Here is a 56,382-nt window from a genome sequence, read left to right on the forward strand (position 1 = left end):
ACTTCGTGACGTTCCCGTCCGGCACCTGGGTCCCGGAGTCCCGGCACACGGTCCGCGCCTTCCAGATCGTCGACCAGTGACACCAGCCCGCGGGGCCCCGGCCCGGACGACGGCGTTACGCGTCGCCGCCCGCGGCGCCGGGGTCGGCGGCGGCGACGTCGAGCAGCTGGTAGCGGTCGATCGCCTGCTTCAGCACGGAGCGGTCGATCTTCCCCTCCCTGGCGAGCTCGGTGAGCACGCCGAGGACCACCGACTGGGCGTCGATGTGGAAGAACCGGCGCGCCGCGCCACGGGTGTCGGCGAAGCCGAAGCCGTCGGCACCGAGGGACTGCCAGGTGCCCGGCACCCAGCGGGAGATCTGGTCCGGGACGGCCCGCATCCAGTCCGAGACGGCCACGAACGGGCCCTCGGAGCCGCTGAGCTTCTGCGTCACGTACGGGACGCGCTGCTCCTCCTCGGGGTGGAGCAGGTTGTGCTCCTCGGCCTCGACGGCGTCGCGCCGAAGCTCGTTCCAGGAGGTCGCGGACCACACGTCGGCCCGGACGTTCCACTCCTCGGCGAGGATCTTCTGGGCCTGGAGCGCCCACGGCACGGCCACGCCGGACGCCAGGATCTGCGCCGGGATCGCGCCCGCCTCGGCGGTCCGGTACCTGTACAGGCCCTTGAGGATGCCCTCGGTGTCCACGCCCTCCGGCTCGGCCGGCTGCACGATCGGCTCGTTGTAGACGGTGAGGTAGTAGAAGACGTCCTCGTTCGCCTCGGGGGTCCCGCCGTACATGCGGCGCAGACCGTCCCTGACGATGTGCGCGATCTCGAAGCCGAACGCGGGGTCGTACGCGACGACGGCCGGGTTGGTCGAGGCCAGCAGGTGCGAGTGGCCGTCGGCGTGCTGCAGGCCCTCACCGGTGAGGGTGGTGCGGCCCGCCGTGGCGCCGAGCACGAAGCCGCGCGCCAGCTGGTCGGCCATCTGCCAGAACTGGTCGCCGGTGCGCTGGAAGCCGAACATCGAGTAGAAGACGTAGACCGGGATCAGCGGCTCGCCGTGCGTGGCGTAGGAGGACCCGGCGGCGATCAGCGAGGCGGTGCAGCCCGCCTCGGAGATGCCGTCGTGCAGCATCTGACCGGTCGGGGACTCCTTGTACGCCAGCAGCAGCTCGCGGTCGACGGACTCGTACGTCTGGCCCAGCGGGTTGTAGATCTTGGCCGACGGGAAGAGCGAGTCCATGCCGAAGGTGCGGTACTCGTCGGGGGCGATCGGCACGAAGCGCTTGCCGATCTCCTTGTCCCGCATGAGGTCCTTCAGCAGCCGGACGAAGGCCATCGTGGTGGCGATCGTCTGCTGGCCGGAGCCCTTGCGGGTCCCCGCGTAGGCCTTGTCGTCCGGCAGTGCCAGCGGCTTGGCGCGCACGACGCGGGTCGGGACGTAGCCGCCCAGGCCCTTGCGCCGGTCGTGCATGTACTGGATCTCCTCCGAGTTCCGGCCCGGGTGGTAGTACGGCGGGGCGCCGGACTCCAGCTCCTTGTCGGAGATCGGCAGGTGCAGCCGGTCGCGGAAGCGCTTGAGGTCGTCGACCGTCAGCTTCTTCATCTGGTGGGTCGCGTTGCGGCCCTCGAAGTTCGGGCCGAGCGTCCAGCCCTTGACGGTCTGGGCCAGGATCACGGTCGGCTGGCCCTTGTGCTCGCGGGCCGCCTTGTACGCCGCGTAGATCTTGCGGTGGTCGTGGCCGCCGCGGCCCAGGTGCAGGACCTGGTCGTCGGTGAGGCCCTCGACCATCTTGCGCAGCCGGTGGTCGTCACCGAAGAAGTGGTCGCGGATGTAGGAGCCGGTCTCGGTGGCGTAGGTCTGGAACTGGCCGTCGGGCGTGGTGTTGAGCTTGTTCACCAGCACGCCGTCGCGGTCCTGCGCGAGCAGCGGGTCCCAGGTGCGGTCCCAGATCAGCTTGATGACGTTCCAGCCGGCGCCGCGGAACTGCGACTCCAGCTCCTGGATGATCTTGCCGTTGCCGCGCACCGGGCCGTCGAGCCGCTGCAGGTTGCAGTTGACGACGAAGGTCAGGTTGTCCAGGCCCTCACGGGCGGCCAGGGACAGCTGGCCGAGCGACTCCGGCTCGTCCATCTCGCCGTCGCCGAGGAAGGCCCACACGTGCGACTGCTCGGTGTCGGCGATGCCGCGCGCCTGCAGGTAACGGTTCATCCGGGCCTGGTAGATCGCGCCCAGCGGGCCGAGGCCCATGGAGACGGTCGGGAACTCCCAGAAGTCCGGCATGAGCCGCGGGTGCGGGTAGCTCGACAGGCCGTACGGCGCCTTGGACTTCTCCTGGCGGAACGCGTCGAGCTGGGTCTCGGAGAGCCGGTCCAGCAGGAAGGCCCGGGCGTACACGCCGGGGGAGGCGTGGCCCTGGAAGAAGATCTGGTCCCCGCCCTTGCCGTCGTCCTTGCCCCGGAAGAAGTGGTTGAAGCCCACGTCGTACAGAGAGGCGGACGAAGCGAAGGTGGCGATGTGCCCGCCGACGCCGATACCCGGACGCTGCGCCCGGGACACCATGACCGCCGCGTTCCAGCGGGTCGCGTTGAGGATGCGCCGCTCGATGTCCTCGTTGCCGGGGAAGAACGGCTCGTCCTTGGTCGCGATGGTGTTGACGTAATCCGTGCTGCGCATCTCGGGCACGGCAACCCGCCGCTCGCGGGCTCGCTCGATCAGGCGGAGCATGAGGTAGCGGGCGCGCTCGCGTCCGCGCTCGTCGATGGCGGCGTCAAGCGAGTCGAGCCATTCCGCCGTCTCCTCGGGATCGAAATCCGGGACCTGGCTGGGAAGGCCGCCAATGATGATCGGGTTGCGATCTGATCCGGAAGCCACGCTATTCCTTCGCTTCTAGGGTCTTGCTCTGCTGGGTCGCGCCGCCTCCATCGTGTACCGCGCGTTCGGGATACGTCATCTCTACTGAGTGGTAACCACCACTAAGTGAGACAGACCCCTCTTCCAGACCCTCTTGAGGCTCTCGCATGGCTGTCCGGTGGCCGTACGACCAAACCGCAACTCTACGCCCACTCGGACGTACGACCGACCGCAACCCCGATTCGGGAGAAACCCTGGCATAGTGGAGTGAGCCACGTCACCCCTCACGGTTCGGGTTGCGGTGACACGTCAACGTTTGGGCGGGATGGGCGGCTGGGTACTTGCGCGATCCGCCGCGCCCGTGTGGACTACCGCCCATAACCCCGCACAGGAGCGGGAAGACAACCCCCATGACAGGAGGCAGAGCGTGAGCGCGACCGCGGGCCACGCGGAGGAGCAAACCAACCCGGCGAGCCGGCTTGGTTTTGAGCCCGGACAGGTGGTCCAGGAGCTCGGCTACGACGATGACGTCGATCACGAGCTCCGTGAGGGTATTGAGGGGATCACGGGCGAAGAGCTCGCGGACGAGGAGTACGACGACGTCGCCGACGGCGTCATCCTCTGGTTCCGTGATGATGACGGCGATCTGACCGACGCCCTGGTCGACGCCACGTCCGCCATCGATGAGGGCGCCCAGATCTGGCTCATGACCCCGAAGACCGGCCGTGACGGGCACGTCGAGCCGAGTGACATCGGAGAGGCCGCGCAGACCGCCGGCCTGGCTCAGACCAGCAGTGTCAACGTCTCCAAGGACTGGACCGCCAGTCGACTGGTGACCCCCAAGACGGCGAAGGCCGGCAAGCGCTGAGGCGTTCCTGACCGGCAACGCGCCCCCGCGACCGAGCGTCGCGGGGGCGCCTCGCGTTGCCCCGGCGGGGCGGTGCGAGACTGGCCGCGGGGCCCGCGCCGCGGGTCCCGTCACCGTCACCGGAGAGGTGTGTCCACCATGACGCTCGCCGTAGGCGAAAAGGCCCCCGACTTCGAGCTGCGGGACCAGCACGGCCGGACCGTGCGGCTGTCCGACTTCCAGGGCTCCAGGAACGTCGTCCTGCTCTTCTTCCCCTTCGCCTTCACCGGGGTCTGCACGGGCGAGCTGTGCGCGCTCCGCGACGAGCTGCCGGCCTTCCAGAACGACGAGGTCCAGCTGCTCGCGGTCTCCAACGACTCGATGCACACCCAGCGCGTCTTCTCCGAGCAGGAGGGCCTGGAGTACCCGCTGCTGTCCGACTTCTGGCCGCACGGCGAGGTCTCCCGGGCCTACGGCGTCTTCGCCGAGGACAAGGGCTGCGCGGTGCGCGGCACCTTCGTCATCGACAAGGAGGGCGTGGTCCGCTGGACCGTCGTCAACGGCCTGCCGGACGCCCGTGACCTGAACGAGTACGTCAAGGCGCTCGAAGCCCTGTAGTCCTGGGGAACCGGGTACTAACCTCAGGGCGTTGATCCTGATACGAGCAGCACGCGATGACATGGGAGGACCCGTGGGAGTCAGCCTCAGCAAGGGTGGCAACGTATCGCTGACGAAGGAGGCCCCCAACCTCACGGCCGTCATCGTCGGCCTCGGCTGGGACGCCCGCACCACCACGGGCGCGGACTTCGACCTCGACGCCAGTGCCCTGCTCACCGGTACGGAGGGCAAGGTCCTCTCCGACCAGCACTTCGTCTTCTTCAACAACCTCAGGAGCCCCGACGGCTCCGTGGAGCACACCGGCGACAACATCACCGGTGAGGGCGAGGGGGACGACGAGCAGATCAAGGTGAACCTGGCCGGCGTGCCGGCCGAGGTCGCCAAGATCGTCTTCCCGGTGTCGATCTACGACGCCGAGACCCGCCAGCAGTCGTTCGGCCAGGTCCGCAACGCCTTCATCCGCGTCGTCAACCAGGCCGACGACAAGGAACTGGCCCGTTACGACCTCACCGAGGACGCGTCGACCGAGACGGCGATGGTCTTCGGCGAGCTGTACCGGCACGGCGCGGAATGGAAGTTCCGGGCCATCGGCCAGGGATACGCGTCCGGCCTGCGCGGCATCGCGCAGGACTTCGGCGTCAACGTCTGATTCGCCGGGGCCTCGCGGTCCGCGTCCGGCGGACCGCGAGCCCCGCGGGGGAGGAGAACAGCATGGGCGTGACGCTCGCCAAGGGGGGCAACGTCTCCCTCACCAAGGCCGCACCCAATCTGACCAACGTGCTGATCGGGCTCGGCTGGGACGCGCGCTCCACCACCGGGGCGCCCTTCGACCTGGACGCCAGCGCGCTGCTGTGCGCCTCGGGCCGGGTGCTCGGCGACGAGTACTTCGTCTTCTACAACAACCTCAAGAGCCCGGAGGGCTCGGTCGAGCACACCGGCGACAACCTGACCGGCGACGGCGACGGCGACGACGAGGTCCTGCTGGTGGACCTGTCGGCCGTGCCCGAGCGGGTCGACAAGATCGTCTTCCCGGTCTCCATCTACGACGCCGACGCCCGCGGCCAGACCTTCGGCCAGGTCAGCAACGCCTTCATCCGGGTGGTCAACCAGACCGACCAGAGCGAACTGGCGCGCTACGACCTCTCCGAGGACGCCTCCAGCGAAACGGCGATGATCTTCGGAGAGCTGTACCGGTACGGCGGCGAATGGAAGTTCCGAGCCGTTGGCCAGGGGTATGCATCAGGCCTCCGGGGCATCGCCCTAGACTTTGGGGTCAACGTTTCGTAAAGGGATTGGATATCCAGTGCTCCTCCGAACTTTCGGCTGGTCGTTCGGTGTCACCGCCGCCGGCCTCGCCCTCGCCGGTTTCCTGTGGGGTGCGGAGGGGCTTGCCCTCGTCGCCATCCTGTCGGTGCTGGAGATCTCGCTCTCCTTCGACAACGCGGTGATCAACGCCGGCATCCTGCGGAAGATGAATGCCTTCTGGCAGAAGATCTTCCTCACCATCGGCATTCTGATCGCCGTCTTCGGCATGCGCCTGGTCTTCCCGATCATCATCGTGTCGATCACGGCGAAGATCGGGCCCATCGAGGCCATCGACCTGGCGATCAACAACAAGGAACAGTACGAGCACCTCGTCACGTCCGCGCACCCGGCGATCGCCGCGTTCGGCGGGATGTTCCTGTTGATGATCTTCCTCGACTTCATCTTCGAGGAGCGTGAGCACAAGTGGCTCGCCTGGCTGGAGAAGCCGCTCTCCAAGCTCGGCAAGCTCGACACGCTCTCCGTCGTCGTCGCCCTGGTCGCCCTGCTGATCACCGCCACCACGCTCGCCACGGACGTCTCGCACGGCGGTGGCGACAAGTCCTCCACGGTGCTGCTCGCCGGGATCGGCGGCCTCATCACGTACCTCGTCGTCGGCGGCGTCTCGAGCTACTTCGAGGACAAGCTGGAGGACGAGGCCGACGAGGCCGACGAGGAGCTCGAGGAGCGGAGCGCGGGCGGCAAGCCGGCCGGCAGCGGCGCCTCGGCCGTGGGCCTGGCGGGCAAGGCGGCGTTCTTCCTCTTCCTCTACCTGGAGGTCATCGACGCGTCGTTCTCCTTCGACGGCGTCATCGGCGCGTTCGCGATCTCCAACGACATCTTCATCATCGCCCTCGGCCTCGGCATCGGTGCGATGTACATCCGGTCGCTCACCGTGTTCCTGGTCCGCAAGGGCACCCTGGACGACTACGTCTACCTGGAGCACGGCGCGCACTACGCGATCGGCGCGCTGGCGGTCATCCTCCTGGTCACCATCAAGTTCGAGATCAACGAGGTCATCACCGGCCTCATCGGCGTCGTCCTGATCGGCGCCTCCTACTGGTCGTCGGTGGTGCGAAACCGCCGTCTCGGGGAAAGCTCCGAGCAGCGGGACGACAAAGCGGAGGTGACGAGCGGGGTCTGACCCCCGTCTCGTCACGACATTCGGGTCACGCCGCCCCCCGCCGACCCGGCGGGGGGCGGCCTGCGTGCAGGGGACGGACGGACATGTGGAACTTCCTGCGGCCGAGCGGCGGCTTCAACGCGCAGTTCGACATGGCGAACGCGCACACCATCGAGCTCACCAGGCGGCACCAGGTCGTCTCGCTGTCCAAGCAGGGCGCGGCCGTCGGCAACCTGCGCATCAACCTGTCCTGGCAGATGCGCACCTCCGACACCGGCGGCTGGAACCAGCGCAGCGGCTCGTGGCTGAGCCGCCAGATGCACCTGTTCAAGCCGGAGCCCGTGCAGGCCGCCGGCCCCGCCATGGTCAACGTCGACCTCGACCTGGCGTGCATGTACGAGCTCGCGGACGGCACCAAGGGCGTCGTCCAGCCGCTCGGCAACTTCCTCGGCGACCTCGACGCCCCGCCGTACATCCAGATGACCGGCGACGACCGCTTCGGCGGCTCGTCCGGCGAGACGCTCTACATCAACCTCGACAAGCACGACGAGTTCAAGCGCATGCTCGTCTTCGTCTACATCTACGACGGCACGCCCGCCTTCGACCGCACCCACGCCAAGGTGGAGATCTTCCCCAGCTCGGGCCCGCGGATCGAGATCCTGCTGGACGAGCGCGAGCCGCAGGCCCGCTCGTGCGCCGTGGTGCTCATCGAGAACAAGAAGGGCGACCTGACCGTGCGCCGCGAGGTGAAGTACGTCTACGGCTTCCAGGCCGAGCTCGACCGGCTGTACGGCTGGGGCCTGCAGTGGGGCCGCGGCTACAAGACCAAGGTCTGACCGCGCGGCCCCGTACCGGGCGCGCTCAGCGGCGTTCCTGGAACTGCGGGCCCATCGGCGGCAGCCGGAACCCCTGCATCGGCTGCGGATAGCCGTACGCGGGGGCGGGGGCGGGGGCGGCCGCGGTCGGCGCGGGCTGCTGCGGCGGGTAGCCGTAGGCCGGTGCGGCCACCGTCGGCTGGGGCTCCTGCGGGTAGCCGTACGCCGGGGCCGCCACCGTCGGCTGCGGCTCCTGCGGGTAGCCGTAGGCGGGCGGCGCGGTGGGCTGCGGGGGCACCGGCGCGGGGGCCTGCAGGGTGTACGCGTCGGGCGGCTCGGTGGTCAGGACGGTCGGCGGCACGGGCTGCGGCACCGAGGCCGCCTCGCCCTCCGGCCGCGGCGGCGGCGCCTCGTCGAGGTCGCCCTCCTCGACGGTGATGCCGAACTCGGTGGCGAGCGCCTCCAGCCCCGAGGCGTAGCCCTGCCCCAGCGCGCGGAACTTCCAGCCACCCGCCCTGCGGTACAGCTCGCCGCAGATCAGCGCCGACTCGTCGCCGGTGTCCGGGACGACGTCGAAGACCGCCAGCGGCTCGGCGTCGGAGCCCGCGGCCGTGTCGTAGAGCAGCACCGTCAGGTCGGAGACGAGGGCGAAGGGGCCGCCGTCCGCGGAGGCCGCGACGACCACCCGGTCCACGCCCGCCTCGAGTGCGGCCAGGTCCACCTCGACGGCGTCCGTCAGTCCGGCCGGCTCGCTGCGCTTGGGCAGGTGCCGGGCGGCGCCGCCCGGGTGCCGTGGCTGGTTGTAGAAGATGAAGTCCTCGTCCGAGCGCACCTGGCCGTCCGCACCCAGCAGCAGCGCCGAGGCGTCGACGTCCGGCACACCCGCCCCCGGGCTCCAGCGGAGCACCGCCCGCACCCCCGAGGCCGTCACCGGGATGTTGGAGCCCTTCACCATCGCCTGCGTCATGCGCGTAATCCTGCCCTCCCGGGGGCCGCGCCCACAACGCGGGGCGTACGGCGGGTGCGCCGGCGCGGAAAGATGGGGACAGGGCGACACGTACCGGACCCGAGGGGGTTACCTGATTTTCACGTACGCCGGGAACGTCCGCAGGGGGCTCGCACGTACGATAATCGGCCACGGCGTCGGGGGACGCTTCCCACCTCTCCAACCACCACCACCTGCCACGGGGGAAAGCATGCGCCACTTCGGGCACCTCGCGCCGGACGTACGGAACGAGCTCTTCCACCGGGAGCCCGCCGAGTTCACCGCGGCCTCGTCGGCCGGCACGCTCGCCGTCGCCCTCGGCGCCACCCTCTACTGCCCGGCGACCCGGTCGAGGCTCGCGGACGACGTGCTCAAGCAGGCCGCGCGCGGTGTGGTGTCGATGGTGCTGTGCCTGGAGGACTCCATCGACGACCGGGAGGTCGAGGCCGCGGAGGAGAACCTGGTCCGCCAGTTCGGCGATCTCGCCCACCGGATCCCCGACGGCGACCCCCCGCTGCTCTTCATACGGGTCCGCACCCCCGGCCAGATCACCGACCTCGTGCGCCGGCTCGGCGACGACGTGTCCCTGCTCTCCGGATTCGTGCTCCCCAAGTTCACCGAGGAGTCCGGGGTCTCCTTCCTGGAGGCCCTCGCCGCCGCCGAGGCGGACTGCGGGCGGCGGCTGTACGCGATGCCGGTCCTGGAGTCCCCGCAGCTGCTCCACCTGGAGTCCCGCACCGAGACGCTGTACGGCATCTCCCGGACCGTCGACAAGTACCGCGACCGCGTGCTCGCGCTGCGGCTCGGCGTCACCGACTTCTGCTCCGCCTACGGGCTGCGCCGCTCGCCCGACATGACCGCCTACGACGTCCGCATCGTCGCCTCGATCATCGCCGACGTGGTCAACGTCCTCGGGCGCGCCGACGGCACCGGCTTCACCATCACCGGACCGGTCTGGGAGTACTTCAAGCACTCCGAGCGCATGTTCAAGCCGCTGCTGCGGCAGAGCCCCTTCGTCCCCGAGGCCGTCGACCTGCGCGAGGCCCTCATCCAGCGGGACATGGACGGGCTGCTGCGCGAGATCGAACTGGACCGGACGAACGGCCTGCAGGGCAAGACCTGCATCCACCCCTCGCACGTCCAGCCCGTGCACGCGCTCAGCGTCGTCTCCCACGAGGAGTGGAGCGACGCCGTCGACATACTGCACGAGGACCGCAGCGGCGGGGGCGTGCTGCGCTCGGCCTACACGAACAAGATGAACGAGGTGAAGCCGCACCGCGCCTGGGCCGAGCGCACCGTGCGGCGCGCCGAGGTCTTCGGCGTGGCGCGGGAGGAGATCGGCTTCGTCGAGCTGCTCTCCGCGTGCGTGCCGTCGTGACCGGCAACGAGAGGGAGAGTGCCGAAGGCATGGCAGCGGAGCACGTCTGGTCCGGGCAGTGGGTCGCCGACCGGCTCGGGGTCACCCTGCGGGGGGACGGCCTGAGCGGTCTGCTCGGCCTCGCCCTGCGCCGCAACCCCAAGCGGGCGCACCTGCTCGTCTCCAACGTGCTGGGCAAGCACGTGCCGCAGCGCCCGCACGTCGTCTACGACGCCGGGTACGGGCTCGGGGTGCGCGTGCGGGAGCTTCTGGGCGAGGACGAGGCGGCCCGGGCCGTGGTGCTCGGCTACGCCGAGACCGCGACGGGCCTCGGGCACGCCGTGGCCGACGGTGTCGGCACCGCCCCGTACCTGCACTCCACGCGACGCCCGGTCCCCGGGGCCGAGCCGGTCGGCGGCTTCGAGGAGGAGCACAGCCACGCGACCTCGCACCTGCTGCTGCCGGAGGACACCGGCCTGCTGGCCGGGGACGGGCCGCTGGTGCTGGTCGACGACGAGTTCTCCACCGGCCGGACGGTGCTCAACACGGTGCGGGCGCTGCACGCCCGCTACCCGCGCCGCCGGTACGTCGTGGTCGCCCTGGTCGACATGCGCTCGGAGGCCGACCGCGCACTGCTCACCCGGTTCGCGGCGGAGCTGGGCGCGGGCGTCGACGTGCTCGCCCTGGCCTCGGGCACCGTCGTCCTCCCGGACGGGGTGCTGGAGCGCGGCCGGGCGCTGGTCGCCGCGCACGGCGCCGCCGAGCCCATCCGCCCGGCCGGGGGCGCGGCACCCCAGCGGGTGCGTCTGGACTGGCCCGCCGGGCTGCCCGACGGCGGCCGGCACGGCTTCACACCCGCGCACCGCGTGCGGCTGGAGACGGCGCTGCCCGCGATGGCGGCCCGTCTGGCGGAGGGCCTGCGCCCGCCCGGCGACCGCGACGGCGCCGGGGACGCCCCGGCACCCCGCGTCCTCGTGCTCGGCAACGAGGAGCTCATGTACGCCCCGCTGCGGCTGGCACGGGCACTGCAGGACGCCCTGCCCGCCGCGGAGGTGCGGTTCTCCACGACGACGCGTTCCCCGGTCCTGGCCGTGGACGACCCGGGGTACGCGATACGCACCCGGATCACCTTCCCCGACCACGACGACCCGGCGGACGGCCCGGGCGAGCGCTACGCGTACAACGTGGCGGGCGCGGGCTTCGACGCGATCGTCGCCGTCGTGGACAGCGCGGGCGACACGCCCGCCCTGCACGCCCCCGGAGGGCTGCTCGCGCAGCTCGCCGGTCACACCGAAAGGCTCCTGCTGGCCGTGGTCCCCTCGTACGAACCCCGCCCGCCCGCCCCGACGCTCCCGGAGCCGCTGCGCGGGCCCGCGTTCTCCTCGTACGCGCCCGACGAGGTCGGCTGGCTGCTGAAGGACCTCTCCGAGACCGAACTGGAGGCGCCGACCGAGGAGCGCGAGGAGGCGATCCAGAGCGGCGGGGCGCACTACGCGGAGTCGCTGCCCGTCGAGTACCAGCCCAGCGCGGAGTACCAGGAGCTGTTCCGGGTCGCGCTGGCGGAATCCGCGGGCCGGATCGCCCGCGCCGTCGGTGCCGTGACCGAGCTGGTGCTCGCCGAACGCGGCCCGGACGCCGTCCTGGTGTCGCTGGCCCGGGCGGGCACCCCGGTCGGCGTGCTGATGCGCCGCTGGGCCCGGCACGCGCACGGCCTGGACCTGCCGCACTACGCCGTGTCCATCGTCCGCGGCCGGGGCATCGACACCACCGCCCTGCGCTGGCTGGCGGAGCACCACGACCCCGCGCGGGCGGTGTTCGTGGACGGCTGGACCGGTAAGGGCGCCATCACCCGCGAACTGGCCGACGCCGTGGCCCCGTACGGGGGCTTCGACCCGGAGATCGCGGTGCTCGCCGACCCCGGGTCGTGCGTCCGCACCTTCGGCACCCGCGACGACTTCCTCATCCCGTCCGCGTGCCTGAACTCCACGGTCTCCGGCCTCGTCTCGCGCACCGTGCTGCGCGCGGACCTGATCGGCCCCGACGAGTTCCACGGCGCCAAGTTCTACCGCGAGCTGGCCGGCTCGGACGTCTCCGGCCTCTTCCTGGACGAGGTCGCGGCCCGCTTCGCCGCCGTGAACGACGAGGTCGCCCGGGACGTCAAGGAGCTCCAGGCCGGCGACCGCACGCCCACCTGGGAGGGCTGGGCCGCGGTCGAGCGGATCAGCGAGGAGTACGGGATCGGGGACGTCAACCTGGTCAAGCCGGGCGTCGGCGAGACCACCCGGGTGCTGCTGCGCCGCGTGCCGTGGCGGGTGCTGGCCCGGCGCGGCGCGGGACAGGACCTGGCGCACATCCGGCTGCTCGCCGAGCAGCGCGGCGTCCCGGTGGAGGAGGTGGACGACCTGCCGTACTCGTGCGTCGGGCTGATCCACCCGCGCTTCACCCGGGGCGCGACCGGCACGGACGGCAAGGCGGTGGAGGCCAAGTGAAGCAGCGCCCGGAGATCGTGAAGTCCCTCGTAGCCAGCGACCTGGACCGCACCCTCATCTACTCGCCGTCGGCCCTGGCCCTGTCCATGGCCGACGAGGAGGCGCCGCGGCTGCTGTGCGTCGAGGTGCACGAGGGCCGGCCGCTGTCCTTCATGACCGAGAACGCCGCCGCGCTGATCCAGCGGCTCGCGGCCGCCGCCGAGTTCGTCCCGGCGACGACCCGCACCCGCAAGCAGTACCGGCGCATCAACCTGCCGGGCCCCGTGCCCCGGTACGCGATCTGCGCCAACGGCGGGCACATCCTGGTCAAGGGCCACACCGACCACGACTGGAACGCCGAGATGCGCCGCCGCCTCGACGAGGGCTGCGCGCCGCTGGCCGAGGTCCGCGAGTTCATGGCCCGCACCTCCGACGAGTCCTGGCTGCGCAAGGAACGCGTCGCCGAGGACCTGTTCGTCTACCTGGTCGTGGAGCGGTCGCTGCTGCCCGAGCGCTGGGTGAAGGACCTCGCCGAATGGGCGGAGGAGCGCGGCTGGACGGTCTCGCTGCAGGGCCGCAAGGTCTACGCCGTGCCCAAGCCGCTCACCAAGTCCGCGGCGCTGGCCGAGGTCGTCCGCCGCACCGGCGCCGACCACGTCCTCGCCGCGGGCGACTCCCTGCTGGACGCGGAGCTGCTGCTCGCCGCCCACACCGCCTGGCGTCCCGGCCACGGCGAACTCGCCGACACCGGCTGGGGCGCGCCGCACGTCGACGCGCTGACCCTGCCCGGCGTCGCGGCGGGGGAGGAGATCCTGCGCCGGATGCTCAGCGTGGCGCGCCGCTGACCCCGCCGGTCCGTACCACCCGGGTGCACGCGCTGCGCGTCGACTCGACGCGCAGCGCGTTCGGCCGTTCGCTGGCCTCGATGAAGGCCCGGGCCTCCGCCTCCGTGCGACCGCCCGTCACATGCCGGGCCAGCAGCCGGTCCTCACGCACCTCGGGGTCGGCCTCGACGAACCACAGCTCGTCCAGCAGGTCCCTGACCTCGTGCCAGCCGGCGCCGTCGTCGGCCAGGTAGTTCCCCTCCGTCACCACCAGCCGGGCCTGCGGGAGTACGGCGATCCCCGCCGCGACCGGCTCGTCGAGGTCCCGGTCGAAGTCCGGCGCGTAGACGGCGCGGCCCTGCCACGAGCGCAGCCGCCGCAGCAGATGGACGTAGCCGTCCACGTCGAAGGTCTCCGGCGCGCCCTTGCGGCCGCGCAGTCCGAGCCGGTCCAGCTGGGCGTTGGAGAGGTGGAAGCCGTCCATCGGCACGTACGCGGCCGTACCCGCCCCGAGCCGCGCGTCGACCCCCTCCACCAGCGAACGGGCCAGGGTCGACTTGCCCGCCGCGGGCGCGCCCGCCAACCCCAGGAGCACCCGCCTGCCTGGCATGCTGGGCACCAGGGCGAGGACGTCATCCACGTACATGCCGCCACCTTAAGGAGCAGCCGTGCCCGAGACCAAGAATCCGCAGCTCACGCCCGAACTGTACGCGTACGTCCTCGAGCACAATCCGCCCCTGGACCCGGTCCAGGAGGAACTGGTCGAGATCACGCACGCCCGCTTCGGTGACGCGGCGGGCATGCAGTCGGCGCGCGAGCAGGGTCCGCTGCTGGCCTTCCTGGTGCGGCTGACCGGGGCCCGGCAGGTCGTGGAGGTCGGCACCTTCACCGGTTTCTCCGCCCTGTCCATGGCGCAGGCGCTGCCCGCGGACGGGCGCCTGATCGCCTGCGACATCTCCGAGGAGTGGACCGCGGTCGCCCGGGAGGCCTGGGCCAAGGCCGGTGTCGCGGACCGCGTGGACCTGCGGATCGCGCCCGCCCTGGACACGCTGCGGGCGCTGCCGCGCGATCCGTGGATCGACCTGGTCTACCTCGACGCCGACAAGGGCAACTACGTCAACTACTGGGAGGAGCTGGTGCCGCGGATGCGGCCCGGCGGGATCATCGCCGCCGACAACACGCTCTTCCACGGACGGGTCGTGGACCCGCGCGCCACGGGTGACACGGCGGGGATCCGGGCGTTCAACGACTGCGTCGCGGCCGACGGGCGCGTCGAGGGGCTGCTGCTGACCGTGGCGGACGGACTGACCCTGGCGCGCAAGCTGTGAGCCGTGGTTAATCTGTGCCCATGCCCCGTTACGAGTACCGCTGCCGCTCCTGCGGCACCACGTTCGAGCTGAGCCGGCCGATGGCGGAGTCCGCCGCGCCGGCGGAGTGCCCCGCCGGGCACGACGACACCGTCAAGCTCCTGTCGACGGTCGCGGTCGGCGGCACCGCCGCCGCCTCCGCGGCGGCGGCCCCCCGCCCGGCCGCGGGCGGCGGGGGCTGCTGCGGCGGGGGCTGCTGCGGCTGACGGGCCGCGGCGGGGCCGGATAACCGTTCGCGGGACGGCGCCGCCGGGCGGGACACTGCCCGGGTGACGCAGCAGCCGGCGGCAGGACGCGTGGTCGACGTCGTGGTGACGTACGAGGGCGAACGGCTGGGCGGGTGCGGCCCCTTCACCGTCGCGGGCCCTTGGTGGTCCGACGTCACGGAGGTCGTGGCACGCCTGGAGGCCCTGCTCGGCGTGCCGGTGGCCGTGCTGCGGCTGGTCGCGGTCGAGGGCGGCGAAGGCGGGCGCGACGGCGCGGTGACGTACCACGCCGAGGCCCTGCGCAGGCCGCCCGACGGAGTACCGCCCGGGCCCGCGGGCCGCGGCGGCGACCGTGCGCTCCCGGGCCCGGAAGCGCTGCGGGCCGACTGGGCGACGGCGCCGGGCCTGCGGGAGGCGCTGGCCTGGGCGCACGGCGTGCTGGGCGGTGGCACGGCCGAGCAGGTCAGGACGTGGAACCTCTCCGGGCTGTTCCGCATGACGACCGGCGACGGCCGCACGGCCTGGCTGAAGACGACCAGCCCCCGCTTCAACGCCTGCGAGGCGACCGTCATCGGGCTCTTCGCCGCCGCGGACCGGTCGTTCGTCCCCGAGGTCCTGGCAGCGGACACCCCGCGGCGGAGGGTGCTGCTCGGGCACGTGCCCGGCGACGACTGTTGGCGGGCCGCCCCGCGGGTCGCGGCGGCCGCCGTGCGGCGGCTGGCGTCCGCGCAAGCCGCGCTCGCCACGACGACGGCGCCCGCCGGGCTGTGCGACCGCACACCACGCACCCTGGCCGCCCGGGTGCACCGGCTGCTGGACGGCGAGGCCGGCCGGGAACTCACCCCGGCGGAGCGGACCCGGGCCCGCCGGCTGGCCGGGCGACTGCCCGCGCTCGTCGCGGAACTGGACGCCTGCGGGCTGCCGTACACCGTCGTGCACGGCGACTTCCACCCGGGGAACTGGCGTTGCGACGGGCGGCGCGTCGTCATGGTGGACTTCGCCGACAGCCACTACGGCCACCCCGTCCTCGACGGCCTGCGCCCACGCGAGTTCCTCGGCCCACGCAGTTGGGAGGCCGCCGCCGAGGCCTGGGTCCGGACCTGGTCGGCACTGCTGCCCGCGGCCGACCCCCGGAGGGCGCTCACGGTGGGCGAGCCGCTGGCGCATCTGCTGTACGCCGTCCGCTACCAGGAGTTCCTGGACAACATCGAACCGAGCGAGCGGGTCTACCACGAGGGCGACCCCGCCGCCGAGATCCGCGCCGCGCTGTCCTGCGCCGAGCGGTAGTGCCGGGGGGCGGGTGCCGGTGGGTGGGTGCCGGAGGTCCGGCCGTCCGCCGCCCGGCTGTCCCGCGCCCGACGGCCCCGTCACCGCGTACGGCTACCGTCCCGAGGCACGGTCCTCGCGGATCGCGGCGACGACCCGGGTCGCCGCGTCGCGCACCGCGGCGGTCTCGGTGAGGAAGTGCCACCAGTCGGGGTGCCGGCCCTGGAGTCCGTCGACGGCGCGGTCGAGCCGGGCGACGGCCTCGTCGAGGGGGCGCGCGTGCCGCTGCTCAGGCGTCGTACGGCCCTGCATGGCGAGCCGCTGGGCGTCCCGGACGGCGAACCGGGTCCGCTCGATCTCGCCGTGCGGGTCCTTGCTGACCTCGTTGAGCCGCCGCAGCCGGTCGCCGGCCGCGGACACCGCCGCGTCGGCGTCGTCGAGCAGCGCCCGCACCGTGCCGAGCAGGGCCGTCGCGTCCGGCCAGCGCTGCTCGTCGCGGGCCTTCGCCGCCTCCGAGAGCTTCTGCTCCGCGCGGCCCACGGTCTCCGTCGCCCGTTCCGGCACGTGCTGCAGGTCCTGCCAGCACGCCATGCTGAACCGGCGGCGCAGCTCGCTCAGGACCGGGTCGACGCCCTCCGTGCGGGTCGCCAGGGCCTGGGTCCGGGTCCGCAGCGACACGATCCGCTTGTCGATCTCACGGGCCCGCTCGGGCAGGCGTTCGGCCTCCGCGCGGATGGCCTCGGCCGTGCGCAGCACCTCGTCGGCGCGCCGGATGGTCTCCTGCACGCCGTGCGCGCCGGCGCCCTGGTTGAGCTTGGTCAGCTCCGGGCCGAGGGCCGCCAGCCGGGCCGCGAGGTCGTCGGCGCGAAGACCCGATGCCCGTACGGCGTCCAGTGCGTTGGACGCGGCGAGCAGGGCCTGGCGGGCCCGTTCGACGGCGGGGGCGAGGCGGGCGAGCTGGGTCTCGGCCTTGTCCAGCAGCGGGCCGAGCCCCCGCGCGAAGGCGTCCAGGTCGGTCCTGGCGCGGACCAGGTCGTCCTTCGCCTTGGTGAGCTCGGTACGGGCGCGGGCCGCGGTGGCGGCCTCCAACTCGTCGCGGTCCAGGTCGTAGGCGTCGACCGCCGCGATGTAGGCGGCGCTGACCTGGTCGATGCGCTCGCCCAGCGCCCGGAAGTCGTCGCTCGCGCGCCGTGCGGCGGGGGAGCTGTCGACGGCGGTGATGGTCTCTATGGAGATCACCAGGTCGCGCTGGGCGGTGTCCAGCTCGTAGAACGCCTCGGCGGCGGCGTCCTTCGCGGCCTGGGCGTCGGCGCGCAGATTGTCACCGCGCCGCCACCACGAGCGTGCCGTCGTCACAGTCGCCCTCTCCCGCAGGTCCGCCGCCGGTGGTTGTCCGCTCCAGTCTCCCACCTGGCTGGGACGAATACACGGGCCGGGCGGTTGCGGTCAGCGGCCGGCTTCCGTGACGCTCACCGAGCCGTCGCCCGTACGGACCGTCACGACGTGGCCGCTGGTGTCGTCGCGGGGGACGTCCACGCTGACGTGCCCGTCGCCGGAGCGTGCGGAGACCTTGTAGCTCTGGTGGGGCAGCACGACGCTGACCCGTCCGTCGCCGCTCGTCGCCTCGACGAGGTCGGGCACCTTGTCGAAGTCCAGCTTCACCGAGCCGTCCGAGGTGTGGGCGCTGACCTCGCGGGAGCGGATGCCGCCGGCGTCGATCCGGCCGTCGCCGCTGGAGAGCCGGAGCGGGCCGGTCACGTCCCGGACGACCACCGAGCCGTCGCCCGTGGTGAGCTCCAGCGGGGTGCTGAAGCCGCTCGCCTCCACGCTGCCGTCGCCGTTGACCACCGTCAGGCGGACCCCGCGCGGCACCAGCACCTCGTGGCGCACCGAGCAGTCCTGCACGGCGCCCTGGCACTTGGTGCGGAAGGTCAGGGTGTGCCCGTGCATCGACCAGGTGGCCTTCGGCGTGTCACCGAACACGGCCCAGCCGTCGAACCACCGGGTGACCCGGATCTCGTCCACGTCGGCCGGTTTCACCACCACCTTGCTGTCGGAGGAGTCGATGGTCAGCTCGTTCCCGTCGAGCGCGAAGCTCTTGCGCTCCGGCTCGCTGTCGTCGGAGGCGTTCGCGCAGGCGGACGCCGTACCGATCAGCGCCACGACGCCCGCGGCGGCGGCGAGGGTCCTCAACGTGCGGGTGCTCTTCGTCATACCCAGGACGCTACGGAGCGTCCGATGTGCCCGGAATCAGGCCGCCCACCGGAAGCGGGGTGGGGAAAACCCCCGCCCCGCCCGGGGGTTGCGCGGGCCGACGGCCGTGCTCGTGGCGGACGGCACGGGCCGGCCGGGGCCGCCCGCCCCTCCACGAGCACGCGCCGCCGCTCCCGGAGGCCGCGTGCGCTCCGGGGCCGGGCTCCGGGGCCGGGCTCCGGGCCTAGGCTCCGGGACGCGCGATCTCCACGTTCTCCAGGACGCCGAGGGCGTCGGGGACGAGGACGGCCGCCGAATAGTAGGTGCTGACGAGATAGGAGATGATCGCCTTCTCGTCGATCCCCATGAAACGCACCGAGAGGCCCGGCTCGTACTCGTCCGGAATTCCCGTCTGGTACAGGCCGATCACGCCCTGGTTGTCCTCGCCGGTGCGCATCACCAGGATCGAGGTGGTGTTCTCCCGGGAAATCGGGATCTTGTTGGAGGGGAGAATCGGGATTCCGCGCCACGACGGCACGTGGTGGCCGTGGAAATCGATGGTGTGCGGCACCAGGCCGCGACTGTTGAATTCCCTTCCGATGGCCGCGATGGCCCGCGGATGGGCCAGCAGGTACTGGGCGTTGCGGCGCCGGCTGATCAGCTCGTCGAGGTCGTCGGGGGTGGGCGGTCCGGAGTGCGTGGTGATGCGCTGCCGGTAGTCGGCGTTGTGCAGCAGCCCGAACTCCCGGTTGTTGAGCAGTTCGTGCTCCTGCCGTTCGCGCAGTGCCTCGACGGTCAGCTTCACCTGCTGCTCGACCTGGTTGTAGGGCTGGTTGTACAGGTCGGCGACGCGGGTGTGGACCTTCAGCACGGTCTGGGCGATGCTCAGTTCGTACTCGCGCGGGGAGAGGTCGTAGTCCACGAAGGTGCCGGGCAGGTCCGGTTCCCCGACGTGGCCCGAGGCCAGTTCGATGGCCTTCTCGCCGTACTTGTTCTGCGCCTGCTGGGTGCCGGTGACGAAGCCCGCGACGTGCTCGCGCAGCCCGTCGGCCTGCTGCATGACGGCCTGGAAGGCCTGGCGCGGCAGGGCGAGCACGGTGACGGCGGTGGCCGCCCTGGCGGTGTATTCCCAGGTGCTGTCGGGGCCGGCCAGCCCTTCGGAGCCGAAGTGGTCGCCGTCGGCGATGCTGCCGATCACGCCCTGGCCGTCCCACTTGGCCGGGGCCAGCTTGTCGATCCTGCCGTGGGCGACGAGGAAGACGTGGTCGGCCGGCTGCCCGGCGGCCACGAGCGTCTCCCCGGCCGTGAACTCCCGTTGCTCGAAGTGCCCGGCGAGCGCGGTCAGCACCGCGTCATCGGTGAACCCGCGCAGCAGCGGCAGTTCGCCGAGCTCCGCCGGGATCACCCGGACCTCGGAGCCGGTCTGGACGAAGTCCACCCTTCCGTCGCCCACCGAGTAGCTGAGCCTCCGGTTGACCCGGTAGGCGCCGCCGGCGGCCTCGACCCACGGCAGCACCCGCAGCAGCCACCGCGATGTGATTCCCTGCATCTGCGGCGCGGATTTGGTGGTCGTCGCCAAATTCCGCGCGGCAGCGGTGCCCAGACTCCGCTGAGACTGGCCGTTCTCCGTCGCCGCCTCCGACACGACACCCGGCTCAACCGTCATGGATGGTCCTTCCCTTGCGGCCCGATGGCCCACGCGCACAAAAGCGTGGATTAGGCAATCAATTCACGGTGAAACGAGGTTTCGTGTGCGGTGGTTCCCCCTGCCTTCTGCCGCTTTCCTCTCGGAAGCTACCCACCGGGTGGAGCGCCCTGCACTCACTCATTCGGGTGAGCGTGGTGTTCCGGGTCCGCCGGAGTGGGCCGGCCGGTCGTGGACGTACGCGTGTACGAGGGCGGGAGCCGGATGCCTGAGGGCCGAATGCGTGGCATGTCCATGATGCGGGCCGGAAGTCGAGCGGAACATCTCGTTCCGGGGACGTTCTGTCGTCCCTCCCGGTTAATCGCGTGCTATTCCCGATCGTCACCATCGAAGATGAGGAAAACGTCACGCGCCCCGAGGGGATCACAGGAGCATGGCTGGCGTACGCTGTACGGCTGAGAGCGGATCGCAGAAGAACCGCTTCTGCGCGACACCGCCTCACACCTCGATGGCGCCGCGCACTCGCAGGGAGAGGAGGACGCGGTGTTCATCGGAGCAGGTTCCCTGTTCGATTCACCGTGGATCTACGCCCTGGTAGCCGCCTCCATCGTGCTCGACGTCTTCCTGCCGGTGATGCCGAGCGGCGTCCTGCTGATCTCGGCGGCCACGGCCGGCACCGCCGCCGGCGGCAACGACATCCTCGACGTGCTCGCCCTGCTGCTCTGCGCGGCCGTCGCCTCCACCCTGGGCGACCTGGCCGCCTACCGCCTCGCCTGGCGCGGCGGCGAGTGGATCGACCAGCACGTGGCGCACTCCCGCCGGCTCTCCACCGCCCAGGAGATCCTGGGTGCCGTCCTGTCCCGCGGAGGTGGCGCGCTCGTCGTGCTCGCCCGCTTCGCCCCGGCCGGCCGCTCCGTCGTCAGCCTCACGGCCGGCGCCGCGCACCGCCGCATCCGCGAGTTCCTGCCCTGGTCGGCGCTGGCCGGACTGGCCTGGGCCGCGTACAGCGTGGGCCTGGGCTACGCGGGCGGCCAGTGGCTCGGCGCCGGCTGGCTCGGCACCGCCACCTCCGCCGTCGCGCTGGTCGGCTCCGGCTCCCTCGCCGCGTACGTCTTCCGCCGGGAGCGCCGCGCCCAGACGGTCGTCCCGGTGACGCTGCCCGCGCAGGCCGCGGCCACGCCCGAACGGACCGCCGTCGCCGAGGCCCGCTGAGCCGCACCGGTCCGCACCCCGGGTGGGCGCCGCCGATGGGCGGCCCCGCACGAGCCGTGACAGCATCGGTACGGACAGAAACCGGTCTGGGGGGCCAACGGACGGATCGGAGACCCCCCGATGCGACTCGGACCGCTCACGGGCCTGGCCGCCGTGATCCTCGCCGCCGTCTCCTACGCGCTCCAGGGGGACACCCCGGGGATCGGCAGCTCGGGGGTCGCGGTCAGGGCGTTCTACCTCACCCACGACACGCGGCAGGGCGTCGGCCTGTACCTGCTGCTCGTCGCGGGACTCTTCCTGGTCTTCTTCGCCGGCTACCTGCGGCACGTCCTTGCCACGTCCGACCGCACCGGCTGGCTGCCCCAGGTCGCCTTCGCCGGCGGCATCCTGGCCGCCCTCGGCTTCTGGATCAGCGCCGGGCTCACCCTCAGCCTGGTCGAGGCCAGCGACCGGGCCCTGGTCGGCGGCGGCGCCCTCCAGGCGCTCAACGCCCTCGGCAGCGACCTGTTCATGCCCATCCTGGCCGGGATCGGGGTCATGCTGCTCGGGGCGGGACTGGCGATCTCCCGCGGCGACGGCGACCCGCTGCCGCACTGGCTGGGCTGGGTGGCCTTCGTCCTGGGCGTGCTGATGTTCATCCCGTACGCCGGCTTCATCGGCCTCGGGCTCGCCGGGCTGTGGGTCATCGCCGTGTGCGTGATCCTCCTCGCACCGGGGCAACGGCAGGGCACACCGGGCGGTCCGGGCCCGGCCGCCCCCGGTCAGCCGCGGGACAACACCGGCCGCTGAGACCGCCGCGCAGCGGGCTCCGGCCGCGCGCGGCCGCGGCTCAGCGCGTCCTGCGGTACGCGGTACCGTCCGCCGACCGCTCCAGCCAGCCGCCTTCCACCAGGTAGCGGCGGAGGGCCGCACAGTCGTCGTGCACCGTGCGCAGCGCCTCGTTGACCTCGCGCTCGTGGTAGTCCCGCCCCGGCCGGAAGAGGGTCTCGGTCAGATGCCGCAGCAACTGCTCGCGCCGCGCCGCCCGGCGCGGGATGACCGTGAGCCGCCCCTGCGAGAACAGGGCCGACACCGCATGCGCACCGCTCTCGGACACAGCGCACTCCTCCAACGCTCGGGACGACACATTCCGCCGGGCAGCGTGACACGCGGGGCTGACCGGGGGCACTCGAATTTCGGCTGGCACGATAGGGACATGAGCGTCGTCAAGATCAACGTACTGACCGTCCCGGCCGAGCAGCGCGAGGTCCTGGAGAAGCGGTTCGCCTCACGGGCGGGCGCCGTGGAGAGCTCGGACGGCTTCGAGTGGTTCGAGCTGCTGCGCCCGGTCGAGGGCACCGACCAGTACCTCGTCTACACGCGGTGGCGCAGCGAGGAGGACTTCCGCACGTGGATGTCCGGCCCGATGCAGGCCGCGCACCGCGAGGGCGGCGAGGGCGGTGCGGAGCGGCCCAGGCCGGCAGCCAGCGGGTCCACGCTGTGGTCCTTCGAGGTCGTCCAGCAGGCCGCGCCGAAGCAGGCCTGACCCCCGCGCGGCGCCCCGTGCCCGCGGGGCGCCGCCCACCGGCCCGGGAAACCGCCTTGCCGTCCGCGATCACCGGACGTCAGGCTGTGACCATGGACCGGCCGCTGCTCTTCCTCGACGTCGACGGCCCCCTCAACCCGTACGCGGCCAAGCGCACCCGCAGGCCCGAGGGCTACACCACGCTGCGGGTGCCGATGCCCGGCGTCTCCGCGCGCCCGTTGCGGGTGTGGCTCAACCCCGCGCACGGCGAGGCGCTGCTCGGGCTGGGTTTCGACCTGTGCTGGGCCACCACCTGGATGGCGGAGGCCAACCGCTGGATCGCGCCGGTCATCGGCCTGCCCGAGCTGCCGTACGTCGACTTCGGCGCCGCGCTGTTCGCGCACCGTCCCGACCTCGTGCACTGGAAGACCGAGGCGCTCGTGGCGTACGCCGCCGGCCGCCGTTTCGCCTGGGTCGACGACGAGCAGGGCCCCGCCGACACGGACTGGGTCGCCACCCACCACCCCGGTCCCGCGCTCCTGCACCACGTCGACCCGCGTGTCGGCCTGCGCGAGCCCGACTTCACCGCGCTCGCCGCCTTCGCCGGGTCACCGCGGTGACCGTCCCGGTCCCGGCTGCCCCGTCCGCTCAGGCCGCGGGGCGGTGGGGGCCGGGGCGGTCCTGGTCCTGGCCGCAGAGTTCGGTGGTCAGACGGGTGAGCAGGGCAGCCAGGTCGGCGTGGCGTTCCGGGCTCCAGTCGCCCAGGAGTTCGGCCAGCACCTTGCGGCGGGCCTCGGTGAGCAGGGCCACGACCTCCTGGCCGCGTTCGGTGAGGTACAGCGGGTTGCCCCGGCGGACGGCGTAGCGGTGTTCCTCGACCTCGAAAGCCGCGCCCTCGATGACCGTGTACGGCACCGTGGTCTGCAGGGCGAGGTCGACGGGGTCGGCGGAGCCGGTGCGGGCGATGTACAGCAGCAGCCAGGCGGAGGCGGGCTGGATGCCGAGGCCGGTCAGCGCGGTGATCCGTACGTACAGGTCGCGGCGGGCCTCCCGGCTGCCGAGGACGCTCAGGCCGCGGGCGATCTCGTCGAGGGAGGAGCGGTCCACGGGGTTGGTGCCGATCGTCTCGCTCGCGTCGGGCACGGTGAGCGTGCGCCGCAGCGGCTGCTCCTTCAGGAACCAGGCCAGGACGAAGGCCAGCGCGCACACCGGCACCGCCCACAGGAAGACGCTGGTGATGGCGGTGGAGTACGCGTGCAGCACCGGGTCGCGCAGGGACGCCGGGAGCTGCCGCACGCCGCGCGGATCGGCCTGGATCATCGCCGGGTCGAAGCCGGGCGGCAGGGTGAGCCCGGCGAGGGCGGCGGTGATCTCGCGGGCGAGGTTGGTCGAGAAGATGGCGCCGAAGATGGAGACGCCGAAGGCCGCCCCGATGGAGCGGAAGAAGGTGGCGCCGGAGGTGGCCGCGCCCAGGTCGGCGTAGCCGACGGCGTTCTGCACGGCGAGGATCAGCACCTGCATGACCAGGCCGAGCCCGAGGCCGAAGACGAGCAGGAACAGGCTCAGCGCCCAGACCTCGGTGGTCTCGTCGAGCCGGTGCAGCAGGACCAGCCCGACGATCGTGACGGCGGTCCCGGCGATCGGGAAGACCTTGTAGTGGCCGGTGCGGGAGACGATCTGGCCGGAGGCGGTGGAGGCCGCCAGCATGCCGACCACCATCGGGATCATGTGCACCCCGGACCAGGTCGGCGAGTAGCCGTGCACGACCTGGAGGAAGGTCGGCAGGAAGGTCAGCGAGCCGAACATGGCGAAGCCGACGACGAAGGAGATCACCGAGCACATCCAGAAGGTGCGGATGCGGAACAGCCGCAACGGCAGCACCGGTTCCTCGGCCCGCCGCTCGACCAGGACGAAGGCCGCGACCAGCAGTACGCCGAGCACCGCGAGCCCGACGACCTGCCAGGAGCCCCAGGCCCAGGTCGTACCGCCCAGCGAGGTCATCAGCACCAGGCAGGTCGCCGCGGCCGCCACCAGCACCATGCCCCCGTAGTCGATGCGGTGCGTGGTCCGCCGCACCGGGATGTGGAGCACGGTCGCGATCACGGCGAGCGCGACGATGCCCAGCGGCAGGTTGACGTAGAACACCCAGCGCCAGCTGAGGGTGTCCACGAACAGCCCGCCCAGCAGCGGCCCGAGCACGCTGCTCGCACCGAAGACCGCCCCGAACACCCCCTGGTAGCGCCCTCGGTCGCGCGGCGGCACGATGTCGCCCACGATCGCCATCGACAGGACGATCAGGCCGCCGCCGCCGAGGCCCTGCAGCGCGCGGAAGGCGATGAGCTCGCCCATGCTCCGGGAGAGGCCGCACAGCGCCGAGCCGATCAGGAAGATCACGATGACGGACTGGAAGAGCTTCTTCCGTCCGTACATGTCGCCGAGCTTGCCCCACAGCGGGGTGGCGGCGGTGGAGGCCAGCAGGTAGGCGGTGACCACCCAGGAGAGGTGCTTCAGCCCGCCGAGGTCGCTGACGATCGTCGGCAGCGCGGTGGAGACGATCGTCTGGTCGAGGGCGGCGAGCAGCAGACCGAGTGCGAGCGCGCCGATCGCGACGTAGACGGACCGCTTGTCGGTCACTTCCGCCGGGCCGTCCGCCATGGCCCGCCCCGCTGGGGAAGTGGTGTCGTCCTGCGCCATAAGGACTCGTTCCGCTCGGGCACCGGGGGCTCCGGTACCGCGTTCACGTCACTTCCTTATAAATATTCACACCCTTTCCACAAGATTGGCTCCGTTTGTACGACCGTCGGGAACGGAGGCGCCTGGGCACCGGGCGTGCGCGGTCTGCATAATCACTGCGTCTGTCAGGGGATGGGGAGGGGGCGCCGGTGGCGTCTGACAAGCCGGCATCACCGGCTTCGCAGGAGGAGCACGAGTACGAGTCCCTCCGGGTACGGCCGTACGTGCCGGGACCGGAGGAGTACGCGGACGCGGAGGAGGCCGTCCCGGCTGCCGTGGCGGCGGGGGCCGCCGAGGCCTTCCCACCGCAGGACGCGGACCCGCCCACCGCGGTCCTGGCGCCGGTGCCGCCGGAGGGGGCCGCGGGGGCCGCGGGGCCGGAGGAGGACACCGACGTCATCGACCTCGGCACGGTCTCCTCGGACCGGCTGCCGGTACCGGTGGCCGCCACGTCCCGTGAACTGGTGCCCTACCCGTCCCGTGCCGTGAGCAGGCGCCGCGCCGGGGCCCATCGCCGCCGCCGCGGTGCGCTCGTCGCCGGCGCGGGCATCGGGGCCGTCGGCCTCGCCGTCGGCGCGGTCTTCCTCACTGCACAGCTGACCGGCCTGCCGGACCGTACGGAGGCGGCCCCCGATCAGGGCGCCTCCGAGCCGGCGGTCGAACTGCCGTCCTCCGCGCGGCCCTCGGCCTCCGCCTCGCGCTCGGCCTCGCCCAGCGTCACCCCCTCCACGCTCGCGTCCGCGAGCGCCTCGGCCTCGGCCACGACCGGCGCCCCGACGCCCAGCGCCACCGCGTCGCAGCCGACGGCGTCCGCCAGCGGCCAGGTCTCCCAGGCACCCAGCTCGGCAGCGCCGCCGGCCGCGCCCGCGACGCTGCAGCGCGGCGACAGCGGCCCCGCCGTCGTGGACCTCCAGAACCGCCTCAAGGCGGTGCGGCTCTACTACGGCCCCGCGAACGGCGAATTCGACCGGAAGGTCGGCGACGCCGTGGCCCGCTTCCAGTTCTTCTACGGGGTCAAGGGCGATCCGCAGGGCGTCTACGGGCCCAACACCCGGGCGGCCCTGGAGGCGAAGACCGGCGCGACACCGGACCCGGACTCCGACGGCGGCAACGGGAACGGGAACGGCTGGGGCTGACCGCCCTCCGTCGTCCGTGAGCGCCCGCCCCGGGACCAGGTCCCGCGGCGGGCGCCGCGATGTCCGGCCCCTGGGCGCTCCGGCAGGATGGGGGCGTGGCGATCGACGACTTCGGCCCCAGGGGCTTCCAGCTCGTCCTGCTGCGGCGCATGGCCGACCACCGGCCCGAACTGGTGGAGGAGGCGTTGCGCACGCTCGGGGCGAGCCGTACCGAGATGCGGGAGGCGAACCGCCGCTGGCAGGCATGGGGACACGCCAAGGGCTTCCCACGCGGCGAGCGCCGCTACCGCGCGGTGCTCGGGCCGCCCGAGGCGGTGCTCCGGCGGAAGGTGGGCGACCTGACCTGCCCGGCACTGCTGTGGCCGGTCCCGCTGTGGCCGACCCTGCGGTTCGAGGTGCTGTGCGCCCCGGGCGGCGGGGCGGTCTGGAACGAGTGGCTTGTCCGCGCCCCGGAGGAGCGGGGGCCGCGGCTGTCGGGCCTGGACGACCTCACGCCGTGGTCCTGCACCGTCGACGAGGTGGCCCGGGCGTTCCCGCCCGCACGGCCCCTGGAGGGCGACGCCCCGACCCGCTGGCGGCTGGAGTTCACCGACCCGCAGGCCCCGCCGGGGGCCGGCCGCCGGACCGCCGGCTTCACCTACGGACTGCTGCAGTACGTGGACGGGGCGGGCGACGCACCCTGAGGCCCGTGGGGCCCGGGGGGCGCGGCCGGCCCGGCGGCGGCCGCGTTAGGGCACCCCCCTGGCGGAACCGCCGCACGGTTTTGTATCGTGTAGGAACAAAGTGGCTCCGCCCGTTTCCCCTGACCGGCGGGCGGGCCACTTGATTTGTTCGTCCGAGGGAGTTCCATGCTGTCGCCGTCCACCGTCGTCCCCGCCCGCGCCCTGCTGCTGGACATGGACGGCACGCTGGTCAACTCCGACGCCGTGGTCGAACGCTGCTGGCGCCGGTGGGCCGCGACGCACGGGCTCGACGGCGACGCCGTGATGAAGGTCGTCCACGGCCGCCAGGGCTACGCCACGATGGCGGTGCTCCTCCCGGACCGCCCGATGGCGGAGAACCACGCCGACAACGCCCGCATGCTCGCCGAGGAGACCGCCGACGTCGACGGCGTGGTCCCGGTCGAGGGTGCCCCGGCCTTCATGGCCGCGCTGCAGGGCCGCCCGCACGCGCTGGTGACCTCCGCGGACGAGGCCCTGGCCCGGGCCCGCATGGACGCCGCCCGGCTCCCGATGCCCGCCGTCATGGTCACCGCGGAGCGCGTCAGCGCCAGCAAGCCGGACCCGGAGGGCTTCCTCAAGGGCGCCGCCGAGCTGGGCTTCGGCCCCGAGGACTGCGTGGTCTTCGAGGACTCCGAGGTCGGCATCGCGGCCGGCAAGGCCGCCGGCATGCGCGTGGTCGGTGTCGGCCCCCGCGCCGCGGCCCACGAGCCCACGGTCCACGTCGACACCCTCGCCCAGGTCCGTGTCGAGGCCGCCGCCGACGGGACGCTCCTGCTCCACATCGGCTAGCGCCTCCGGCGCGGGGTGCCCCTTGCGCCGCTTGTTGTGTGCGGGTTGTTTGCGCCTGCGGCGGGCGGTTTCCCCGCCGCCCGCCCGATTGCCCGGCGCGGTCAGTGCGGGCCTGCGCTCCGTTGGGTTGGGGTCGGGGCCGCGCCGGCGCACGTCCTCAACGCTCGCGGTTTACCCCCACATCGTTCGGCACCCGGGTCCGCCGCTCGTCTCCCCCAGCCTTCGGCCGGGGGGACCCCCATGGGCGCACCCCGCCACACCCCCTCCCGCGGGTTGGGGCGACTGACGGCCGGTGGGGGGTCAGTAAGGCACCTGCGGCAACCGCGGACCGCTCTCTGAACCCCGTCCGGCCGTTAGTCGCCCATACGACCGGAGGGGGTGTGGCGGGGTGCCCCCGCAGGCGACGAGCGGTGGGCGCGGTACCAAATGACGTGGGGCAGCGCCGCGAGCGCCGAGGTGGGGGTCCCCCCGGCCGAAGGCTGGGGGCGTACCCCGGCGCGGCACCGACCCCACAACGACCGCGCGAGGCGGTCACTGACCGCGCCGGGCAATCGGGAGGGCGGGCGGGGAACCGCCCGCCGCAGGCGCAGCGCACCCGCACACAACCACCGGCCGCAAGGGGCACCCCCCGCACACAGCGAACGCACCCTCACTGGGCCGCGCCGCCACCCGCGGAGCGCAACCCGTCGACGATGAGGTCGAGGATCCGGGCGGCGCGGGCCTCGCCGCCGCGGGCCGGGTCGATCCGCCACAGCACGCTCAGTTGCAGCAGTACGTCCTCGGGGTCGAGTCCGGGCTTGAGCGAGCCGTCGGCGGCGCCCGCGTCGAGGAGCGTGGAGATGGCGCCGACGAAGGGGCCGTAGTTCTCGTCGTCCAGGCCGCCGTTGGTCGCCGCGTGGACGACCTCGGCGACGCCGAACTTGAGCCGCCCGTAATAGGCGACCTCGTCGAACCAGCGTCGCAGCGCGGTCAACGGCGGGTGCGAGGCGAGCAGTTCCGGCGCGCGGTCGATCAGCTTCCCGATGTCGTGCCGGTAGAGCTCCATGATCAGCGCTTCCCGGGTGGGGAAGTGGCGGTAGAGCGTGCCGATGCCGACGCCCGCCTTCCTGGCGATCGCCGTGAGGGACGCGCCGCTGGAGGCGGAGAGCTCCTCACGGGCGGCGGTCAGGATCCGCTCGCGGTTGTCGAGGGCGTCCTTGCGGGTCGGTCTGGGGGGTTGCGGGTTCACGGGTGGGTGCCGGCCGTCCGTCGGTGGTCGATTGCTGAACGGAGGGGCCTCCGGTACGGTCGGGAGGTGTAGCGGAGGGGCCTCCGCTTCATTCTGGCACACCCACCCCCATGCGCGGAGGACACTGTCATGCCCGAATTGGTCCTGGTCACCGGCGGCAGCGGCTACATCGGCGGCTGGTGCGTCGCCGAACTCCTGCGGCGCGGTCACGAGGTGCGTACGACCGTGCGCAGCCGGGACAAGGAGCAGGCCGTCACCGAGGCCGTGTCGTCGGTCGTCGACCCCGCCGGGCGGCTGGGGTTCGCCGTCGCGGACCTGACGTCCGACGACGGCTGGGACGCGGCCCTGGAGGGCGTCGACCGCGTGCTGCACGTCGCCTCCCCCCTCGGTCTCGCCGCCGCCGACCCCGGCGCCCTGGTCTCCACCGCCCGCGACGGCGCGCTCCGGGTGCTGCGCGCGGCGACCGCCGCCGGGGTGGGGCGCGTCGTGATGACCTCCGCGGCGAACGCCGCCAGCCCCTCCTCGTACGCGGCGGAGGGGGTGACCGACGAGACGCTGTGGACCGACCCCGACGACCCGACGCTGATCCCCTACCGGCGCTCCAAGACCGTCGCCGAACGCGCGGCCTGGGACTTCATCGCCGGTCACGACGGCCCGACCGAACTGACCACCGTGCTGCCCGGCGCCGTCTTCGGCCCCGTCCTCACGCCGGACACCACCGGTTCCGTCGGCATCGTCGCGCGCATGCTCAGCGGCGGGATGCGCGGCGTCCCGAGGATCGGACTGGAGGTGGTGGACGTGCGCGACCTCGTGGACGTCCACATCCGGGCGATGGCCTCGCCGCAGGCCGCGGGCGAACGCTTCCTGGCCACGGGCGAGTTCCTCTGGATGGCGGACATGGCCCGCACCCTGCGCGAGGGGCTCGGCGAGGACGGCCGCAAGGTGGCCACCCGGCAGGTCCCGGATCTCGCCGTCCGGTTCGCGGCCCGGTTCACCGACCCCTCCCTGCGCGAGATCACCCCCGCGCTCGGCCGCCGCAACCGCCACAGCACCGAGAAGGCGCGCCGCGTCCTGGGCTGGGAACCCCGGCCGGCCCGGGAGGCGGTGCTGGACTGCGCCCGGAGCCTCGTCGAGCACGGCGCGGTGTGACCCGCCCCGGGGAAACCCCGTGTGCCCCGCGCCGCCGGGGTGGCATCCTGGCCGGGTGAGCGGTGTGAACGGACCCGAGATCGGCATCAGCTTCGCCTCCGCGCTGCGGCTCTTCGCCGCGGCGCCACGACGGGAGGGGCGGACCACCGTCGTCACCGACGGCGCGTCCACGCTGGGGCACGTCGTGGAGTCGCTCGGCGTCCCGCTCACCGAGGTCGGCCGGCTGCTGGCGGACGGCCGCGAGGTCCCCGTCTCGTACGTCCCGGTCGCCGGCGTGCACGTCGAGGTCGAGCCCGTCACCCGGCCCCAGTCCGTGCCGGGGGCGCCGCTGCGCTTCCTGCTCGACGTGCACCTGGGCACGCTCGCCCGGCGGTTGCGGCTGCTGGGCGTCGACGCCGCGTACGAGAGCGAGGACATCGGCGACCCCGCCCTGGCCGCCCGGTCGGCCGCCGAACGGCGGGTGATGCTCTCGCGGGACCGCGGCCTGCTGCGCCGCCGGGAACTGTGGGCGGGCGCCTACGTCTACAGCGACCAGCCCGACGAGCAACTGCGTGACGTGCTGGGCCGGTTCGCCCCCGTTCTGGCGCCCTGGACGCGCTGCACGGCGTGCAACGGGCCGCTGCGGGAGACCGGCAAGGACGCCGTGTGGGAGAAGCTGGAGCACGGCACCCGGCGCAGCTACGACGTGTTCGCGCAGTGCGTCGTCTGTGAGCGCCCGTACTGGCGCGGCGCGCACCACGCCCGGCTGGACGCGATCGTCCGGGACGCGGTGGGCGAGTTCGGCGGCGGCTCCGCCGTGCCGTCGGGGGCCGGGGGTTCCTGAGGGTCGCGGGCGGCTCCGGGGCCGGCTCCCGCGGTGGGGACAAGCGCCCCAAAGGCCCACAAACCGCGGCAGCTGTGAGCCATGGCACAGCGCTTGCACTTCACGATTCGTCCCATCGGCTACTCACCGGTAGGGGCCGTCGCTACGGTACTGCGCAACCGGTCCGCCGAGCGGAACGTAGTCGTACGGGCGCGTAGCGTGCCCCGGCGCGGCGGGATCCGGCTGTCCACCGTCCGAGCAGCCTGGAGAGTGCATGCGTCGCCGTCCCGGCAGCCGCACGATCCGCACCCGGATCCTCGCCCTGGTGCTGATCCCCGTCGTCGTCCTCGTCTCGCTGTGGACCTTCGCCGTGGTCTCGGTGACGGGCGAACTGCGCGACCTCATCCGGCTGCAGGCCGTCTACGTCCACTACGGCACCCCGGTCGACACCGCCGTCGGCCAGATCCAGGTCGAACGGCGGCTGTCCGCCGCGTACCTGGCCTCCGGGAGCGGGCGGAGCGCGCTGGCCGACCTCACCGGGCAGCAGCGGCACACCGACGAGGTGATCGCCGCGATGCGCGCGGCGATCGGCGACCGGGGCGAGCGCGGGGACCTCAGCGCCGGCCAGAGCCGGGTGCTCACCCGGGCGCTCGCCGCCGTGGACCGGCTGCCCGCGCTGCGCCGTGACGTCATCGCCGGGCGGATCGACTGGGCGCGCGCCGTGGACCGGTACACCGACGTCGTGCTGCCCACCTTCGAGGTGCAGACCGGCCTGACCGCCCTGCAGAACGGGCAGTTGGCCCGCGAGGCGCAGAACGTCACCGGGCTCGTCCGGGTGCGCGAGTTCGTCTCCCACGAGGACGCGCTGGTGACCGGAGTGCGGGTCGCGGGCGGCTTCACCGGCACGCAGTTCCGCCGCTTGGCCGCCACGATCGAGGACCGCCGCGTCTTCCAGCGCACCTACGTACCGGCCCTGCCCGCCGACTCGCGCGCCCTCTTCCGGGAGTTCGAGCACGGGCCGCTCTACCGGTCCCTGGTCGGGGGCGAGGACGCCCTGCTCCGGGCCGGCGCGGCCGGCACCGGCAAGGTGCTGGTGAGCGCGTCGTGGCGGCGGACCATGGACGACGCCGTCCGCAGGTACATGCTGCTGTGCACCGACGCGGCGAAGAACGCCGCCGCCCGCGGCCGGGACTTCGCCCGGCGCGAGCTGCTGTACGCGGGTGCCGCGGGCGGCGCGGGACTGCTCGGCGTGGGGCTGTCCCTCTGGTTCTCCGTCCACACCGGGCGCCGGATCACCCGGCGGCTGGAGGAACTGCGGGACGCCGCCGACACCCTGGCGGTGCGCCAGCTCCCCGAGGTGACCCGGCGGCTGGGCGCGGGTGAGCAGGTCGACGTGGCCGCCGAGGCGCCGCCGCTCGCCTTCGGGCGGCCGGAGGACGACGGCTCCGACGGAGCGGGCCCGGACGAGATCGGGCAGGTCGGCCGCGCGCTGAACGCGGCGCGCCGGGCCGCGGTCGAGGCGGCCGTCCGGCAGGCCGACCTGCGGCGCGCGATGTCGGCGCTGTTCCTCAACATCGCCCGCCGCAACCAGGCGCTGGTGCACCGCCAGCTGAAGCTCGTCGACACCCTCGAACGGCGCACCTCCGACCCCGACGCGCTCGCCGACCTGTTCCGCATCGACCACCTCACCACCCGCATGCGCCGCCACGCCGAGGGCCTGATCATCCTCTCCGGGGCCGCGCCGGGACGCGTCTGGCGCAAGCCGGTGCCGATCGTCGACGTCGTCGGCGCGGCGGTCGGCGAGGTCGAGGACTACGCCCGCGTGGTCGTGCCGCCCATGCCGGAGGTCGGCGTGGTCGGCGAGGCCGTGGTCGACCTGATCCACCTCATCGCCGAACTGGTCGAGAACGCCACGGTGTTCTCCCCGCCACGCACCCAGGTGACCATGCGGGTCGGCGAGGCCGCGCACGGCTTCGCCCTGGAGATCGACGACCGCGGCCTCGGCATGGACCCCGACGAGCTCGAACAGGCCAACGCCACCCTCCGGCACGCGGAGGACTTCGACCCGGCGCGCAGCGAACGGCTCGGCCTGTACGTCGTCGGCCGCCTCGCCCACCGGCACGGCGTCGAAGTGACGCTCACCCGCTCCCCGTTCGGCGGCACCACGGCGGTGGTCTTCCTGCCGGGGCCGGTGCTGGCGCCCGTCACCGCCGAGCCGGGTGCGGAGTCCGGGCCGGAACCGGGGCCGGGGCCCGTGGCGACCGCCACCGGGGCCCGGGTGGTGACCGCGGGGAGCGAGCCGGGTGACGGGGCCTCGGCGGAGCCGTCCGGCCCGCTGCCGCGACGCAGGCGTGAGCCGGCCACCGGGGCGGTCCCCGGCCCGGCCCCGGCCGTGTCCACGGCACCCGGGACCGGCGCGGCGCCGGCGCTGCCCACGCGGGTGCGCCAGGCGAACCTGGCCCCGCAGTTGCGCGCCGAGACCGGCGATCCGGGGGCCGGGAGCGAGGTGTCCGGCGCCGGCCTGTCGCCGGAGCAGATGGGGGCGATCTTCGGGGCCTTCCAGCGAGGGCTGAACCGGGGACGCGACGGTGCGGGAGAAGGAGGGGCAGCGACATGACAGACGCCGAGCCGTCCGGCACGGCACATCCCGAGGACGCCGGGGCCGCCGAGGGCCTCGACTGGCTGCTGGACGACCTGGTGGACCGCACGGATCACGTGCGCCAGGCCGTACTGCTGTCCGGCGACGGGCTGGCGACGGCCTCGTCCAAGGGACTGACCGGCAAGGACGTCGACCATCTGGCCGCGGTGTGCTCCGGCTTCAACGGCCTGGCCAGGTCGGCCGGCCGGTCGTTCGCGGTGGGCGGGGTCCGCCAGGTCATGGTGATGCTGGACGACGCCTACCTGTTCGTCACCCCGGCCGGCGAGGGCAGTTGCCTGGCGGTCCTGTGCGCCTCGGGCGCGGACGTCGGGCAACTGGCCTACGAGATGGGCCTGCTCGTCAAGCGCACCGGACGGCACCTGGCCACTCCCGCCCGCGCGGCGGACGAGCCGGGCGAGGAGTGACCCGGCGCGCCGAGGGAGGCGAGGACCGCTGGTACGACGAGGAGTCCGGCCCGATCGTCCGCCCGTACACCGTGACCGGGGGCCGTACCCGCCCCGACACGGAGCGCTCCTTCACGCTGATGGACCGGGTCCGGGCCCTGGGCGAGCCCACGGACCCGCGGGCGCACGGGCTGGCCGACCACGCGCGCGCCTCCCTGCTGGAACTGCTGCGCCGTCAGGGACCGCTGCCCCTGGTGGAGCTGGCGGCCGGCGCCGACCTCCCGGTCACCGTGGTGCGCGTGGTGCTCGGCGACCTGGTCGACGCCGGGCTCGCCCGGGTGGACCCGCCACCGGCCGCCGCCGAGCGGCCCGACGCGGATCTGCTGCGCGAGGTGATCCGCGGGCTGCGCGCCCTGTGAGCGCGGGTTCCCCGCGCCGGCCCGCGGGGGAGTGAAGCCGCCCCGGCCGGGCGGGAGTCGCACGCCGCACCGGCGGGCGCGGGGGAGACCGTGGCGCGCGGTCCGTCCCCGGCGCACGGTGGCGCGGATCCGGTGCCGTCCGACCTCTAGACATGACGTGTCCATGTCGCCAACCTGTTACCTGCCGCTCGTCCGGCAGAAACGTCCCAGCAGAAGGATGGCCGACGGTTCCAGCGGCCAAACACCCCCACACCAAGGGAGTTCCCTATGTCCCGGATACGCAGTGCTCTCGCGCGGCGCGGTGTCTACGCGCGTCGACGCCTGGGTCTCCTCGTGGCACTCACCAGCCTGTTCGCCGGATTCGCGACCCTGAACGGCCCCACCGCCCAGGCGGCGCTCCCCACCCCCGTCAGCGCCGCCACCGCCCGCACCTACCTGGCCTCGCTCAGGGTCGCCACCGAGAACCGCACCGGCTACAACCGCGACCTCTTCCCCCACTGGATCACCATCAGCGGGGCCTGCAACACCCGTGAGACGGTGCTCAAGCGCGACGGCAGCGGCGTGGTCACCGACTCCTCCTGTGCCGCCACCAGCGGCAGTTGGTACTCCGTCTACGACGGCGCCACCTGGACCGCCGCCTCCGACCTCGACATCGACCACCTCGTGCCCCTCGCCGAGGCCTGGGACTCCGGCGCCTCCGCCTGGACCACCTCCCAGCGGCAGGCCTTCGCCAACGACCTCACCCGCCCGCAGCTCATCGCCGTCACCGACAACGTGAACCAGGCCAAGGGCGACCAGGACCCGGCCACGTGGATGCCGTCCCGCACCGCGTACGCCTGCACCTACGTGCGCGCCTGGGTCCAGGTGAAGTACTACTACGGCCTGGCGGTCGACTCCGCCGAGAAGAGCAAGCTCAGCAGCGTCCTCAGCGGCTGCTGACGGCGCGTCCCGGCCCCGCCCGGCCGCCGGGACCGCGGCCCGGGCGGCGGCCGGGAACTCACGCCTTCCCTCCGACGTCCACAACTCACGACGACGGAGGGAAGGCCGACCGCCATGGCAGAACTGCGCCTGGGCCCGCTGCTGAGATACGTGGACGAGGACACGGCCACCGTGTGGGTCGAGGCGGACCGCCCCGCCACGGCGACCGTCGCCTGCGAGGACGGGGCCACCGGCAGCGAGCGCACCTGGCAGATCGCGGGCCACCACTACGCGATCGTCACCGTGACCGGGCTGCGCCCCGGCACCTCCACGCCCTACCGCGTCCTCTTGGACGGGCAGCAGGTCTGGCCGCTGCCCGGCTCCCCGTACCCGCCGAGCACCATCCACACCGCCGGGCACGACGGGGACGGCGGAGAGGACGGACAGCCGCTGCGCGTCGCCTTCGGCTCCTGCCGCTGGGCCGCGCCGCCCCCGGACGAACCCGACCCCATCGGCCCCGACGCGCTGGACACCCTCGCCCACCACATCGGCTCCGGCGACGCGCGCCGCCCCGACCTCCTGCTGCTGCTCGGCGACCAGATCTACGCCGACGAGACCTCCGCGGCCACCCGCCGCTGGCTCGCCCGGCGCCGCGACCTGAACGAGCCGCCCTGGGACCAGGTCGCCGACTACGAGGAATACACCCACCTCTACTACGAGTCCTGGCTCGACCCGGACATCCGCTGGCTGCTGTCCACGGTGCCCAGCTGCATGATCTTCGACGACCACGACGTCATAGACGACTGGAACACCTCCCACACGTGGCGCAACACCATGCGGGAGACGGCCTGGTGGCACGAGCGCGTCACCAGCGGCCTCACCTCGTACTGGGTCCACCAGCACCTCGGCAACCTCACCCCCGCCGAACTCGCGGCCGACAAGCTCCTCGCGGCGGTGCGCGCCGCCGACGACGGCACGGAGACCCTGCGCGCCTTCGCCGCACGCGTGGAGGCCGACCCGGCGCACACCCGCTGGAGTTACCGCCGCGACCTCGGACGCACCCGCCTGCTCATGGTCGACTCACGCGCCGCCCGCGTCCTGGACGAGCACGACCGCGCCATGCTCGACCCGGCGGAACTCGACTGGCTGCGCCAGAACGTCCGCCCCGACGGCAGTTTCGACCACCTGCTCATCGGCACCTCCCTGCCCTGGCTCCTCCCGCACGCCGTCCACGACGCCGAGGCGTGGAGCTCCGCCCTCTGCGGCGGCAGCCGCGGCCACCGCTGGACGCACCGCGGCGAACGCCTGCGCCAGGCAGGCGACCTCGAACACTGGTCGGCCTTCCCCGACTCCTTCGACGCCCTCGCCGGGCTCCTCACCGACGCCGCCGACGATCCCGAGGCCCCCGCCACGATCTGCGTCCTGTCCGGCGACGTCCACCACGCCTACACCGCCGAGGCCCACCGCCCCGGCACGCCGCTGCGCTCCCGTCTGCTGCAGCTGACCTGTTCGCCGGTCCACAACACGATCCCCGGCTTCATGCGCCTGGCCTTCCGCTTCGCCTGGACGGGCCCCGCCCGGCTCATCGGCCGCGCCCTCGCCCGCCACGGCCGCGCCGGCACCCCGTCGCTGCGCTGGCGCAAGACGGGCGGCCCCTGGTTCGGCAACCAGCTCATGACCCTGTCCCTGCGCGGCCGCGCCGCCGCGCTCCGGCTGGACCAGACCCGGGCCCCGAAGGGGACGGAACGGCGGGCCGCGCTGGTGACGGTGATGGACACGCACCTCACGACGGACTGAGCAGGGACGCGAAACCCGAGCGGAGGGCCCCGCGTGCCGCGCGGGGCCCTCCGCCGTGGAGCGTGCTCGGATCAGAAGGTGCTGGCGCTGTTGAACTTCGCGGTGGACCACCGGTAGCCGAGGACGGTGAGGCCGGCGCACCAGGCGGCGGCGATCCACGCGTTGTCGCCGATGCCGGTGCCCAGGAGGAGGCCACGGAGCGTCTCGATGGCGGGGGTGAAGGGCTGGTACTGGGCGATGGGCTGGAACCAGCCGGGCATGGAGTGCAGGGGGACGAAGGCGCTGGACAGCAGGGGGAGCAGGATCAGGGGGGTGGCGTTGTTGCTGGCGGCCTCGGCATTGGGGCTGACCAGGCCCATGCCGACGGCGATCCAGGTCAGTGCGGTGGCGAAGCCGACGAGCAGGGCCAGGGCGGCGAGCCATTCCAGGGGTGTGGCGTGGGTGGAGCGGAAGCCGATGGCGACGGCGACGGCCGCGACGAGGACGACGCTGAGGACGGATTGCAGGACGCTGCCGATGACGTGTCCGACGATCACGGACCCGCGGTGGATGGCCATGGTGCGGAAGCGGCCGATGATGCCTTCGGTCATGTCGTTGGAGACCGAGACGGCGGTGCCGATGGTGGTGCTGCCGATGGTCATCAGGAGCAGGCCGGGGACGAGGTAGGCGATGTAGGCGGAGCGGTCGGGGGTGCCGCCCGCGATGCCGGCGCTCATGGTGTCGCCGAAGACGTAGACGAACAGCAGGAGCAGCATGATCGGGGTGAGGAGGAGGTTGAGGGTGAGGGAGGGGTAGCGGCGGGCGTGCAGGAGGTTGCGGCGCAGCATGGTGGAGCAGTCGCGCAGGGCGTGGGTCGGGGTGCTCATCGCAGGGCCTCCGTGGGCTGGTGCGGGACGGCGGCGGTGTCGCCGGTGAGGGCGAAGAAGACGTCGTCGAGGTCGGGGGTGTGGACGGTCAGTTCGTCGGCGTGGACGGCGGCGGCGTCGAGCCGGTCCAGCAGGGTGCGCAGGTCGCGCTGGCTGCCGTCGCTGGGCAGTTGCAGGGTCAGGGCGTCGTCGTCGCGGGCGGCGCCGGGCAGGGCGGTGGCGGCGTGGTGGTGGGCGGTGGGGTCGGTGAAGCGCAGCCGGACGTGGCCGCCGGGGATGAGGCGTTTGAGTTCGTCGGGGGTGCCTTCGGCGGCGATGGTGCCGTTGTGGAGGACGGCGATGCGGTCGGCGAGTTCGTCGGCCTCCTCCAGGTACTGGGTGGTGAGGAAGACGGTGACGCCGCCGGTGACGAGTTCGCGGATGATCTGCCACATGGTGTGGCGGGAGCGGGGGTCCAGGCCGGTGGTGGGTTCGTCGAGGAAGATGATGCGGGGGTCGCCGACCAGGGTCATCGCGATGTCCAGGCGGCGTTTCATGCCGCCGGAGTAGGTGGCGGCGGGCTTGCCGGCGGCCTCGGTTAGGTCGAAGCGTTCCAGCAGCGCGGCGGCCACCCGCCGTCCCTCGGTCTTGGGCAGGTGGTGCAGGTCCGCCATCAGCAGCATGTTCTCCTCGCCGGTGATCAGCCCGTCGACGGCCGAGAACTGCCCGGTGACCCCGATCGCGGCACGCACCGCCTGCGGATCGCCGGCCAGGTCGTGGCCGGCGACCTGGGCCTGTCCGCCGTCGGCGGAGACGAGCGTGGACAGGATCTTCACCGCGGTGGTCTTCCCCGCCCCGTTCGGACCCGGCAACGCGAACACGGATCCGGCCGGGATGCGCAGGTCGATGCCGTCGAGCACGGTCTTGTCGCCGTAGGACTTGCGCAGACCGATGGCGGAGATGGCGGCGGGTGACGCGTGACCGTCACCCCGCCTGGGCGTGGGCATGACAGACGAAGGCACGGGGCCCTCCATTCGAAGGCTGAAGTGGGTGGGGGCGGCGCGGGTCGGGGTCGTGGTGCTCAGACCCGGGCGCGGCGGATGTCGATGTTGCCCCAGCGGGTCCGGGCGTGGACCTCGACGGTGTCCTCGGTCGCCTCCGGGGTCCCGGACGCGGTGAGCGTGTTGCGCACCTGTCCGCGCTCGGAGCTGACGTCGAGCCAGGCGGCGGTGCCCTCGCGGACGCCGACCTCGATGGCGCCGTAGGAGGTCTCCAGCTGGACGGTGCCGCGGGCGACCTCGGCGACGCGCAGGTTGCCGTGGGCGACGGTGGCCGTGACCGAGCTCTCGGCACGCTCGACGTCGACGTTGCCGTGGGCTCCGCGCACCCGCAGTTCGCCGAGCGCGGCGCCGACGGTCGTGGTGCCGTGCGAGTTCTTCAGGACGGCGGGACCGTCGAGGGTGCCGACGCGCAGGCTGCCGGAGCTGGTGGTGATCTCGGCCGTGCCCTCGATCCGGTCGACGGTGATCGAGCCGTGCGAGGCGGTCAGCTGCAGCGGGCCGGTCGTGTCGAAGCGGACGTCGTTGGACGAGGTCTTCACCCGGACCTCGCCGAGCCGCCCCTCGCCGAGCACCTGGGTCCAGGAACCGGTCACGTTGACGCGCGAGCCCGTGGGCAGTTCGACCGTCACGTCGACGGCGCCGCTGGGACCGATGAGGTAGCGCTCCTTCGTCCTGACGGTCAGGGCGCCGTTCGCGTAGCTGACCTCGGTCTGGCCGGCCGCCCGTACGTCCTTGTCCCGCTTCGGGTCGCGGGGCAGCACCTCGACGACGGTGTCGGGGCGGTCGCCCGCGGTGAACCGGATGGAACCGGCGCCCACGTGGGCGGTGACGGAGATCGGTTCGGGGGTGTCGAAAGAAGGCATGGCTGTCCCGTCCTCTTGGGTCTTGGGGTCGTCCCCGCTGGTGGGACGTGGTGTGGGTGACGTGCAGCGGGCGCGGGCGCGGCTAGCGCACCCAGCCCGTGAAGCTCTGTCCGGTGGTGCGGGTCTTCTCCGCCGTACGCTGCTGCGGGCCGCCGTCGACCGCGGCCGACACGGCCCGTACCAGCCACGCGTTGACCGACAGGCCCTCGCGGTTGGCGGCCTCCTCGGCACGGGCCTTGAGGTGCGCCGGCAGGCGCAGGTTGACGCGTGCGGTGCCGCCCTCGTCGCCTTCGGCCGAGGCAGGGGCAGGGGCAGGGGCCTTGAGCGGTTCGACGGGCGCGTCCACCCGGTCCGCGGGGCCGCCGCCGGTGGGCGGCAGCGTCACCACGAAGTCGGGGTCCAGTCCGCGCAGCCGTACGTCGACCGAGCCGGGGGCGAGTTCGCGGGTGATCTCGTCCATCGCGGCGGAGAGCACGTTGAGCATGGTCAGGCGGGTCGCCGACTCCAGCGGAGCGGTGAGCCGCTCGGCCAGCTCGCGGGCATCCTCCCCGCCGGCTTCGGCGGCCACCGCGAGTTCACGGCGGAGGGTGTCGACATACGGGGTGAGGTCCATGACGTCATAGTGGCACCACTATGGCGCCATGCGCAAGCCCGAATGGTGCCGCACGTGGGGCACTCTGCGGTGCAGCAGCTCTGACCTGGTGAAACGTGATGGCGGTGGCCTGAGCCATGATGGCGCCACATGTGTGCGATGTGCCATGGATGGCGCCGGATGGTGCCACGTGGTGCCAGGTGGCGCCATGTGGCGCCAAGAGCTGCCACCGCCGGTACACCCGTCCCGCGATCAGCCCGCGCGCTCCAAGGTGACGGTGCCGCGCACGGGCGTGGCCCGCCACATGGCGGCCAACTGCGGGTAGGACTGGATCAAGCCGAGCGTCTCGGCGAGCGCGGCGGTCCTGGGCGCGCCCATGGCGTGGTCGGTTGCCGGTGGGGCTCGTCGCGGTTGCCGCCGGTGTCATGGACCGCGAGCAGCCGCCCGAACGAGAGCGCGGCCAGGGCCTCGTCGGCGGATCGCCGGGGGACGGGCACCGGGGGCGCTATCCCCCGTGCTCGTCGAGCCAGAGGACGATCCCGGTCACACCGCCCAGGACGGCCGCGACGCCGGCGCGGACGGCCGCGGCGCAGCGGGCGGGGGTGAAGGTGGCGGGGTCGTACGTCGAGGACATGCCCAGCCCTTCGCCGCGGAACGACGCGCCGGACCAGTCGACGGCGGTGACGTTGGCGGTGGGCTCGGCCAACTCCGCGCCCACCACGAGGAACTGCTGGGAGAGGTGGTTCGGGGTGACCGTGGCGAGGGGGTCGATCAGGTCGTTGCCGGCACTGACGATGAGGTCCGGATGCATGTCGAGGGCCCGGGTGACGTCGGAGAGGAGGTCGGCGGGGTGGTCGGTGACGACCGTCCTGAGGTCGACGTGCTCGGCCTCGGCCCACTCCTTGACCGCGGTCGCGAGCGCCTTGGCGGGGCGGTCGTCGCCCGCGGTCAGCAGGACGACGCGGTAGCCCTCCGAGGGGTGGACCCCGGACCAGGAGCCGGGGCGCGGGGTGGCCGTGGCCTCGGGGGCGGGCGGGGCGGCGCGGTCGACGAACCCGGGGCCCGGGGTGCCGACGGCGCTGGGGCTGGCGTGCGGGTGTGACCAGTCGTCGCCGGAGCCGCATCCGGTGAGCAGCGCGGCGGCCGCGGCCAGGGTGGCGGCGGCGCGAAGCGGGGGGCGCAAGGCGATCGACCTCCGGGTGGTGACAGGTGGTGCCGCCCCCATCCTGCAATCCCGTTCCCCTCGTCTCCATCCAGGGGGCGCCGTTGTCGAACTTGTTTTCGCACGATTCGCCGACCGGCCGGTTCCGGTTCACCCGCTACGTGCACGGTGCAGTGGCAACCTGAAGGAGCCACATGTCACATCGCGTCCGCCGCACCCTCGTCGGGATCACCGCGGCGGTGATCGCCTTCCTGGGCCTCGGGCAGCAGTCCGCGCTCGCGCACGGTTTCACCTCGACCGTGTACGTGGACGTCGCCCCGGCCGACGGAGGCCGGATACGGACCACGCTGCAGCTCGAGTACGACCTCTTCGTCGTGTCCGCCGCCGACTACCAGCACGACGACACCCTCTTCCGCGAAGGGACCGCCGCGTTCGACGCCGGCGACGCCACCGCCCAGGCCGCGGCGCTGGAGGCGCACGCGACGTCGGCCGTCGCGTACGCCACCGGGCGTTTCACGGTGAGTTCCGACGGCACGGCCTGCACCCCCGCCCAGGCCGGAGGCTTCACGATGGGCCGCCGGGAGGGCGTGCCGTACGCCACCCTCCGCCTGGACTGGAACTGCCCGCAGGGCGAGGACCGCGAGGTGCGCAGCGGGCTGTTCCCCGATTCCGAGGGCTACGTCAAGGGCACCAAGACGATCGTCACGTACGCGGTCGACGGCAGTTCGGGCAGTGCCGCGCTCGACGCCGAGCACCCGTCCTTCTCCATCGGCCAGTCCTGGTACGAGCGGTTCTGGGAGTTCTTCCGCCTCGGCGCCGAGCACCTGCTGACCGGGATCGACCACATCCTGTTCCTGCTCGCCCTGATCGCCGGTTCGCGGCGGCCGCGCGAGATCGTGCTGGCGGCCACGAGCTTCACCCTGGCGCACTCGGTGACGTTCATGCTCGCCGCGCTGGGCGTGGTCGACGTGCCCGCGCGGATCGTGGAGCCCGTCATCGCGCTGTCGATCGCCGTGGTCGCCGGCTGGTACCTGTGGCGGATCTGGCGGCGGGGCGGCCACGCGACCGACCTCGAGGCCGCCGGACAGGGGCATTTCAGCCTGGACCGGGCCGGATGGACCCGCCTCGGCGTGGTGTTCTGCTTCGGCCTGGTGCACGGCCTCGGCTTCGCAGGCGCGCTGGGGATCGACGAGGCGTGGTCGTGGACCCTGCTGTGGTCCCTGCTGGTGTTCAACGTCGGCATCGAGGCCGTCCAACTGGCCATCATCGCCGTCGTCTTCCCGCTGCTGCTCGTGCTGCGCCGCCGTTCGGCGCGGGCCGGCCTCTGGACCACGGGTGCGATTTCCGCGGGGGTGTCTGTCATGGGGCTGGTGTGGTTCGTGCAACGAGTGTCCGGATTCTGAGACTACGTCCAGGACACGTGTGAAGTTCAACTACCTCGGGTCTCGCATTTATGTTCGCTTTACCTGCCGAGGTGAGCGTGGGGGTCTCCACTCGATGCACACGATTCGTGCACAGAAGGAAAAGACAAAAATGAGATCGAGCAACTCCTCGCGGACCTCCGGGTCCGCGCGGCGCCGTGTGGCCACCGGGGCCACCGCGGCGTTCCTCGGCCTGACGGTTGCCCTTGGCAACGGGCTGGTGACCTCGGCGTCCGCCGCCGACACCGCCACCCTCAGCGGCATCGTCCTCGGTGTCGGCGCCAACGAGACCCAGCGCACCGTGACCTGGTACTCCTCCGCCGACACGGCGCAGCAGATCCAGGTCGCCCCGACCGCGCAGGTGACCGACGGCCAGTTCCCGGCCGGCTCCGCCACCTTCGACGCCATCGGCGCGGCGAACATCGCCACCAGCGGCGGCTTCAACCGCCACGCGACGATCACCGGCCTGAAGGAGAACACCCAGTACTCCTACCGCGTCGGCAGCGAGGGCAACTGGTCCACCGCGTACTCCTTCAAGACGCAGGACTTCGAGGGCGAGTACGACTTCCTGTTCTACGGCGACCCGCAGATCGGCTCGTCGGGCAACCTGGCCGCCGACCAGGCCGGCTGGCAGGACACGGTCGACGTCTCGCTGAGGGCCAACCCGAACGCCGAGATCCTGGTGTCGGGCGGTGACCAGGTCGAGACGGCCAACACCGAGTCCCAGTGGAACTCCTTCCTCGCGCCCGACGGGCTGCGCCAGTACCCGTGGGCCGCCACCATCGGCAACCACGACGTCGGCGGCAAGGCCTACGAGCAGCACTTCACCACCCCGAACACCGACCGCTCGGCCCCGTACTACGACAACGGGAACCCCGCGGGCACCAAGTCCGGCGGTGACTACTGGTACATCTACAAGGACGTGCTGTTCATCGACCTGAACAGCAACAGCTACAACTCCGCCAACGGCGGCGGTGACGCGGCGCACGTCAACTACGTGACCGACGTCATCAACAAGCACGGCAACGAGGCCAAGTGGAAGGTCCTCGTCTACCACCACGCGATCTACTCGCCGGCCTCGCACGCCAAGGACGGCGACAACAAGCAGCGTCGTCTGGACTTCCCGACGACGTTCTCCAAGCTCGGGGTGGACCTGGTCCTGCAGGGCCACGACCACAGCTACTCCCGCAGCTACCTGATCAAGAACGGTGAGAAGGAGAACCCGGCCGAGCAGCCGGGTGCCTCCGACGTGTACCCGGGTCCCGGCGGCGTCCTCTACGTGACGGCCAACTCCGCATCGGGCTCGAAGTACTACGACATCACCAAGCCGGACAGCAGCGGCACCAGCGGCGCGGGCAACGGCGCCGACCCGCTGAACCCGGACAGCTACTGGTACAACTCGGTCCAGAACCAGGAGCACGTCCGCACCTACGTCAAGGTCCAGGTGCGCAACGACAAGCTCGTGGTCGAGAACATCCGCAGCGCCGCCAACGGCGCCGACCAGCCGGTCGGTTCGCACGTCGACGACGTCACGGTGCACCCGTACCACGGGGACAAGCAGGACCTGCAGGTCAACGTCCCCAACCCGGCTCCGGGTGAGTTCGGCTGGACGATCGACGGCTACAACGGCCTGGTGGACCTCGGTACCGCCAAGGAGCAGAACGGCGACCACTTCGTCGCGGGCGGCAAGATCAACCCGATCCTCGTCTCCGACAGCCGCCGTTCGCTCGCCCCGTGGTCGATCTCGGCCAACGTGGGCGACTTCAAGGACGCCGACAAGACGTTCTCCGGCTCCTACCTCGGCTGGACGCCGTACGTCCTGGACGGCGGCGCCGGCGCCGCGGCCGGCGACCCGGTGGCGTCCGGCTACGACGACCACGGCCAGGGCCTGTCCGTCTCGCGTGGCCTCGGCTCCGCCGAGCAGGGCCACCCGCGGGGTTCCGCCAAGCTCGGCGCCGACCTGGATCTGAAGATCCCGGACAGCGTCGAGAAGGGCGGCTACCGCGCCACCCTCACGATCACTGCGCTGAGCAGCTGACCGTACCCGTTTGACGGCGGGGCAGGCACCGTCGGTGCCTGCCCCGCCTCCCGCTCCAGGAGAACCCCGACATGCACCCGTCCGCACCGCGCCGCACGACGCCCCTCGCCCGCACCGCCGTCCTGGTCCTGCTCGCGGCCCTCGCCCTCGTGGGCCTCCACGCCGGTCCCGCCCGTGCGGCCGACGGCGACGTCACCTGGACGGTCAGGACGGCCGCGAACGGGTTCGGCGACGACCGGTCCAGCTACAGCTACACCGCGAACCCCGGCGGACAGGTCAAGGACGCCATGGTCGTGGCCAACCGCAGCACCTCCGCGCTGCGGCTCGCGCTCTACGCCGCCGACGGCTACACCACCGACACCGGGCAGCTCGACCTGCTCACCAAGGACAAGAAGTCCGTCGGGATCGGCGCCTGGGTCCACGCCGACCGCGACAGCGTCGAGATCAAGCCCGGCAAGACCGCCGAGATCCCCTTCACCGTCACCGTCCCGGACAACGCCACCCCCGGCGACTACGTGGGCGGCATCCTGACCTCGCTCAAGCAGTCCGACGAGGCCCAGGGCATCAACGTGGACCGGCGCCTGGGCATCCGGGTCAAGCTGCGGGTCAGCGGGGAGCTCAAGCCGAAGCTCGCGGTCGAGGGCCTCCACGTCGACTACGACGGCCCGGCCAGCCCCTTCGCCTCGGGCGACGCCACGGTCACCTACACGATCCACAACACCGGCAACGCGATGCTGTCGGCCCGCCAGTCCGTCTCGGTGGCCGGTCCGTTCGGATGGCTGCGGGCGAAGGCCGGCGACATCGCCGCGCCGCCGGAGCTGCTCCCCGGCGAGAGCTGGAAGGTGAAGGTGCCCGTCCACGGCGTCGCACCCGCCGTCAGCCTCACCGCGACCGCCGCGCTCACCCCGATGCTCACCGACGCGTCGGGCTCCATCACCCCCCTGGACCCGGTCGAGGCCACCGCCCACGGCTGGGCCGTGCCCTGGGTCCTGGTCCTGCTGATCGTCCTGATCGCCGCGGCCGTCGCCGCCGCGATCGTCCTCACCCGCCGCGGCCGCACGCGGCGCAAGCAGCAGGAGGACACCCGCGTCCGGGACGCCGTGGAGAAGGCGCTCCGCGCCAAGGAGACGCAGAAGAGCTGACCCGGGCCGTCAGCCCGCGACGACCGCGGGGTCCCGGGGCCATGAGGCGTCCCGCCCCGCGTCCAGGACCCGAAGATGCGCCGGAGCCGGGCGTCGGCAGAACGGGCGGTCTTCCGCCTGTTCTGCCGACGCCCGGCGCCCGCGCGGGAAGGGCCCGCCGCGTCAGAGGATGTACTCCCCGAGCGCGTAGCCCTTCCGCTCCGTGATGAGTTCGATCCTGAGCCCGTTGGGGTCGGCCAGGAACATGCTGTCCGCGACCTCGGTGGGGAAGGCCGCGTACGGCAGGCCCCGCTCGTCGAGGCGGGCCTTCACCATGTCGTAGGCCTCCTGCGTGACCGCGAGGGCGACGTGGTGGCCGCCGCCCACCGTCTCCGCGTAGTCGGGGTGGGGGTGGCCGGGGAAGTCGAAGAAGGCGAGCATGTTCTCGCCGCCCATGTCGAAGAAGAAGTGGGTCGATCCGCGGTAGTCGCGGTTCTCGACCAGGTCCACCAGCGGGAGGCCCAGCACGTCCCGGTAGAAGAGGATGGTCTCCTCGACGTTCCGGGCGATGAACGCGGCGTGGTGGACCCCCTGGGTGGTGGGTACCGGGCGTTCCTCGGCCGGGAGGAGATAACGGTCCCTCAGTTCCGCCTGGCGCTCCAGGATCGCCTGCAGCTCCTCGCCGTGCGGCTGTGCCATGGTCGTGACTCCTCATCCTGGGGGCGGCGCGGGCGGGCCCCGGGGGCGACGGTACGGGGCCCGCCCAGCTCCATTCATCGCTTGACGCGTCAAGCAAACATAGAGGCATTTATTTGACACGTCAAGAATTTGGGAAGGGGGCCCTGCTTCAGGCAGGCAGGCAGGGCGACGGAAGGACGGACGCCTCGGCCCGTCCATGTCCGCGCCCGGTTCCCGACACCCGTGGGCAAGGACGCGGGATCAAGGTCTCCAGGTAGTTGTATCTCCCATCCGGAGGTTTTGAGCCATGTCCTCAGTGTCCCGGAGAGACTTCCTCGGCACCGCCGCGACCGTCGCCGGCGCGGCCGCCATCGGCGCCACGCTGCCCGGCGTGAGCGCCGCCGCGACCCCCGCCCAGGCCGGGCCCGCCCCGCGCGGCCACGGTCGCCCGCACGGCGACATCCGCGACATCAAGCACGTCGTCGTGATCATGCAGGAGAACCGCAGTTTCGACCACTACTTCGGCGCCCTCAAGGGCGTACGCGGCTTCGGCGACCGCGCGACGATCCAGTTGCCCGGCGGCGGGTCCGTGTGGCAGCAGCCCAAGACGCCGACGGAGGGCGCCGAGACCCAGTACCCGTGGCGGCTGAGCGGCGCGAAGTCCTGGAGCGGCCCGACCCCACCGAGCGCCGAGCTCGGCGCCGCCAACTACGGCGGCACCAGCCACGGCTGGACCGACCAGCACGGCGCCTGGTACGGCGGCCTCATGAACGGCTGGTACTACGCCAAGGGCGGTCCCACCACCCTCGGCTACCTGGACCGCAAGGACCTGCCCTTCCACTACGCCCTCGCCGACACCTACACCGTCGGCGACGCCTACCACTGCTCCGTGCTCAGCGCGACCGGCCCGAACCGCACCTACCTGTGGGGCGGCACCATCAACGCCGACAAGAAGCACGGCGACTTCACCGCCAACGACGGCGGCGACGAGCGCGGCAGGTTCCTGCCCTGGGAGTCCTACGCCGAGACGCTCCAGGAGGCCGGCGTCAGCTGGCGCGTCTACCAGTGCGCCGACGACTACGGCGACAACGGGCTGGAGTACTTCGGCACCTTCGCCAGGCTCGACCCCACCCAGGGGGGTCAGGCCGCCCCCGGCGACGTCTACTACGACAACGGCGTCAAGAACGTCCCCGAGCCGGTCACCGGCCTCGCGGGCAACGCCGACAACATCAACGCCGCGATCCGCGCGGACGTGCTGGGCGGCACGCTGCCGCAGGTCAGCTGGGTCGTCAACAACCAGTTCTTCTCCGAGCACCCGGTCACCGCGCCCAGCAACGGCGGGTACTTCCTGCGCGGCGTCCTGGAGGCCCTCCACGCCGACCCGGACGTCTTCGACTCGACGCTGGTGATCGTCAACTACGACGAGAACGACGGCCAGTTCGACCACGTCCCGCCGCCCGTCCCCGCCCCCGGCGAGGCCGACGAGTTCGTCTCCGGCACCATGGGCCAGTACGGCGTCACCGAGCCCCTCCCGGTCGGCCTCGGCTTCCGTGTGCCGCTGCTGCTCATCTCGCCCTGGACCCGCGGTGGCTGGGTGACCTCGGAGGTCTCCGACCACACCTCGGTCATCCAGTTCCTGGAGAAGTGGACCACCGCCCTCGGCACGCCCGCCATCTGCCCCAACATCAGCGACTGGCGGCGCGAGGTGTGCGGCGACCTCACCGGCGCCCTCGACTTCGCCTCCCCCGTCTACGGGCTGCCCCACCTGCCCGACACCGGCCCGCTCGTCCCCGAGACCCGGTACACCCCGCTGCCCGGCGACAACGCGATGCCCACGCAGGAGAAGGGCACCAAGCGGGCCCGCCCGCTGCTGTACCAGCCCAGCGCCAACCTGACCGGCTTCGCCGAGGGCGCGGTCGAGTTCGAGTTGGGCAACGAGGCGCCCTTCGCCACCAAGGCGAGCCACTTCTCCGTCCACAACAACCTCGGCGGGTTCCCCTCCCTGGCCGCGTACCCGGCCGCGTTCCCCGGCCAGTACACCGTCCCCGCGGGCGCGCGGGTCACCGGCACCGGCCCCGTCGGCTCCGCCGCCGGCGACACCGCCTACGACCTGACGGTCACGGGCCCCAACCGGTTCCTGCGCCGCTTCACCGGCGACACCGCCGGCGCCGGCAAGGACCTCGTCGTCGAGGCCCGCTACCACGACGGCAGGGCGACCGCCCACCCGAAGCTCAAGCTGTGGCTGCGCAACAACGGCCGCAAGCCGGTGACGTTCACCGTCACGCACAACCACTACATCCCCGGCGCCCCCACGAAGGTGCGGGTCGCCCCGCACGGCAAGGAGGCGTGGACGGTCAGCCCGCTGGAGGTCAGCGGCGGCTGGTACGACGTGACCGTCACGGCCGACTGCGACAGCACCTGGTCGCAGCGCTTCACCGGCCACCTGGAGACCGGCCGGGCCAGCGTCACCGGCTGACCTGATCCGCCGGGACCCGACTGGACCTGACCAAGCCTCACTTGGCCTGGCCTGGCCTGGCCTGACCTGAACGGCCGGGGACGGGCGACCGCCGTCGCCCGTCCCCGGCCGCGTCCGTGCCCGGCGTCCCCGCCGCGGTCAGATGACGGTGAGCGTCAGGACCGCCGTGTAGGTGCCGGGCCGCGTGTCCGTCGGCGCGTCGAGGTCCAGCTGCGCCCCCACGTCGGCGGTGCCGGGGCCGGCGCCGGTGGCCAGGGTCCGGGCCCGCCCCAGCCCGCCGTCGTCGCCGGGGAGTACCGGGGGGCCCGCCGTGACGCCCCGGACGTTGCCCGCGTCCACGACCTCGGGAGCCCAGGTCAGACTGCTCGCGGGGATGCCGGTGCCGTACGGGCCCGCGAAGTCGCCGGCCTGTCCCGAGGCCGTCCAGCCGACGCTCCCGGGACGGGTGTCGGTGACGGTGACCGGGGTCATCCGCCCCGAGGTGTGGAGGTGTTCGCCCGACGCGTCGAGCACCGGACCCGGCAGCACGACGCGCGGGCTGCCCTCGATGGAGATCACCAGCGCCCCGGGCTCCACGATCGTCGTGATCGACTGCTCATGCCCTCCCGGGGCCGTGTTCTCGCACGAGGGGACACCCAGCCGGTCGCACGCCCGCGGTTGCGGGGCGCTCCGCAGGGCCTCGGCGGCCGAGGCGGCGCAGCCCGACGTGTCGACGTCGCCGGACGTGGAACCGGGGATGCCTGCCGCGGTGTTCAGACCCTTGCCGATCAGGTTCGGCGGAAGGACGGAGTTGCCCAGGCGCGCCGACGCGTCCTGCTCGCACAGCGCGAGCGAGGCGAACGAGGCGAGCGTGCGCCCCTTGGCCGTCGAGAAGCGCTGCTCCGTCGTCGTCGGGACGATCAGGTAGCCGACGATCGGCAGGGGATACGTCCGCGGGTCCGGGTTGGTGTAGGCGCCGGCGGGATGGACGATGCCCGAGGGGTCGGACGCGGTCGTGGCCAGACCCACCGTCACACCACCCTGGGTGGGGGAGGTGTAGTAGCCGGCGCGGTTGAGCAGCCTGGCCATCACCGTGCGCGCGATCGGCGCGTAGCTCGACTCGGCGTATGTGATCGCGCCGTTGCCCGCGTGCCCCGCCACGTAGCCGGTCACGCCGTTCGAGCCCGCCACGGCCACGTCCCCGGGGACCGTCGGGAAGAGCGAGGTCGCGCCGCAGCCCGCGCCGCGCCCCGCCGCGACGCAGTAGGCGTCCCACACCGCCGGCTGCCGGTCGGCAAGCCACTGGGTCAGCGCGGCGGTGGTGCCGCTGGCGTCGGCGCGGACGACCGGGACGACCGGGACGTCCGGCAGCCGGGTCCCCGGGTTGTCCGCCCGGATCGCCGGGTCGTCCCACCGGGTGATGCCCCGGGTGAAGATCCCGGCCACCGTCGCCGGGGACAGCCGCAGGTTCGTGATGCGCTCGCCGTCGACCCGCACGTTGTAGTGGAAGCCGATGCCACCCACCACGGCCGGGACGTAGGCGAACGGCCTGGCGGGCGGCCGGTCGGTCACCCCGCCCTCGGTCAGGCCGTACGGCAGCTCCGACACCGCGTAATCCACGGTGCCGTTCCGGAACTGGTTGCGCCCGTCGGCCGATCCGGTGCCGGCGTAGTCGACGATGCCGAGGCCGGACCTGCCCGCGGTGTACCGCCACTGGTCGAGCGGGCCGTTTGCCCACGTCGAACCGGCCCCGGCGACCGGCGCGCCTGCCGCCGCACGCGCGGGCGGCGCGGTGCCCAGGGCGACGAGGAGCACCGCCGCCGCCGAGGCGACGGCCCCCCGCATCCAGCCCCGCAGGCGCACCCGCGGACAACCTCCGCGTACCGCCGCCCCGTTCGCTCGCGTCACTCCCGGTCCCCTCCGCCCGTCACGGCACGTCCGTACGACCCCCGCCCCGTGGCTCGATCGCATCGCGCAAGAGTGCGCGCCCCGCCGCAACCCGGCACGACGGGAAGATGAAGGACGAACGAACGCGGCGCCACCGCCGCGCGGGCGCAGGACACCGGGCGGCCGAGCGGCTCCTGTGCGCGCCGGCCGCCACCTCGATGGTCGTCCTCCCGTTGCGCGGGACCGGAGAAGCGGGTACGGCCCTCCCGGAAGGCCCCTCCTGGGCGGTGCGTGAGGAGTCGGACCGTGCACGATCGCGTGACGCGGTCGTGCACGGGCCGGACCGCCGGCGACGGAGGGTGACCGTGACCCCCGGGTCCTGGCCAAGGGCCGCCGGTGGGTGAACGCCCGCCCCCGGCGCCCGGAAGATTTCCCACAGCACCCTCGCATAGCCCCTGACCTGCGAAGAAGCGCCCACCGAGACGCTGTGCCGCGGCGCTTTCTTTTGACTACGGGCCCCACCCGTGTCACGGTCATGTCCTCGGCGTTTGCCGCCTTGCATCACGGCGTCCCTGCCCGGTGAGCGAGAACGCGTGGGTCACGTGCCCCTCGTCCTACCGGCTCCAGGCACACGAAGCCGGTTCGACGACGGTCGGAAATGGCACGGCCGTTGTCCACCAATCTTCACGTACGAAGGAGATTGACATGCGTGCAAACATCACCGTCCGCCGGACTGTCGCCGCAGCGCTGGCGGCACCGTTGCTCGCCGTCGTCGCGGCGGGCACCGCCGACGCGGCACCACAGATCACGACCTCAGCCCTCCAGACAGCCCCGACGAGCTACGTCCAGGGCGGTGGCGGCTTCGGCGGCGGCTTCGGCGGCATCGGCGGCTTCCGCGGCAACGGGTTCTACGGCAACAACTTCTACGGCGGTTTCGTCCCCGTCGTCGTCGTCCCCGTGGCCGTCCCCGTCGGCGGCTTCGGCGGATACTTCCCGTTCCGCTAAGGGCTCCCCGCCCCACCGACCGCGGCACACCCCGACCGGCCGGAAGCCCCGTGACGAACCGCCACGGGGCTTCCGGCCGGCGGGCCGCCCTCGCCCCGCTCCTGTCACACCCCCACGACGGCCCCGGTCTCAGCTGTCGGCCCCCGTCCACGCGGGGCCGGTCCAGTCGACGACGAGGAGAGCACCGTGACCGTCCGGTCCAGGGAATTCAACTTCGGCATGCCGTGGGAATCGCTCTACGGGTACAGCCAGGCCGTACAGGCCGGCGACACGCTCTACATCTCCGGGCAGTTGTCCCACGACAGCGCCGGAACCTTCGTCGGGACCGGCGACTTCGAGCTCCAGATGAGCACGACCCTCGACAACCTCGACCGCGTGCTGGAGCACTTCGGCGCCGGCCGCGACCAGATCGTCGAGACCACCGTCCTGGTCAGGGGCCTGCGCGACCACTTCGACACCGTCGCCCGCCTGCACGCCGCCTACTGCGGCGACCACCGCCCCACCAGCACCGTCATGGGCGTGTCCGACCTGGCCCTGCCCGACCAGCTCGTGGAGATCGGCGCGGTCGTCCGCCTCGACCTCACCCACTGACCGGACACCGGACGCGGGGCTAGGATCCGGGCCATGGCCCTGACCCTGCACGACGTGGACCGGTTCGAGGCCTCCAGGCCCCGCCTGGAGGCCGTCGCCTACCGGCTCCTCGGCTCCGCGAGCGAGGCCGAGGACGCCGTGCAGGAGACCTTCCTGCGCTGGCAGGCCGTCGACGTCGACCGCATCGACGTCCCCGAGGCCTGGCTGACGAAGGTGCTCACCAATCTGTGCCTCAACCAGCTGACCTCGGCCCGGGCCCGGCGCGAGACCTACGTGGGCCAGTGGCTCCCCGAACCGCTGCTCGCCGGTGACCCGATGCTCGGTCCGGCCGACACCGCCGAACAGCGCGAATCCGTCTCGTACGCGGTCCTCGTCCTGCTGGAGCGCCTCAGCCCCAACGAGCGCGCGGTGTACGTGCTGCGGGAGGCCTTCGACTACCCGCACCGCGAGATCGCCGGGATCCTCGACATCACCGAGGCCGCCAGCCAGCAGATCCACCACCGCGCCAGGAAGCACATCGCGGACGGCAAGGCCCGCAAGGCCGGTACCGAGGTCGACGAGGCGGCCACCCGGCGGGTCGTCGAGGAGTTCCTGGCGGCCGCCACCAGCGGCCGGACCGAGCCGCTCGTGCGGCTGCTCACCCAGGACGTCGTCGCGGTCGGCGACGGCGGCGGGAAGGTCCCGGCCCGCGCGAAGGCCTTCGAAGGCGCGCTCGCCGTCGCGAAGTTCCTGCGGGGCCTGTTCAAGCCCGGCACGGCCAAGCGTGCCCTGGTCGGCGGCTCGGCCGAGATCCACGCGACGGCCGCCAACGGCGGCCCCGCCGTCGTGGCGGTCGTCGACGGCCGGGTCGTCGGCGTCATGTGCCTGGAGGTCACCGCCGAGGGCATCGCCGCCGTACGCAACCAGGTCAACCCCGACAAGCTCCGACGCGCGACCGGGCGATGGGCGGCCGGCGACCACGGGGAACCCCTGCTCCACGCCTTCTGACCCCGGTGTGACGTGCTTCACATCACGTTCCTGTCAGGAAACGGCGGGCCGCCCGGTTCAAGGGGCGAACCCGCTGGAGAGAAGACAGGAGCCAGGACATGCAGCACCGCATCGTCGTCCTCGGAGCCGGATACACCGGAGCCAGCGCCGCCGGGCGCCTCGCCAGGCGGCTGCACCGCGAGGACGTCGCCATCACCCTCGTCAACGCGGAGCCCGACTTCGTCGAGCGCGTCCGGATGCACCAGCTCGCGACCGGCCAGGACCTCACCACCCGGCCCCTCGGCGAGATGTTCGCGGGCACCGGCGTCGAACTGAAGGCGGCGAAGGTCACCGGCGTCGACCCCGACCGCAGGACCGTCGCCGTCCACGGCGCGGACGGTGCCGGGGAACTGACGTACGACACCCTCGTCTACGCCCTCGGCAGCGGCTGGAAGGACCAGGGCGTCCCCGGCGCCGCCGAGCACGCCCACGAGATCGCCGGCCGCCCCGGGGCACTGCGGGTGCGCGAGCGCCTGGCCGCCCTGGACGCCGGACGGCCCGTGCTCGTGGTCGGCGGCGGCCTCACCGGCCTGGAGGCCGCGACCGAGATCGCCGAGGCCCGCCCGGACCTCGCCGTCGCCCTCGCCGCCCACGGCGGCCTCGGCGACTGGCTCTCCGCCAAGGGCGCCCGGCACCTGCGCAAGGTCGTCGACCGGCTCGGCATCACCGTGCACGAGCACACCACCGTCACCGCCGTGGCGGCCGACCACGTCACCACCTCCGACGGCACCTCCATCCCGGCCGCGGTCACCGTGTGGACCACCGGCTTCGCCGTCCACCCGATCGCCGGGGCCACCGCCCTGGAGACGACCGGCACCGGCCGGATCGTGGTCGACGGCACCATGCGCTCGGTCTCCCACCCGGACGTCTACGCCATCGGCGACGCCGCCCTGGCGATGGGCCCCGGCGACAAGCCGCTGCGGATGTCGTGCGCCTCGGGCATCCCCACCGCCTGGCAGGCCGCCGACGCCATCGCGGCCCGCCTGACCGGCGGCAAGCTCCCCAACGCCCCACTGCGGTACTTCAACCAGTGCATCTCGCTGGGCCGCAAGGAAGGCCTGATCCAGTACGTCACCGCCGACGACCGCGCGGTCAGCGCGGCCCTGACCGGACGGCTCGCCGCCCTCTACAAGGAACTGATCTGCAAGGGCGCCGCCTGGGGCGTCGCCAACCCGACGATGGGTCTCCCCACCCGCCGCCGCCGCGTCACCCCCCGGCCCGCCCCCTCCGGACCCGTGGTCCGGACGCCTGCCTGACCCGCACCGCGCGCGATGTCCCGCCGCGAGGGAGCCTCCCTGCGGCGGGGCTGCGGAGCTGCGGGCGCTCGGGGGATCAGGAGTTGGCGATCAGCGCCGCCGTCGGCAGCAACGTGCCCAGGACGCTGAGCAGCCAGTAGGTACGTGCGGTGAGCGCGGTCCGGACGGCGAGGGGCCGGTTGGCCACCCACCAGAGCACGGCGTAGAGGAGCACGACGGGCCCGAAGAGCAGCAGCCCGGGCAGGATGCCGTCGTTCTCCGTCGGCTCCCGCACGGTCAGACCCAGGTCGGCGAGCGGCCAGTTCGCGGCGAGGTACCAGAGCATCCAGATCGGCACCACGCCCGGGATCCCCAGCAGCAGATTCACGCCCAGGGCGGTGTACCACCGTCTGGTCATCCCCGTCGCCCTCCCCGTGATCGTCTGTGGAGACGGTACAACGAAGACGGGTGGAGCCGACCGCCGCAGCCGCAACGGACCTCCCGCGCGGAGCGGCGGTCGGGCCACCCGTACCCGCCGCCGGTCGGGCGTCAGCCGATCTCCACCGCCATCCCCTTGACGTTGGTGGCGTCCAGCGCCTTCCGGATCCCCTTGGCGAGCTTGACCGCGTCACCGACGGCCCAGAAGTGGACGAAGAAGAGCCGCGGTTCGTCCGTCAGCCCGTGGTTGTGCAGCTCCACGAGTTGGCACCCGGCACGCCTGAGGGCCGCCAGGACGTCCTGGACCTCACTGGCGATCATGGCGCAGTCGCCGCTGACCGCGGCGCGGCCGTTGCCCAGTGGCTGGTAGTTGATCGCACTGGTGGATCCGAGGCCCGGCGGCAGGACCATACCGGCGTCCGTGATGGTCTCCCGGCGCACGAAGGTGTTCTTGTAGACCCCGTCGTCGATGCCGCCCTTGATGCCCATCACCTTGTCGATGGTGGCGACGTCCATGTCGAGCTTGCGCGGCACCGTGTGGTCCGGCCGCCCCGGCGGCGGGGCGCCGGTCCGGTCGAGCGCCGCACGCAGCCCCGTGGCGATGGCCACGGGGTCCTTGCCGTGCGCGTGGACGTGGACCCACCAGATCTCCGGGTCCTGC

Annotated in this window: 53 protein-coding genes (1 of these 53 only partly in view); 34 read left to right on the forward strand and 19 right to left on the reverse strand. The window is 72.7% G+C overall.

The genetic code is table 11. The features are described 5' to 3' along the window. Positions 1-115 precede the first annotated feature (115 nt). Positions 116-2,857, reverse strand: a complete 2,742-nt coding sequence (aceE, locus tag ACFV3E_RS00005; protein WP_500532655.1) for a pyruvate dehydrogenase (acetyl-transferring), homodimeric type — start codon at positions 2,855-2,857, stop codon at positions 116-118. Between the two features lie 406 nt (positions 2,858-3,263). Between aceE and ACFV3E_RS00010 the strand changes: the two genes are divergently transcribed. The 6 genes from ACFV3E_RS00010 (at position 3,264) to ACFV3E_RS00035 (ending at position 7,562) form a co-directional block, all read left to right on the forward strand. Further along, complete coding sequence (locus ACFV3E_RS00010; protein WP_026250565.1) at positions 3,264-3,704, forward strand: DUF3052 domain-containing protein; 441 nt, start codon at positions 3,264-3,266, stop codon at positions 3,702-3,704. Positions 3,705-3,842: 138 nt separating this feature from the next. Next, on the forward strand, positions 3,843-4,301 hold the full coding sequence (locus ACFV3E_RS00015; RefSeq protein ID WP_500532656.1) for a peroxiredoxin: 459 nt from the start codon (positions 3,843-3,845) through the stop codon (positions 4,299-4,301). Positions 4,302-4,374: 73 nt separating this feature from the next. Then, positions 4,375-4,950: a TerD family protein gene (locus tag ACFV3E_RS00020; RefSeq protein WP_499598660.1), complete on the forward strand. Its 576-nt coding sequence runs from the start codon at positions 4,375-4,377 to the stop codon at positions 4,948-4,950. Between the two features lie 62 nt (positions 4,951-5,012). After that, a complete protein-coding gene (locus ACFV3E_RS00025; RefSeq protein ID WP_500322098.1) occupies positions 5,013-5,588 on the forward strand; it encodes a TerD family protein in 576 nt (191 codons plus the stop codon). 16 nt (positions 5,589-5,604) lie between these two features. Further along, positions 5,605-6,747, forward strand: a complete 1,143-nt coding sequence (locus tag ACFV3E_RS00030; protein ID WP_500532657.1) for a DUF475 domain-containing protein — start codon at positions 5,605-5,607, stop codon at positions 6,745-6,747. 83 nt (positions 6,748-6,830) lie between these two features. Then, the gene (locus tag ACFV3E_RS00035) at positions 6,831-7,562 is read left to right on the forward strand and encodes a TerD family protein (protein ID WP_500322102.1); all 732 of its coding nucleotides are present in this window, start codon (positions 6,831-6,833) and stop codon (positions 7,560-7,562) included. 25 nt (positions 7,563-7,587) lie between these two features. On the opposite strand, the gene ACFV3E_RS00040 is transcribed toward ACFV3E_RS00035, so the two are convergent. Beyond that, a complete protein-coding gene (locus ACFV3E_RS00040) occupies positions 7,588-8,508 on the reverse strand; it encodes a TerD family protein (RefSeq protein ID WP_500532658.1) in 921 nt (306 codons plus the stop codon). 229 nt (positions 8,509-8,737) lie between these two features. Here ACFV3E_RS00040 and ACFV3E_RS00045 point away from each other — a divergent pair, with 229 nt between their 5' ends. From ACFV3E_RS00045 to ACFV3E_RS00055, 3 genes are read left to right on the forward strand one after another with little or no spacing between them, the layout of a single operon-like run. Continuing rightward, a complete protein-coding gene (locus ACFV3E_RS00045; RefSeq protein WP_500532659.1) occupies positions 8,738-9,904 on the forward strand; it encodes an HpcH/HpaI aldolase/citrate lyase family protein in 1,167 nt (388 codons plus the stop codon). A gap of 29 nt (positions 9,905-9,933) precedes the next feature. Continuing rightward, on the forward strand, positions 9,934-12,372 hold the full coding sequence (locus tag ACFV3E_RS00050) for a phosphoribosyltransferase (protein ID WP_500532660.1): 2,439 nt from the start codon (positions 9,934-9,936) through the stop codon (positions 12,370-12,372). After that, entirely contained in the window at positions 12,369-13,196 is an 828-nt protein-coding gene (locus tag ACFV3E_RS00055; RefSeq protein WP_500369844.1) for an HAD family hydrolase, read from the forward strand. Before ACFV3E_RS00050 ends, ACFV3E_RS00055 begins: the two co-directional genes overlap by 4 nt. On the opposite strand, the gene ACFV3E_RS00060 is transcribed toward ACFV3E_RS00055, so the two are convergent. Further along, the gene (locus ACFV3E_RS00060) at positions 13,177-13,821 is read right to left on the reverse strand and encodes a nucleoside/nucleotide kinase family protein (protein WP_500532661.1); all 645 of its coding nucleotides are present in this window, start codon (positions 13,819-13,821) and stop codon (positions 13,177-13,179) included. The two genes, ACFV3E_RS00055 and ACFV3E_RS00060, sit on opposite strands and share 20 nt — an antisense overlap. A 22-nt stretch (positions 13,822-13,843) precedes the next feature. On the opposite strand from ACFV3E_RS00060, the gene ACFV3E_RS00065 reads away from it, so the two are divergent. The 3 genes from ACFV3E_RS00065 to ACFV3E_RS00075 all read left to right on the forward strand — a co-directional run bounded on the left by ACFV3E_RS00065 (position 13,844) and on the right by ACFV3E_RS00075 (position 16,035). Further along, on the forward strand, positions 13,844-14,503 hold the full coding sequence (locus tag ACFV3E_RS00065; protein ID WP_500532662.1) for an O-methyltransferase: 660 nt from the start codon (positions 13,844-13,846) through the stop codon (positions 14,501-14,503). Positions 14,504-14,523: 20 nt separating this feature from the next. Further along, on the forward strand, positions 14,524-14,748 hold the full coding sequence (locus ACFV3E_RS00070) for an FmdB family zinc ribbon protein (protein WP_499511677.1): 225 nt from the start codon (positions 14,524-14,526) through the stop codon (positions 14,746-14,748). Between the two features lie 63 nt (positions 14,749-14,811). Then, complete coding sequence (locus ACFV3E_RS00075) at positions 14,812-16,035, forward strand: phosphotransferase (RefSeq protein ID WP_500532663.1); 1,224 nt, start codon at positions 14,812-14,814, stop codon at positions 16,033-16,035. 93 nt (positions 16,036-16,128) lie between these two features. Here ACFV3E_RS00075 and ACFV3E_RS00080 read toward each other — a convergent pair whose 3' ends face one another. From ACFV3E_RS00080 to ACFV3E_RS00090, 3 genes are all read right to left on the reverse strand, one after another. After that, the gene (locus ACFV3E_RS00080) at positions 16,129-17,370 is read right to left on the reverse strand and encodes a hypothetical protein (RefSeq protein ID WP_500532664.1); all 1,242 of its coding nucleotides are present in this window, start codon (positions 17,368-17,370) and stop codon (positions 16,129-16,131) included. A 90-nt stretch (positions 17,371-17,460) separates the two neighbouring features. Next, the gene (locus tag ACFV3E_RS00085; RefSeq protein ID WP_500532665.1) at positions 17,461-18,228 is read right to left on the reverse strand and encodes a DUF4097 family beta strand repeat-containing protein; all 768 of its coding nucleotides are present in this window, start codon (positions 18,226-18,228) and stop codon (positions 17,461-17,463) included. Positions 18,229-18,451: 223 nt separating this feature from the next. Then, positions 18,452-19,873, reverse strand: a complete 1,422-nt coding sequence (locus tag ACFV3E_RS00090) for a family 2B encapsulin nanocompartment shell protein (protein ID WP_500532666.1) — start codon at positions 19,871-19,873, stop codon at positions 18,452-18,454. 522 nt (positions 19,874-20,395) lie between these two features. Here ACFV3E_RS00090 and ACFV3E_RS00095 point away from each other — a divergent pair. Both ACFV3E_RS00095 and ACFV3E_RS00100 read left to right on the forward strand, forming a co-directional pair. Continuing rightward, positions 20,396-21,064 carry a DedA family protein gene (locus tag ACFV3E_RS00095; protein WP_500532667.1) on the forward strand — a complete coding sequence of 223 codons (669 nt, stop codon included), beginning with the start codon at positions 20,396-20,398 and terminating at the stop codon, positions 21,062-21,064. Between the two features lie 120 nt (positions 21,065-21,184). Then, the gene (locus ACFV3E_RS00100) at positions 21,185-21,853 is read left to right on the forward strand and encodes a hypothetical protein (RefSeq protein ID WP_500369852.1); all 669 of its coding nucleotides are present in this window, start codon (positions 21,185-21,187) and stop codon (positions 21,851-21,853) included. Between the two features lie 40 nt (positions 21,854-21,893). Here ACFV3E_RS00100 and ACFV3E_RS00105 read toward each other — a convergent pair whose 3' ends face one another. Beyond that, positions 21,894-22,160: a DUF2087 domain-containing protein gene (locus ACFV3E_RS00105; protein ID WP_500532668.1), complete on the reverse strand. Its 267-nt coding sequence runs from the start codon at positions 22,158-22,160 to the stop codon at positions 21,894-21,896. A 99-nt stretch (positions 22,161-22,259) separates the two neighbouring features. On the opposite strand from ACFV3E_RS00105, the gene ACFV3E_RS00110 reads away from it, so the two are divergent. Then, complete coding sequence (locus tag ACFV3E_RS00110; RefSeq protein WP_500369854.1) at positions 22,260-22,589, forward strand: antibiotic biosynthesis monooxygenase family protein; 330 nt, start codon at positions 22,260-22,262, stop codon at positions 22,587-22,589. A gap of 92 nt (positions 22,590-22,681) precedes the next feature. Further along, positions 22,682-23,188, forward strand: coding sequence for a hypothetical protein (locus ACFV3E_RS00115; protein WP_500532669.1), 507 nt, complete (start codon positions 22,682-22,684; stop codon positions 23,186-23,188). Positions 23,189-23,216: 28 nt separating this feature from the next. Here ACFV3E_RS00115 and ACFV3E_RS00120 read toward each other — a convergent pair whose 3' ends face one another. Then, on the reverse strand, positions 23,217-25,262 hold the full coding sequence (locus ACFV3E_RS00120) for an MFS transporter (RefSeq protein ID WP_500532670.1): 2,046 nt from the start codon (positions 25,260-25,262) through the stop codon (positions 23,217-23,219). Positions 25,263-25,450: 188 nt separating this feature from the next. Between ACFV3E_RS00120 and ACFV3E_RS00125 the strand changes: the two genes are divergently transcribed. The 3 genes from ACFV3E_RS00125 (at position 25,451) to ACFV3E_RS00135 (ending at position 27,948) form a co-directional block, all read left to right on the forward strand. Next, a complete protein-coding gene (locus ACFV3E_RS00125; RefSeq protein ID WP_500532671.1) occupies positions 25,451-26,437 on the forward strand; it encodes a peptidoglycan-binding domain-containing protein in 987 nt (328 codons plus the stop codon). Between the two features lie 59 nt (positions 26,438-26,496). Further along, entirely contained in the window at positions 26,497-27,120 is a 624-nt protein-coding gene (locus ACFV3E_RS00130; protein WP_500532672.1) for a hypothetical protein, read from the forward strand. 165 nt (positions 27,121-27,285) lie between these two features. Beyond that, positions 27,286-27,948, forward strand: coding sequence for an HAD-IA family hydrolase (locus ACFV3E_RS00135; RefSeq protein ID WP_500532673.1), 663 nt, complete (start codon positions 27,286-27,288; stop codon positions 27,946-27,948). A gap of 649 nt (positions 27,949-28,597) precedes the next feature. Here the strand turns inward: ACFV3E_RS00135 and ACFV3E_RS00140 are convergent. Then, entirely contained in the window at positions 28,598-29,176 is a 579-nt protein-coding gene (locus ACFV3E_RS00140; protein ID WP_500532674.1) for a TetR/AcrR family transcriptional regulator, read from the reverse strand. 129 nt (positions 29,177-29,305) lie between these two features. Between ACFV3E_RS00140 and ACFV3E_RS00145 the strand changes: the two genes are divergently transcribed. The 7 genes from ACFV3E_RS00145 to ACFV3E_RS00175 all read left to right on the forward strand — a co-directional run bounded on the left by ACFV3E_RS00145 (position 29,306) and on the right by ACFV3E_RS00175 (position 37,303). Beyond that, entirely contained in the window at positions 29,306-30,325 is a 1,020-nt protein-coding gene (locus ACFV3E_RS00145) for an NAD-dependent epimerase/dehydratase family protein (RefSeq protein ID WP_500532675.1), read from the forward strand. A gap of 64 nt (positions 30,326-30,389) precedes the next feature. Then, positions 30,390-31,148 carry a Mut7-C RNAse domain-containing protein gene (locus ACFV3E_RS00150; RefSeq protein ID WP_500532979.1) on the forward strand — a complete coding sequence of 253 codons (759 nt, stop codon included), beginning with the start codon at positions 30,390-30,392 and terminating at the stop codon, positions 31,146-31,148. Between the two features lie 253 nt (positions 31,149-31,401). Next, positions 31,402-33,744, forward strand: coding sequence for a sensor histidine kinase (locus ACFV3E_RS00155; RefSeq protein ID WP_500532676.1), 2,343 nt, complete (start codon positions 31,402-31,404; stop codon positions 33,742-33,744). Further along, positions 33,741-34,190 carry a roadblock/LC7 domain-containing protein gene (locus ACFV3E_RS00160; protein ID WP_500532677.1) on the forward strand — a complete coding sequence of 150 codons (450 nt, stop codon included), beginning with the start codon at positions 33,741-33,743 and terminating at the stop codon, positions 34,188-34,190. The genes ACFV3E_RS00155 and ACFV3E_RS00160 overlap by 4 nt, the downstream gene beginning before the upstream one ends. Then, positions 34,187-34,588 (forward strand): DUF742 domain-containing protein, encoded by a 402-nt coding sequence (locus tag ACFV3E_RS00165; protein ID WP_500532678.1) that lies wholly within the window; start codon positions 34,187-34,189, stop codon positions 34,586-34,588. The genes ACFV3E_RS00160 and ACFV3E_RS00165 overlap by 4 nt, the downstream gene beginning before the upstream one ends. A gap of 267 nt (positions 34,589-34,855) precedes the next feature. Beyond that, a complete protein-coding gene (locus ACFV3E_RS00170; protein ID WP_499511660.1) occupies positions 34,856-35,527 on the forward strand; it encodes an HNH endonuclease family protein in 672 nt (223 codons plus the stop codon). Positions 35,528-35,641: 114 nt separating this feature from the next. Next, the gene (locus ACFV3E_RS00175) at positions 35,642-37,303 is read left to right on the forward strand and encodes an alkaline phosphatase D family protein (protein WP_500532679.1); all 1,662 of its coding nucleotides are present in this window, start codon (positions 35,642-35,644) and stop codon (positions 37,301-37,303) included. Positions 37,304-37,374: 71 nt separating this feature from the next. On the opposite strand, the gene ACFV3E_RS00180 is transcribed toward ACFV3E_RS00175, so the two are convergent. The 6 genes from ACFV3E_RS00180 to ACFV3E_RS00205 form a co-directional block, all read right to left on the reverse strand. Continuing rightward, entirely contained in the window at positions 37,375-38,169 is a 795-nt protein-coding gene (locus ACFV3E_RS00180; protein ID WP_500532680.1) for an ABC transporter permease, read from the reverse strand. Beyond that, positions 38,166-39,155 (reverse strand): ATP-binding cassette domain-containing protein, encoded by a 990-nt coding sequence (locus ACFV3E_RS00185; protein ID WP_500532681.1) that lies wholly within the window; start codon positions 39,153-39,155, stop codon positions 38,166-38,168. Before ACFV3E_RS00185 ends, ACFV3E_RS00180 begins: the two co-directional genes overlap by 4 nt. A 74-nt stretch (positions 39,156-39,229) precedes the next feature. Then, a complete protein-coding gene (locus ACFV3E_RS00190; RefSeq protein ID WP_500532682.1) occupies positions 39,230-40,072 on the reverse strand; it encodes a DUF4097 family beta strand repeat-containing protein in 843 nt (280 codons plus the stop codon). Positions 40,073-40,154: 82 nt separating this feature from the next. Continuing rightward, positions 40,155-40,685 carry a hypothetical protein gene (locus ACFV3E_RS00195; protein ID WP_500532683.1) on the reverse strand — a complete coding sequence of 177 codons (531 nt, stop codon included), beginning with the start codon at positions 40,683-40,685 and terminating at the stop codon, positions 40,155-40,157. Positions 40,686-40,916: 231 nt separating this feature from the next. Beyond that, positions 40,917-41,042 carry a hypothetical protein gene (locus ACFV3E_RS00200; RefSeq protein ID WP_500532684.1) on the reverse strand — a complete coding sequence of 42 codons (126 nt, stop codon included), beginning with the start codon at positions 41,040-41,042 and terminating at the stop codon, positions 40,917-40,919. A gap of 127 nt (positions 41,043-41,169) precedes the next feature. Then, positions 41,170-41,847 carry a type 1 periplasmic-binding domain-containing protein gene (locus tag ACFV3E_RS00205; protein ID WP_500532685.1) on the reverse strand — a complete coding sequence of 226 codons (678 nt, stop codon included), beginning with the start codon at positions 41,845-41,847 and terminating at the stop codon, positions 41,170-41,172. A gap of 173 nt (positions 41,848-42,020) precedes the next feature. Between ACFV3E_RS00205 and ACFV3E_RS00210 the strand changes: the two genes are divergently transcribed. The 3 genes from ACFV3E_RS00210 (at position 42,021) to ACFV3E_RS00220 (ending at position 46,427) form a co-directional block, all read left to right on the forward strand. Continuing rightward, complete coding sequence (locus ACFV3E_RS00210) at positions 42,021-43,229, forward strand: HupE/UreJ family protein (RefSeq protein ID WP_500532686.1); 1,209 nt, start codon at positions 42,021-42,023, stop codon at positions 43,227-43,229. 130 nt (positions 43,230-43,359) lie between these two features. Then, positions 43,360-45,285, forward strand: a complete 1,926-nt coding sequence (locus ACFV3E_RS00215) for a purple acid phosphatase family protein (protein ID WP_500532687.1) — start codon at positions 43,360-43,362, stop codon at positions 45,283-45,285. Between the two features lie 71 nt (positions 45,286-45,356). Continuing rightward, complete coding sequence (locus ACFV3E_RS00220; protein WP_500532688.1) at positions 45,357-46,427, forward strand: WxL protein peptidoglycan domain-containing protein; 1,071 nt, start codon at positions 45,357-45,359, stop codon at positions 46,425-46,427. 162 nt (positions 46,428-46,589) lie between these two features. Here the strand turns inward: ACFV3E_RS00220 and ACFV3E_RS00225 are convergent, their stop codons facing one another. After that, a complete protein-coding gene (locus tag ACFV3E_RS00225) occupies positions 46,590-47,105 on the reverse strand; it encodes a VOC family protein (RefSeq protein WP_500532689.1) in 516 nt (171 codons plus the stop codon). A gap of 286 nt (positions 47,106-47,391) precedes the next feature. On the opposite strand from ACFV3E_RS00225, the gene ACFV3E_RS00230 reads away from it, so the two are divergent. Further along, entirely contained in the window at positions 47,392-49,560 is a 2,169-nt protein-coding gene (locus ACFV3E_RS00230) for a phosphocholine-specific phospholipase C (RefSeq protein WP_500532690.1), read from the forward strand. A gap of 138 nt (positions 49,561-49,698) precedes the next feature. Here ACFV3E_RS00230 and ACFV3E_RS00235 read toward each other — a convergent pair whose 3' ends face one another. Then, entirely contained in the window at positions 49,699-51,402 is a 1,704-nt protein-coding gene (locus ACFV3E_RS00235; RefSeq protein WP_500532691.1) for a substrate-binding domain-containing protein, read from the reverse strand. A gap of 729 nt (positions 51,403-52,131) precedes the next feature. Here ACFV3E_RS00235 and ACFV3E_RS00240 point away from each other — a divergent pair. The 4 genes from ACFV3E_RS00240 to ACFV3E_RS00255 all read left to right on the forward strand — a co-directional run bounded on the left by ACFV3E_RS00240 (position 52,132) and on the right by ACFV3E_RS00255 (position 55,304). Beyond that, positions 52,132-52,431 carry a hypothetical protein gene (locus ACFV3E_RS00240; protein WP_500532692.1) on the forward strand — a complete coding sequence of 100 codons (300 nt, stop codon included), beginning with the start codon at positions 52,132-52,134 and terminating at the stop codon, positions 52,429-52,431. A 186-nt stretch (positions 52,432-52,617) separates the two neighbouring features. Beyond that, positions 52,618-53,022 carry a RidA family protein gene (locus ACFV3E_RS00245; protein ID WP_500532693.1) on the forward strand — a complete coding sequence of 135 codons (405 nt, stop codon included), beginning with the start codon at positions 52,618-52,620 and terminating at the stop codon, positions 53,020-53,022. 33 nt (positions 53,023-53,055) lie between these two features. Further along, a complete protein-coding gene (gene sigJ / locus ACFV3E_RS00250) occupies positions 53,056-54,009 on the forward strand; it encodes an RNA polymerase sigma factor SigJ (protein WP_500369876.1) in 954 nt (317 codons plus the stop codon). 98 nt (positions 54,010-54,107) lie between these two features. Beyond that, on the forward strand, positions 54,108-55,304 hold the full coding sequence (locus ACFV3E_RS00255) for an NAD(P)/FAD-dependent oxidoreductase (RefSeq protein ID WP_500532694.1): 1,197 nt from the start codon (positions 54,108-54,110) through the stop codon (positions 55,302-55,304). A 76-nt stretch (positions 55,305-55,380) separates the two neighbouring features. Here the strand turns inward: ACFV3E_RS00255 and ACFV3E_RS00260 are convergent, their stop codons facing one another. Continuing rightward, positions 55,381-55,701, reverse strand: coding sequence for a hypothetical protein (locus ACFV3E_RS00260; RefSeq protein WP_500369878.1), 321 nt, complete (start codon positions 55,699-55,701; stop codon positions 55,381-55,383). 131 nt (positions 55,702-55,832) lie between these two features. After that, positions 55,833-56,382 carry the 3' portion of a DUF1259 domain-containing protein gene (locus ACFV3E_RS00265; RefSeq protein ID WP_500322163.1) on the reverse strand. 464 nt of this gene lie beyond the right edge of the window, so only the last 550 of its 1,014 coding nucleotides appear in the window; its start codon lies off the right edge, out of view — the gene reads right to left on this strand; it ends in the stop codon at positions 55,833-55,835.

The sequence above is a fragment of the Streptomyces sp. NPDC059718 genome (assembly GCF_042733315.1).
Lineage (GTDB): Bacteria > Actinomycetota > Actinomycetes > Streptomycetales > Streptomycetaceae > Actinacidiphila.

Excerpts from the sequence above, each read along its gene's own strand:
- ACFV3E_RS00015 (WP_500532656.1), top strand. The coding sequence starts at position 3,843 with ATGACGCTCGCCGTAGGCGAAAAGGCCCCCGACTTCGAGCTGCGGGAC.
- ACFV3E_RS00025 (WP_500322098.1), top strand. The coding sequence starts at position 5,013 with ATGGGCGTGACGCTCGCCAAGGGGGGCAACGTCTCCCTCACCAAGGCC.
- ACFV3E_RS00035 (WP_500322102.1), top strand. The coding sequence starts at position 6,831 with ATGTGGAACTTCCTGCGGCCGAGCGGCGGCTTCAACGCGCAGTTCGAC.
- ACFV3E_RS00040 (WP_500532658.1), bottom strand. The coding sequence starts at position 8,508 with ATGACGCAGGCGATGGTGAAGGGCTCCAACATCCCGGTGACGGCCTCG.
- ACFV3E_RS00045 (WP_500532659.1), top strand. The coding sequence starts at position 8,738 with ATGCGCCACTTCGGGCACCTCGCGCCGGACGTACGGAACGAGCTCTTC.
- ACFV3E_RS00050 (WP_500532660.1), top strand. The coding sequence starts at position 9,934 with ATGGCAGCGGAGCACGTCTGGTCCGGGCAGTGGGTCGCCGACCGGCTC.
- ACFV3E_RS00060 (WP_500532661.1), bottom strand. The coding sequence starts at position 13,821 with ATGTACGTGGATGACGTCCTCGCCCTGGTGCCCAGCATGCCAGGCAGG.
- ACFV3E_RS00070 (WP_499511677.1), top strand. The coding sequence starts at position 14,524 with ATGCCCCGTTACGAGTACCGCTGCCGCTCCTGCGGCACCACGTTCGAG.
- ACFV3E_RS00085 (WP_500532665.1), bottom strand. The coding sequence starts at position 18,228 with ATGACGAAGAGCACCCGCACGTTGAGGACCCTCGCCGCCGCCGCGGGC.
- ACFV3E_RS00090 (WP_500532666.1), bottom strand. The coding sequence starts at position 19,873 with ATGACGGTTGAGCCGGGTGTCGTGTCGGAGGCGGCGACGGAGAACGGC.
- ACFV3E_RS00100 (WP_500369852.1), top strand. The coding sequence starts at position 21,185 with ATGCGACTCGGACCGCTCACGGGCCTGGCCGCCGTGATCCTCGCCGCC.
- ACFV3E_RS00110 (WP_500369854.1), top strand. The coding sequence starts at position 22,260 with ATGAGCGTCGTCAAGATCAACGTACTGACCGTCCCGGCCGAGCAGCGC.
- ACFV3E_RS00115 (WP_500532669.1), top strand. The coding sequence starts at position 22,682 with ATGGACCGGCCGCTGCTCTTCCTCGACGTCGACGGCCCCCTCAACCCG.
- ACFV3E_RS00120 (WP_500532670.1), bottom strand. The coding sequence starts at position 25,262 with ATGGCGCAGGACGACACCACTTCCCCAGCGGGGCGGGCCATGGCGGAC.
- ACFV3E_RS00130 (WP_500532672.1), top strand. The coding sequence starts at position 26,497 with ATGTCCGGCCCCTGGGCGCTCCGGCAGGATGGGGGCGTGGCGATCGAC.
- ACFV3E_RS00135 (WP_500532673.1), top strand. The coding sequence starts at position 27,286 with ATGCTGTCGCCGTCCACCGTCGTCCCCGCCCGCGCCCTGCTGCTGGAC.
- ACFV3E_RS00145 (WP_500532675.1), top strand. The coding sequence starts at position 29,306 with ATGCCCGAATTGGTCCTGGTCACCGGCGGCAGCGGCTACATCGGCGGC.
- ACFV3E_RS00155 (WP_500532676.1), top strand. The coding sequence starts at position 31,402 with ATGCGTCGCCGTCCCGGCAGCCGCACGATCCGCACCCGGATCCTCGCC.
- ACFV3E_RS00160 (WP_500532677.1), top strand. The coding sequence starts at position 33,741 with ATGACAGACGCCGAGCCGTCCGGCACGGCACATCCCGAGGACGCCGGG.
- ACFV3E_RS00170 (WP_499511660.1), top strand. The coding sequence starts at position 34,856 with ATGTCCCGGATACGCAGTGCTCTCGCGCGGCGCGGTGTCTACGCGCGT.
- ACFV3E_RS00175 (WP_500532679.1), top strand. The coding sequence starts at position 35,642 with ATGGCAGAACTGCGCCTGGGCCCGCTGCTGAGATACGTGGACGAGGAC.
- ACFV3E_RS00180 (WP_500532680.1), bottom strand. The coding sequence starts at position 38,169 with ATGAGCACCCCGACCCACGCCCTGCGCGACTGCTCCACCATGCTGCGC.
- ACFV3E_RS00185 (WP_500532681.1), bottom strand. The coding sequence starts at position 39,155 with ATGCCCACGCCCAGGCGGGGTGACGGTCACGCGTCACCCGCCGCCATC.
- ACFV3E_RS00190 (WP_500532682.1), bottom strand. The coding sequence starts at position 40,072 with ATGCCTTCTTTCGACACCCCCGAACCGATCTCCGTCACCGCCCACGTG.
- ACFV3E_RS00195 (WP_500532683.1), bottom strand. The coding sequence starts at position 40,685 with ATGGACCTCACCCCGTATGTCGACACCCTCCGCCGTGAACTCGCGGTG.
- ACFV3E_RS00200 (WP_500532684.1), bottom strand. The coding sequence starts at position 41,042 with ATGGGCGCGCCCAGGACCGCCGCGCTCGCCGAGACGCTCGGCTTGATC.
- ACFV3E_RS00210 (WP_500532686.1), top strand. The coding sequence starts at position 42,021 with ATGTCACATCGCGTCCGCCGCACCCTCGTCGGGATCACCGCGGCGGTG.
- ACFV3E_RS00215 (WP_500532687.1), top strand. The coding sequence starts at position 43,360 with ATGAGATCGAGCAACTCCTCGCGGACCTCCGGGTCCGCGCGGCGCCGT.
- ACFV3E_RS00220 (WP_500532688.1), top strand. The coding sequence starts at position 45,357 with ATGCACCCGTCCGCACCGCGCCGCACGACGCCCCTCGCCCGCACCGCC.
- ACFV3E_RS00225 (WP_500532689.1), bottom strand. The coding sequence starts at position 47,105 with ATGGCACAGCCGCACGGCGAGGAGCTGCAGGCGATCCTGGAGCGCCAG.
- ACFV3E_RS00230 (WP_500532690.1), top strand. The coding sequence starts at position 47,392 with ATGTCCTCAGTGTCCCGGAGAGACTTCCTCGGCACCGCCGCGACCGTC.
- ACFV3E_RS00240 (WP_500532692.1), top strand. The coding sequence starts at position 52,132 with ATGCGTGCAAACATCACCGTCCGCCGGACTGTCGCCGCAGCGCTGGCG.
- sigJ (WP_500369876.1), top strand. The coding sequence starts at position 53,056 with ATGGCCCTGACCCTGCACGACGTGGACCGGTTCGAGGCCTCCAGGCCC.
- ACFV3E_RS00255 (WP_500532694.1), top strand. The coding sequence starts at position 54,108 with ATGCAGCACCGCATCGTCGTCCTCGGAGCCGGATACACCGGAGCCAGC.
- ACFV3E_RS00260 (WP_500369878.1), bottom strand. The coding sequence starts at position 55,701 with ATGACCAGACGGTGGTACACCGCCCTGGGCGTGAATCTGCTGCTGGGG.